Source organism: Kordia sp. SMS9, assembly GCF_003352465.1.
Lineage (GTDB): Bacteria > Bacteroidota > Bacteroidia > Flavobacteriales > Flavobacteriaceae > Kordia.
On sequence record NZ_CP031153.1, the window covers coordinates 1115072 to 1172742 of the forward strand.

The window sequence follows — 57671 nt, forward strand, 5'->3', positions numbered from 1 at the left end:
CAGCACTTTCGTGAAACAACGAAGCAACGTCTTTTTCTTCTACATAGCCTGTAAACGTCAGTTGCGGAATGTGTTTGTATTGTTCTTGAACCGTTGCCAAATATCCTGGCACATTCGGATTGTCGGTTCCTGCAATGACAATTTCTAAATGTAAACCTGACGTTTTTCGAACTTTTTCCACCGCTTCAATCATGGTTTCTACTTTTTTGTAGGTTCCAAATTTTCCAAACGCCATCACTTTTAAAGCTCCATGAGGCAAAGTGAATGTTGGTTTTTGCGCAATTTCAAACGTTCCGTGCGGAATCATCGTGATGTTATCCGCTAAATATTTTTTCTCTAAAATAGCTACATACTTTTTCATCGTTACGGCAACAGTATCCGCTTGAAGAAGCAATTTTGTTAAGCTTGTACCAATGAAATTATAAACTTTTTGTACTAGTTTATTTGAGGTGAACCCTGCACTTTTTAAATCGACTTCTTCTAAAATATTATGAAGCAATACAATGTTGGGAATGTTTTTTAACGAGCAAATCCACGGAAGCATTAAACCTAAGGCAGCAGCTACTTTTTTGTCGCCAAACTTCATAAACTGCAAATTGAATAGCACAGCATCTGGTTTTGTTTGGTTGATCGCTTTAGTCACCGAAAAGAGGTTTTTATAGCTGTTAAACTTCCAGCATTCTTTCACGGTGATTTTACAGCCAGCTTCGGGAAAATTTAAATCTTTTGTTTCTGGTGTGGCATCGGTAAGCAAAATAAGTTCAGTAATCTGTTTCTTCTGGCGAAAACTTTTTACTAAGTGATATGCGTATTCGTTTAGGGTGACTTTACTTGGTGGATATGCAGTTACGATGGCTAACTTCATGAGAATGTGTTTTTTAATTATAATACAAATGTGCAGTTTCTACTTCTGAAAAATAGACGACTTGTGCCGAAATGCAAGTATGTTTCGGTGAAATGAAAGAATGTTTGGATTTCATTTCGACTCTGCTCAATGTGAAACATTTTTGCTGTGTTCATTTGAAAATGTGTTTCATAGTTTATTCCGCAACACTTCGACTCCGCTCAGTGTAAAAGTGCGGAATGACAAAACGTAGTATTTTCAAAGTAGAATTAGTTTTCACTAGTAATAGATTGCCACGTGTTTTTTCAAAATACTCGCAAGGACGTATCAAACAAATTGACAAATTTACAGCAGTAAGAAACCCTTTAAAATTTAAAAGAAAAGCGATCTTAAAAAAACTAGTTGTTTTTGAAGAAAAAGCCCAACTGCACTATCAACAACAAAACCATCGCGATGATTTGTACATGCACAACTTGGGCTAAATTTTCATGGAAGAAAATGACCAACACAATTTGAAACATTCCAAAAACTCCAGAAAGTACTACGGGAATGTATTTGTCTAACGATAAATAGTAATAGGCGAAAATATTGGAGAGCGCAAAAATACCTGTCGCCAGTGCGTATTTCCATAACAATGGTGTGATGGAAAGATAGCTTTCACCAAATAAAATCGTGACGATTTGTGTTGGAAAGAATACACAGCCCAAAATAATCACAGCTGCAATTCCTGCAATGTAGGTTACGTATTTTAATAAAATTGGAACCGTAGATTTTCCCTCTTTCTGCAATTTTACAACCGTTGGTAAGAGCAACATCACAAACATCCAAGCAATGAAATAGACAACACGTCCAATCAACGCAAGTGAAGCGTACAATCCTGCATCATAAGATTCAAAATAGTGTTTTACAAGTAGAATATCACTGTTGTTAATGATAATTTGTGTGAGTTCATAAAAGGCCGTGATGATGAAAAAGTTACGCACCAATTTGTTTTGCGATTTGTTCAATTCATTTTTCCTTTTCCAAGAAATATTTTTCAGGTTGAACGGAATCAATCCGCAGAAAAAAGATGCTAAAATTCCCAAAGAAATGATCAAAGAAGAGTCAATTTGTAAAAAGTATAAAAGTGCCAATGTAATTGCCAACCGACTGATCATTTCTGCTTGATACGTTACCGAAAGTGACACCAATTGTTGTGTTCCTTGAAAAATACCGCGATTTACACTCATGATAAAATACAGCGGAATTCCCAATCCGAAAACCACAAACATGCTGGAAGACGATGTTTTAAAAAACAGGTGTAATTCGTTTGCAAAGCACACGATTAAGAAACCTACAACAATTCCAGTAATCACAGATTTTTTGTACATATTGGAAGCAAAAACTTTGAAAACAGCAGCTTCAAACAGTACAGAAAACTTTGCTGTGACCAGTTGAAACGTCATTGCTACAAAAGATAACACCAATAAAAAAGTGATTAAAATCGCAGCGTCGGCAAACTTTTCAGGTCCTAAAAAACGACCTAGCAATAAATTATATATGTAGTTTCCGCCATTTACTAACAACACGCTTCCCATAAATACATGTGTAGCGGAAAGGTTGTTTTTTACTTTTTTTACGATTGCAATCATGCGTTATTTTTTTGTGATTTCAGTTTGAAAATATCATCACTTTTATTCGTTTTTGCGATGAATTCTGCTACAAATATCTCTGAAACACCACGAAAATAGGCGTGTTGTCGGTGAGATTCAATTTTCTTACGATGAATGATCGGTAGGTTGTGCTTACCTTACAATTGATTAAAAACAAAGACAATGCACTCAAAATATATCGTACTTTTTTCGTTTCTATTTACAAGTATTTTTTGCTTCTCTCAGAATATGAAAGATGGTTTTTCATTGTTGGAAAACGGAAAGTATCAAGAAGCAGAAACATTTTTTAAAACCATTTTGCAAGACTATCCAACGAATAAAACGGCGCGCTTGTGTTACGGTCGCGCAGTTGGACTCCATGGCAATTCTGCGGAAGCGAAAAAAATCTTCACCAAGTTAGTAAACGACTTTCCAAACGATTTTGAAGTGCAGTTGAATTACGGCGAATCGTTATTGTGGAACCGAGAGTTTAATCTCGCGAAAGCGTATTACCAAAAATTAGTTGCAAAAAATGCCACGAGTTTCCCTGCGTTGTTAGGTTTTGCCAATACTTTATCGAACTTACAAGAATATGACGAAGCCTTAGTGTATGTGCATAAAGCCTTGGAAGTTTCGCCGGGAAATCCGAACGCGTTGACGTCTAAAAAGTATATTTATTTAGGCAATGCCTACCAAAAACAGCAAAAACAAGAATATGTAGCAGCAGAAACTTTGTTAAAAAAATGTCTGTCGCTTTTCGCGAATGATACAAATGCCTTGTTGAATTTGGCAAATTTGTATTTGATTAAAAGTGAATTTGAAAATGCCGAAACAACCTATAAAACACTGTTTGAAAACGCTGAAACCGAAATAGCTACAATTGCTGCATTGAACGGATTGGCATTGGTGAGTCATTTGAAAGGAAAGGAAAAACAAGCTTTAAACACAAGTAAAAAATCGTATGATCGTTTAAATACGATTTCAAATTCATCTATAAAACAGCAAACGACAGAACGTTATATTCAGGCATTAATTTGGAATAAAAAGTATACAAAAGCGAAACATTTAATTGATGAAATCATTAAAAAACAACCCAACAAAAACTGGATTTTAGCCTTACGCGCAACGTTACATGTGTACAAAAGTAACTTTAAAAAGAGTTTGGCTGATTACGATCAGATTTTAGCAAACGATTCCACTTCCTTTGATGGAAACTTAGGAAAAGCCAACGTGTTAAAAGCCTTAGGTCGTTATGATGACGCCATCGCTACCGCAGAAAAGACGCTGACATTTTATGACAATCAGAAAGATGCGATGACCTTTTTGAAAGAGTTGGACACAAAGTTTTCACCTTTTTATGATGGAAAAGCCTCGTATACATTTGACAATGGCGATAACGAAGCGTTTTCGGTGCAAAATACGGTTGAGTTTCCGTTTTCGACACGTTTGAAACTTCTCGGAAACTATAAATACCGAACTACAAACAATACAATAACCAATAACAAAGCGACTTCGCACGCACTTTCAGCAGGTTTGGAATATCAATTGTTGCCAACGATAACGTTTAAAGGAACATTCGGACTCACAGCTGCAACTGCCGAAACGAATGATTTTACGCAGTTATTAGCAGATGTATCGTTGCACATAAAACCGTTTAAATTACAAACGTTGGATATTGGGTACAAACGTGAAATTCAAAGTTTCAATGCCGATTTGTTGGATCGTGAGATTGCACAAAACAACTTCTACGCGAATTACAATGTGAGTACCAATTTCAATTTGGGTTGGTTTACGCAATATTATTACACGACGCAAAACGATGGTAATTCTAGGAATTTACTGTTTACGTCTTTATACTATAACATTTTGAGCAAGCCTTCTTTAAAAGTTGGGTTGAACTATCAGTACATTACGTTTGAAAATCAAGTGCCAAGTATATATTTCAGTCCCAAGAAATTCAACGCTGGTGAAGTATTTCTCAACCTCATCAAAGATGAAAACGTGACAAAACCCACCGAATGGTTTTACGAACTCACAGCAGCTACAGGTTTGCAGTATATTGAAGATAACGAAAGTCAGAGTACATATCGTTTTCAAGGGAAATTAGGCTACAAATTCTCTGATCGTTGTTTGGCAAATATCTTTGGAACACGCAGTAATATTGCTTCCGCCACGGCTGCTGGGTTTACGTTTACGGAAGTTGGAGTTAGGGTGAAGTGGGTTTTTGGGGAGAAGTAGAATTCAATCAATATCTTGTTTGAAAAACCCTGTGCTAGTTGATGTTTTAAATTTACTTAATTAGAATCTTTTTTATAACTTGTTAGAACAAAATTCCAAAGAAAATAATGACAAGGAAAAACTGGTCAAGAGAGGAAACTATTATTGCGTTTAATGCGTATTGTAAAATACCTTTTAAAAATAGTAGTAAAACAAATCCAATGGTTATAAAATACGCCAAGATCATTGGAAGATCACCATCAGCTTTGAATATGAAGATAGGTAACTTTGGAAGATTAGATCCAGAGTTGAAAAAGAAAGGGATTATAGGTTTAGTTAATGGAAGTAAACTTGAAGAAGATATTTGGAATGAGTTTAATGGAAATTGGGAAAAGTTAGTTTTTGAAAGTGAAAAGTTAATTTTAAAATTTCAAAAAAAAGAAACTCAAGATATTAATTTAGAATATATACCACAAGGAAAAGAAAAAGAAATAATTATCAAAACAAGAATAAATCAAACTTTTTTCAGAAGCACAATTTTATCCTCATATAATTCAAAATGCTGCATAACTGGACTTTCCATACCCGATCTTTTAATTGCTAGTCATATAAAACCTTGGTCAAAAGATATTAAAAACAGAACAAACCCTCACAATGGATTATGTTTAAATTCAATTCATGACAAAGCTTTCGACAGAGGATTAATAACAATAACACCAAATTTTAAAGTTAAAATATCCGAATTCTTTGATGACTTTTCACAAGATAAAGCTGTAAAAGATTTCTTTACTAAGTATAACAATCAAAATATTATAAGGCCAGAAAAGTTTTTACCTAAAAAGGAATTTCTAGATTATCACTTTCAAAATATATTTATAAAATGAATAAATTTCAAGCCATTAATGTGGAATATCTAAGAGGATCCAGAACATTAGAAACAATATTAGTTACAAAAAAAAATTCCAGTAAAGTATTTTATATATATAATTATGAGGGAAACTCATTTAGAGTTTTTGAAAACTTATTAAGTTTAATGAAGTTCTTCCAAAATAAATTTGAAGGTAATTTTCACTTTCAAACCGAAACCGAACTTGATGAGTTTTTGGCTAAAGTAAAAATATCACCTTAAACTTAACTTCTTATTAAAAAGACAAAAAATTACTTCATTTCCACTTTTCAACCAACCAATTAAAATTACCGCGAATAGTAGATAATTAATTACTTAACAATCAATCTTAGCGTTTTGTATATCTGTATTTTACTTTTCAAAGTACAGATATAAGGTGTTTAGGTGCAAGAAAACTAAATGCTGACTAATGTCTTTAGTACGAATACGTTAAACCCTAACTTCACTACTCACACTTACTGATTAGTTCTTTTTTAGTTTACTACAATTCAGTGAATCGTAGTATAGGTTATTATTCTTTTATCACTATTGATTCTATTTTAGTTCCACTTATAACTTTTAAAATCACATCTTATGAAAAAAAAGAATTTAAAAAACCTGAATTTAAGCAAAATTTCTATTTCTAATTTACATGCCACTAAACGAGGAGCTATTGTTTCTTGCTCAGTTGTTGAATGCGGACAGTCGGATACAACAATCACTACAATTCCGCATCCTGCTGATTCCGGAACTTGTAATACGATGCAACATCCAGGCTGTAGTGATAATACATTGGCTGCTGATTGTGAGTCTCTAGGATATTGTCCTGATACGTTTTGGTGTCGAACTGTAGCATAATTGGAACTAATCAAAAAGGCAAAAAGAATCACTTCCTTTTGCCTTTTCACAATCAACCAAAATAATTATCACGAAAAAATTAATAAAACTCAATTTTGAGAAGCTTTTGAGCGCATTCAAAATTGTAAGTTGAATTAACTCCGCTGATGAGCGGAGTCTTCACATTAAAAAACCAAATATTATTGTACAATCAGTTTTAGGGTTTTGTAGGTTTGGGTTTTGCTTTGTATGTTACAAAAATACAATCCAGGACGCAGGTTATTTAGGTTTAGGGGGATGTTGTTCTGACCAATTTCGGTGTTAACCATCATTGTATAAACTACCTTGCCTACTTGGTCATAAACAGCTAACTGTGCGTCCTCGGATTGCTTTGCAGTAAATAGGATTTTTGTGTGTGTTGTCATCGGGTTCGGAATTGCCGAGATATTCGTTGTGTCATTTTCTATTTCAACAACACTTAAAGTGCTTTCGATAGAAAAATAAATATGTGATAAATCTACTGTATGTGTACTGATTTGTCCGTTTTCAGAAGCTATGGTAAAGACAATTGTAACTACGTCATCTAAAGTAACTGTCGAATTCGTCGCCGTTGAAAAACTTGAGATCGGAATGTTGAATTCTTGATCCGTATCTGTCAATGTGATGAGCTTTTTAGGTTGTGCTTCCCAATTGCTAATACTTCCTTTTACCAACGCAATTTCTAATGTTCCCGTTCCACTTGCAGTTAGATTAAAAGTATTGTATGCTGTCAAATCTACAGGTTGAAATCTTGGTGTCAACGCTCTGTATGCTGCAACATAGGTGTTTGTGGTTGCTTGAAGCGACACATTTCTTTCTATTGGAAAAACATCCGAATCAAACTGAAAATCATTTGGGGAAACCGTGTAGTTTAAAACGGTAGTGTTTTGTTGTGAATCATCAATTCCCCAAGGACCATCTGACATAAATACATCGTCCGGAGTGGCAACGCCATCGCCAATTCGAAATCCAATGTCAAATAAATTTCCTGTGGGCACTTGCATGTTGGTACTATAATTTCCATTCAAATCCAATGCTGAACTTGTCGTAGTAAAATCGCTGGTTTCTGTCGTTCTAAAACCTGCATCAAACGTGATGTTTTGTGTAGCGTTTGTGTTGACAATTTGCAAATTCAATGCGCCATTTTCATAGTTTCCTTTTTTTACAAAAACCGTTGGCGGCGTTGATACGTCATAGGTTGCAATTGGTTTTTGAACATTCAATAAGTGTAAAACTTCTGTTCCTAAAAGATATAAATCGTCCAAAGAATTTGACCAAATTTGAAAGTTGTAAAAAGTAACATTTTCTTCGTATCTATCTAAATTCCAGTGACTTTCTATACCGAAATTAAGATCGCCGTTTGTTACTTTCGTCGAAAGGCTTAACACAAATTCTACAGTATTGTCTGTATTTTTTATAAGCGATTTGATAAACTGCTGTCCGTTGATATCAATGGTTGAAACCGAGATGAGTTCCGCACCCAACAACCGATCGCAAATATATTTTGTGTGTTCATACACGCCATTTTCTGTTTTTAAAGCCAAAATAGAAGCAACCGACGTTTGGTTTTTTATGTAATCTACCGAGTAAATTTCAGTGGCATTGGTAATGTTGACCAAATCCGCAGGCGTTGATTCTACAGCACTATCTTCGCCGATGCTGTTGATTGGAATAAAATCTTGTAATTGAAATCCGTTGGTATTCGATTTTGCATACGAAGCTGATTTTTTAATTGTTTTAGCGGTGCTTCTATCAAATGTATAGCTGGTTTTTGCACGATTGTAATTGCGCTTGTTAATGGCTTCCGACAAGCGACCATTACTTTCCAATCCGCCTTCATTTCCTCCAGAAGCTTCTGGGTTAATAATTTCACATTGACCATAACCCGAACACGAAGGATCTTGACAATCAATCAAACCATCGCCATCATCATCAATACCGTTGTCGCAAATTTCTTGTGGAACTGGTGCCGTCGGACAACGCGCACCATCATTACTTGCACTCGATGGTCCAAACGCAAACAAATTAGAATTCATTCCGTTTGCACCGCTCAAATCTTGTACAGCTTGAATCACGTAAATTGTTCCTGTTTGATTGGCAGAGACATAAAAACGTCCAGAAAGGTCAAAATAAACCGCGCCATACGTGTAATTTAAACCTGATAAAACAGGAACTTCACCAAGTGATTGTACGGTACTTGTGGTAGGATCAATTCGGTACAAAATATTGGAACCTTTTTCAACCGTGTATAACATATTGTCAACGGCGTTAAAAGCCCAATCGTGAATATTAATATTCTGTGATAAAGTCCCTGTTCCTAAATGTTGTGTATAGGTTTGTGAATTTGGATCTAAGTCAATTTTATAATACGTAGTGCCACCACCTTTTAAGTGATATATTCCAGCGGCACTCACATCGCCAACATACCTGTTGGAAGTTGGCAATTCGTCTACATAAAAAGTGGTCGTTTGAAAATCTTGTCCAATACGTACAATACTTTTTGCAGGCGAACTCAACGATCCCCAAATATATCCGTCTATCGGATTGTATGCGGCTGCATTAATATTTCCTGGTGTAATATCTTCGGCTGCTAAAAATGAATTTCCAGAAGCTAAATCAATAGAATACACATCGTTATATTGAAATAAATATGCATCATAATCGCAATAAAAAGGGAATTGAGCGTTTGCAATAGTAATGATAAATAGACTTAATATAAGTAGTGACTTCTTCATGATCTTAATGATTTACATCACAAATCTAGGAAGAGCGAAAAAAGAAAAGCTCAATTGGCGGCACGATCATGAAAAGTGTAGACGAAATGCAATTTTCTGTTGACTAGCAAATTTCGTCGAACATACAAAGTGCGTTGTAAACTTTATATTTGTGCGAGATGCAACACAACAATTCACCCAAAAAAGATAAGAAACCATGGCCTACGAAAGAAGCGATGGAGCAGATTTACGATCTGAATCTTTGGGGAACTGATGCTAAAACTGATTTTTATTCTGGAGAAGGTTCGCATGAAGAAACATTGGTAAAACCATACCTAAAAGCAGTACGTTCGTTTTTGACTTCTTTTGAAAAACCGCTGATTGTTTGCGATTTGGGTTGTGGCGATTTTAATATAGGAACGCAATTGGTAGCATTTGCCGAAAAGTATATTGCTATAGACATTGTTCCTGATTTGATCGCGCGAAATAAAGAACAGTTTTCTGCGGAAAATCTATCGTTTCTGTGTTTGGATATTGCCAAAGATACATTACCCAAAGGAGATTGTGCGTTGGTGCGACAGGTGTTGCAACATCTTTCCAACTGTGAAATTCAACAAATTGTGCCTAAGTTAGCAATGTACAAATATGTTATTCTTACCGAACATATACCAAACGAGCGTTTCATCCCAAACATGGATATTATTTCTGGACAAGGCATTCGCCTAAAAAAACAAAGTGGTATTGATGTGTTAGCGCCGCCATTTGATTTTAAAGTGAAAAATGGAACACAATTATTGGCAATTCAACCGAAAAATGGAAAAGGTGTGATTGTGACGACGTTGTACACTGTTTTTTAGACTTCTTCGGTTGTTGGACTTGTCTCTGCTTTCGCAGCATCTTCTATGACTGCTTTGCTTTCAGCTTCAAAGTTTACGCGAGATTGCAAATCTCGCTAAAGCCATGCAGTAATTCTAAGAGGCGAACTTTTTGATAGAGGATTTAAAAAATGATTGGCTTATTTTTTAAAAAAATACAAATACGAAACAAACAGATTGCCACGAATTTCTCTGAAATTCTCGCGAAGATGTATCAAACATGTCTAAAATCTAGTAGCGATCTAATAGCGATAGCGTTTCTAAAAGCGTTCACACTGAGCTCGTCGAAGTAACAGCGATTTACCTTATAAAAGATCCAAACGCTTCATCAATTCTGGTCGTTTGGAGCGACTTACGGGAATGACATCTTTTTTGATTAACACGCTATTGTCCTCAATATCAATAATTTTCTTTAAATTGATAATATACGAACGGTGAATTTTCAGAAATAATGAATCGGGTAGTTTTTCTTCAATTTTCTTTAAGGTAGAATGTACCGTGTAATTTTTATCTTCGGTTTTGATGTGAATGTAATCGCCTTTAGCTTCCACCAAATAAATGCTTGGAATGTCAATTTTGATCAAACGCCGATCAATGTTGATGTAAAAGTCATTTTCGTAACTGCTTTCTGTATTGCTTTCTGCTGTTTGTGCGGCTACTAATTGCTGTTTTTCGGCTTTTTTAACGGCAATTTTAAAACGATCTGCTTCCATCGGTTTTAGCAAATAATCTACAATACATTCGTACTGAAACGCTTCAATAGCAAACTTAGGATCAGATGTTGTTAATACAATACTTGGCGGACTTTTAAGCGTTTTTACAAAGTCAAATCCTGTAAAATCAGGCATATGAATGTCTAAAAATATCAAATCTACTTCGTTCTCATTCAAGTATTTAATAGCTTGCATCGCATTTGGAAATTCGCCTACAACTTGCAAAGAATCAATTTCATCACACAATGTTTTTATAATCGTTCTCGCCAGTTTTTCATCATCAATAATTATACAATTCATACCTTACATAGTTTTTATATACGCCGTCATTGTGTTTAAAATTTGTTCAAAGTCAGCTTCACCTTGCCTACTTTTTTCGCGAAGATTGTGTTCATACATATTGGCAAGTTCATAACTTTTTTCAAGTCCCAAAATACTAATTTTGTGCTTAATTTTGTGAACATTTTCTTCTATTTTTTTGTAATTTTTTTCTGCTAAGCTTTTATAGTATTCGTTTTTTTCTGTTGGAAACTCTGTTTTGATGACATCAATTAAGGTTTGTCGAATTTTTTCATCGCCCCGCGCTAATTGTTCTACATAGTTTAAATTTGGTTGTTCCATTGGTTACTTTTTTAGGGTGAAGTAAAAGGTAGCTCCTACATTTGGCTTGGATGTTATCCAAACAAAACCATTATAAAGTTCCACAATTTTTTTCACGATGGAAAGTCCAATCCCAGAAGATTTATAGTTGTTTTCTAGTTTTTGAAATGCTACAAAGATTTTTTGAAAGTATTTTTCTTCAATCCCTTTGCCATTATCTTTCACATAAAACTCCCAAAAGTCATCTTTATCTGTATACCCAATAGTAATTTCGCCTTTGGCTTTGTCATTGAAATTTATCGCATTCCTTATTAAATTTCGAAACAATTCTTCCATGCGGAAATTATCACCTTTTATGGTGGGTAATTTTTCAGGAATAGAAACCGTGAAGTGATCTGGAATGTCCATAAAATCAAGAATTTTTTTCACCATTTGATCCAAATCCACATCATAGGATTCGTGCGCCACCGTTCCGATCGTAGAATATTTTAAAATCCCTTTGACCAACCGATCCATTTTTTCCACATTATTCCGGATCAGTTTGATGGTTTCCTTTCCGTTTTCGTCGAGCAATTCGTTGTAATCTTCTTTCAACCAAGTGGAGAGTGCGTCTATGCTTTGCAGCGGCGATTTTAAATCATGCGAAACCAAATGTGTGTAGTTGTTCAGTTCTTGGTTTTGACGTTCTAAATTGGCTAATAATTTATCGCGCTGTTTATTGATTTGTAGTATTTCTTTGGTTTGATTGTCAATTAAATCTACCAAACGCAGCGAATCTGATGTGATATCTTCTTGCGTTTCATCATCGGTTAATTCATAGGATTTTAAGGTGTCAATCACGTTTTTTAACTTCTCAATGATCTTTTTTTGTGCTTCTGATTCATTTTGAAGTTGTGCATTGGCTTCAAAAAGCTCTTCCGAACTTATTGCCGTAGCACGTTGCAACATGGAAAATTGCTCGTTGGATGTATTGTACGAACGATTTACAGCATCGAGAAATCGTTCCATTTCAGGATGATTTTGCAATTCCTGTGATACATATTTTCGCAATTGTCGTTTTAAAAGGGGATTCATTTTTATTCGCTTATCAGTGTAATCGTCATGGTTTGATTGTGTAATTGGCAGTTTTGTTCGTTACTAAAAGGTGCAATTTCTCCGTAAGAATATAATCCACAAATAGTGGTTTCTTTTCCAACGACTTCCAATATTTCTTCTACTTCTTCTTCTACACGTTGATCTAGCACTAGTTTTCGTCCGATACAACTGACTAATATAGCTAAATCTGGTTTGTTTTTTCGTGATTTTAATGCTTGCGATGCAGCTTTTTCAGAAGCATCTACTATATTGTCAACATTTGTCATCATCAATTGAACGCGCGAATTTTCAAGAATATCTCCCGCCAAAATCATGGAGTTTTCTTCTTCGTCAATGTTTAAAATAGTGCGTACAATAGATTGTTTTTCGTTTGTCGATTTTACCTTGAGTGGATATAATAAAGCCGCCGCAGGCAATTCTTTCGATTTGTCACCTAAGTATTTTTTGTATAAATCTAACGCAGGTTTGTTGTCCAATTCATACAATATGTTTTCTTTTGATTTTGTCACAATACGTTCTGGTCCAAAAGGCGTCCAACCACCGTTGATGGCAAAACTGACTTCTAGGGTTTCTCCATACAAACCAATGGCGACAATTTCACCCGATTTTGGCAATTCGTTGTACGAAGCGAGTGTTTTTTCAAATCGTGCTGCATCGCCACACAATCCGCCTGTAATGAGCACGTTGTCGTCGATTGCCGAATTCATTCCTAAAGTTAATTGACTTCCGTTGACAAAACTTCCTTCCGAAACTACAAATACATGTTTCAATCCTTTTTTGTGAAGTTGATTGATTAGATTTTTTCCCGTTTCATAACTGTCTGCCTTCACACCGTTTTTAACAACATTTGCCGTTTTTATTTCAAAGCAGCTTTTTTCAAATTCAATTGCTGTTAGTGTAATACTTTCATCATCTACATATTGCGATGTTATATCTCCAGAAGAAGAACCAAATACAAATTCACCATCGGGAAACAGTGAACGTACTTCTTTAAGAAGCGTTCCGCTTTCCAACATATATCTATTTCCAAACACCAACACAAGCGGTTTTTGAAGCGGAATATCTTCGCTCAAATACTGCCAATCGGATTGTGTTGTTTTTTTGAGTTGTACCGTTTTCATGTATTATTTTTTTATTGTGAAGAAGAATGTTGTTCCTTCTCCTGGTTCGCTTTCCAGCCAAATATTTCCTTCGTATAGATCCACAATTTTTTTCACAATCGACAAGCCTATTCCTGTAGAATCTTTGCTTTTGTTGAGCGAGTGAAAGATTTTAAAAATACGATCGTGGAACTTTTTTTCAATCCCAATGCCATTGTCACGCACTGAAAATTGAAAAAACGAAGGTTCTTCTACAAAATCGACTTCTACGATTCCGTTGTCTTTGTCACAAAATTTAATAGCGTTGCTCATCAGGTTTTGAAACAGTTGTTGAAATTTGGTAGGATCACCTTTTAAGGTAGGCATTTTTTTTAACACATTTACAGAAATATGCTCTGGCACAAATAACAAACGATCTAAATCTTCCATCGTTTTGTTGAGATTTACTGCTTCTGATTTGTTAGTCTCCGAACCAGCACTCGAGTATTCTAAAATGTCAGAAATCAGTCGCTCCATGGTTTCAAGCGTACTTTCAATCATGCCAAAATTTTGCAAGGTTTCCATATCAAGTTTCCCTTCATTGTCTGATTTTATCCAAGAAATCAATGCATCAATACTACGCAGTGGCGATTTTAAATCGTGCGACACAATGTGTGCGTATTCGTATAATTCTTTGTTACTTTTTTCGAGTTGTTTTAAGATTTCTTCTTTTTGTTTTTCCAGATTTTTAAGTTCGGTAATGTCTAAATGAATCCCGATAGAACCGATAACTTCGCCTTGCAAGTTGTAGTTGGGCGCACCACTTATCAACCAATTTCGCATTTGCCCACCTTTAGTGGTTGCAATAATTTCATACGAATTTGATTTGCCGTCCATCCGTTTTTTGTTCTCTTCCGTAATAATATATTGATCTGCCGCAATTGGAAATAATATTCCACCAACTTGTCCAATCAATTCTTCTTCATGATAACCGGACATTTCACAGAAACTTTGGTTCACCATCAAAATGTTATCATCATTATCAACCTCCACCAAACCGAGATTCATGTTGGCAATAATGCTGCTATATTTTTCCTTTTGTGCTTCTAAACTCTTGCTATACTGCCTTTTTAGCGTTACATTTCTATACGTCCACAAATGTCCTTTGTAAATGTCGCCTTGTAAAATTGGCATAAAATCTAGCTCTAAAATCGTGCCATCTGTCATCACAAGTTCCTTTCCAATAACTTGTTGTTTCGCTGTTAAAATGTGGTTGATGGTTTCAATAAAGACCTCCGGGTTTTTGAATAAATTTTTACTTTGTTCCGCAGCATTAGAACAGTCTTGTCCTTTTAGAAATTCAGGCGCCACAGGAATTTTGAAAATATTGCAAAACTTTTCATTGGTCAATATGATTTTTCGATCTTCATCTTCCAATAAAATAGCACTGTCTAAATTGAGAATTAAGCTTGATAATCTATTTTCAGATTCAATCAGTTTGTCGTCAAATTCTTTTTGATCGGTGATATCACGAATAATTCCCTGTGCTGCAATAGGGCGGTTTTGTCCGTCATAAATCAAACTGGCATTAATTTGCACCCAACGTATTTCTTTATTTTTTCGCACAATGCGTGCTGTGTAATTGGAAAATCGTCCTTTTTCAATCAATTGACCAAACGATTCAAAAGCATAGGTTGCATCTTCAGGATAAATTAAATTGTTGACGTTCAACGCTTCTTTGGAAATATCATAGCCAAAAAGTTCGGAAGCTGCATCGTTCATTCGCAATGCATTTCCCTTCAAATCCATCACTAAATACGCATCTATTATATTCTCAAAAACACCTGCTAATTGAGAGGTTTTCTCACTAACAGATGCTTCTAGTTTGGCATTCGAGACTTTTAATTCTTCTGATAAAACGTATAATTCTCTCGATTTATCTTCCAGAATTTTCTCGGCGGCGCGGCGGGCAGCCTTTTCACGTTGTAAAGCGCGTTGTAGTATGTCTATTTCTTCCTGACTCATTCATTCTTTTTAATGATAAACTTTACTTCGGTTCCGTCTTCCTTTATTTTTTCTAGTATAATTTCGGCAGAACTGTTGAAGTGTTCAAAGGTTTTGTTCATTAAACCCAATCCAAAATGGTGCATGGCTCTGCTCGATTTGTAGATCATGATTAATGAGTTTGCCGTTTTTTCTTCCACGATAAATGTGGGCAATTCAGCTTCAGGATAAATTTTGCGAACTTCTACATGAATATGATTTTCAATAGAAGATAGCATTTCAATAGGATCGTTGTACGTGGCTAACAGTCCGGGGTAACTGTCTTCAATAATGCTAAAAAAATGTTCGCCATACGTAAGTAGCAAATGATCTACAGAAATTTCTGTGTGTTTGCTCAAGTTTTGAATCAACTGCAACATTTCTGAAAAGCGGTAGGTTCCAATGGCGGTATACACGCCTTCAGATTCAAGTTTAGATTGTGAAATGATTGTATCTACCATTTCTAGTCCAAACTTATCTTCAACCAAATCTAAAAATTCTGTAAAGATAATTCCTTTCATAAAGCACAGTTAGGTTAAGTTCTCTTTTACTATTTGGGATAAAAAAAGGTTAGGCACTTTTCAATTCGTTAATGGACCAATACGAAAGTGCAATTTCTATTTTAGAAACGTACTCTTCATATTTTAAGGGTTTTAAAATGTAGCCAGAAATTCCAATGCGGTAACATTCCAAAATATCTTTTCTATTGTCTGAGGTTGTTAAAATAATGGTGGGAATATGTCGCAAATCGGGATCATTTTTTAAAATGCTTAAAAATTCAATTCCGTTTATTTTCGGCATATTTAAATCAAGTAAAATAATATCGGGTAAATTTTCTTTCGTTTCTAAAATTGCCAACGCTTCTTCTGCATTTTTTGCTTCCGTGATTGCGTGCTTGGTTTCCAACAAAGAAACGGTCCGATTCATCTTCATGATTTCAATCATGTTATCCTCGATTAATAATACGTTTAATGTGTTTTTCATTTTCTAGTCTGTAGCAATTGAAGTACAATGTTACTGTATAAAAAACTAGGAAACGCTGATTGCAGTTTAACGAAGAATATGTGTAGACGAAATGCAAATAAGTGTAGATGAAAAATTTTGAGAATACTCATTTTTTTAAGGAATCATCTTGAAAGAAAAGAAAACCCTTACATGTTCATAATAAGGGTTTTATATTTTATAAATTGAATTTTTTCTTTAGTTTTTGACTTTCCACAACAGTGTATAACGCGTATAAAAGTGCCATTACAGTGGCAAATTTCCACAAAACACCACTGTATAATAATCTAGGATTCACTAAAAATAACAACAAATAATATCCTAAAATAACAGCGAGCGAAGAAAGAATAAAAACGACTGGTTTTTTAGGTAATAAATAACTAAATACTGCTAAAATCAGTGCAATAACTAGATAGAATACTGCGTCTATTACACTGTTAAAATTGTAATACACTAAAAAAGCACTCAACGCCTTAAATCCAGCTACTATATAAAGAATGATTTGTGTTTTTTTCACCACTTCTCCAGCACTGACAACCTTTGAGATATTCATTGTTTGTTGTCCAATAAAAATCGCTTTCTCTTTTTCGGTTCCCGCAATTGGAAATTTACACGCTTCACAAGTAATTGCTACTTGTGCTGTTTCTGCTCTACAATGTGGACATTTATTTTGAGTTTCTCCCATAAATTATATATGTTTCCCTTTTTCCCAACCGTGTTTTCCTAAATATTGGTTTCCGCTTTCTACGGCGCCTTCTTCAATAGAAGTTCCCATACTATCATTCCAACGATTCAAATAACCGAATAAGGAAATAACACCTAACATTTCTACAATTTCGCCTTCATTCCAGTATTTGTATAATTCAGCTTTAATATCTTCAGTTACCGCATTTGGAATGATAGACGCTGCCAACGAAAAATCTAATGCAGCACGTTCCGCATCTGAAAACGCAGGATGTGTTTTATATTCCCAAATATTGTCTAACTGTTCTTGTTCTGCTCCGTAACGTTCCGCAGCTCTGATAGCGTGCGCTTGACAATAACGACATCCTGTAGCATTACTACTTACCCAAGCAATCATACGTTTCAAAGCAGACGTTACGCGCCCTTCATTTGCCATCACAGCTTTATTTAGATTGATAAATGCTTTCGAAATGGCAGGTCTGCGCTGCATCGTCAGTACAGAATTTGGGCAAAATCCGAGCGTTTCGTTGAAAAATTCGGCTAATTCTTTCGTTTCCAAATCATGATCTGGATTTAGTGGCGTTACTAATGGCATAATCGTATATTTTTAAATTAATTACTTGTATTTTTGAATTCACTTTGCGTGAACAAACAATTTTGTATTGCATGCGAATTTACACAATTATTAATGAATTGAAATTTTACGATGGCACATAAAATCACTACACAATGGAAAGGTAATATGTTATTTGAATCTGACAATCCTACAGGACAAACCGTATTGATGGATACATCGCCTGAAAATGGAGGAAACAATGAAGGTTTAGGTCCAAAAGCCATGATGTTATCGTCATTGGCAGGTTGTTCAGGTTTGGATGTGGTTTCCATTCTCAACAAAATGAAAGTATCAGTAGCTGATTTTAAAATGGAAGTTGCTGGTGAACTTACGGACGAACATCCAAAATATTACCATACTGTCACCTTAGATTATCACTTTTACGGGAATGATTTAGATCAAAAAAAGATTCAACGCGCGGTTGATTTATCGGTAGAAACCTATTGCGGTGTGATGGAAATGTTCCGTCGTTTTGCAAAAGTGGAAACCAATACGTATTTTCACAGTTCTTAATTCCGTAGAATCATTTTCCTCAGTTTATAACTTAAAACGTCACTTCGAGTAATTTTCGATAGAAAATTGTATCGAGAAGTGCTCTGAAACAAAAAAATATTGTGATTTTCACAGTAGATCTCGATACTAAAACTCTTGGGAGTTTTCACTTGATCAGACGCTTGGAAATCAGAACATTTGTAAAAAAACAAAAACGTCACTTCGAGTGTACTGAACTTGATTCAAGATCTATCGAGAAGTGCTCTGAAACAAAAAAATATTGTGATTTTCACAGCAGATCTCGATACTAAAACTCTTGGGAGTTTTCACTCGATCAGACGCTTGGAAATCAGAACATTTGTAAAAAAACAAAAACGTCACTTCGAGTGTACTGAACTTGATTCAAGATCTATCGAGAAGTGCTCTGAAACAAAAAAATATTGTGATTTTCACAGCAGATCTCGATACTAAAACTCTTGGGGGTTTTCACTCGATCAGACGCTTGGAAATCAGAATATTTGTAAAGAAACAAAAACGTCACTTCAAGTAATTTTCGATAGAAAATTGTATCGAGAAGTACTTTGAAAGAAAAATAAACAAGGAAAATGCAACAATCGTATGTATACATTTTAAAATGTAATGATGGCTCTTATTATACAGGAGTTACCTCAAATCTTGAACAACGTTTTGAACAACATCAAAGAGGATTTTATAAACGTTGTTATACCTACTTACGAAGACCAATATCCTTAGCTTTTTACGCTTCTTTCACAGATATTAATCTGGCGATTGATATTGAAAAATAAATAAAAAAATGGTCGCGTGCTAAAAAAGAAGCGTTAATTAATAATGAATATGAAGCTTTACCTAATTTAGCAAAAAAGAAATTTAGAGTTAATAAGTAGATCTCGATACAAAATTCTTTCAGAATTCCACTCGATCAGACGTATGGGAATCAGAACAGTTGTAAAGAAACAAAAACGTCACCTTGAGTGATTTTTGATAAAAAATCGTATTGAGAAGTACTCTGAAACAGAAAAGAAAACTTGAGTAAACAAGCAGATCTCGATACAAAATTCTTTCAGAATTCCACTCGATCAGACGTTTGAGTATTTGTAGAAAAGCAATAACGTCACTTCGAGTGATTTTTGATAAAAAATCGTATCGAGAAGTACTCTGAAACGAAAAAATAGTAGAATACGAAACCAACAATAAAATTAGATTTTGATGCATAAACGAACGTCACTTCGAGTGATTTTCGATAGAAAATTGTATCGAGAAGTACTCTGAAACCAAAAGTACATTAAAAATCTAAACACATCACACATGCGCTGGACACTAAAACCAAAACCAGAAACACAAAAAATTCAACACTTAGTAAACGTGTTGCAAGTTGACGAAACTGTAGCAACCTTGCTATTGCAACGCGGCATTGAAAGCTATGAAGATGCCAAAAACTTTTTTCGCCCTTCTATAGAACACATTCACGATCCGTTTTTGATGAAAGATATGGACGTCGCTGTGGCGCGAATTGACAACGCCATAGCTGACGGCGAAAATATACTAATATATGGCGATTATGATGTGGATGGAACTACTTCTGTAGCATTGGTTTCTTCCTATCTAAAAACAATTTATCCTAATATTGCCACCTATATTCCTGATCGGTATGAGGAAGGTTATGGCGTGTCGTTCATGGGAATTGATTTTGCATCCGACAATGATATTTCGCTTATTATTACACTTGATTGCGGCATCAAAGCGATTGAAAAAGTAGCGTATGCCACTGAAAAAGGCATTGATATGATCATCTGCGATCACCACCGACCTGGAACTGAATTGCCAAAAGCCGTTGCAATTTTAGATCCAAAACGGGAAGATTGCCAGTATCCGTATGACGAATTGTGCGGTTGTGGCGTAGGTTTTAAATTGATTCAAGCCATAGGCTCAAAAAGAGGACAAACAATAACAGATTTATTTCCGTACTTGGATTTGGTAGCCACCGCAATTGCAGCAGATATTGTGCCGCTCACAGGCGAAAATAGAACCTTGGCATATTTTGGAATGCAAGTGATCAACTCGGCGCCAAGAGCAGGAATTAAAGCAATCATCAGTCAATTAAAAAAGGACGAATTAACGATTACGGATGTGGTTTTTGTGGTGGCACCACGCATCAACGCCGCAGGAAGGATCAGTCATGGTTTGCATGCGGTAGAGTTGTTAACGGAGAACGATCTGGAAGTTGCCAAACAATACGCTGCGTCCATTGAAACGTTCAATTCGGAACGACGCACATTGGATCAAGAAATTACCCAAGAAGCCTTTCAACAAATAGAGAAATTAAAAGAGCAAGAACGTTTTTCCACAGTAGTGTACGATGAAAATTGGCACAAAGGTGTCATCGGAATTGTAGCTTCGCGCTTGATTGAAACTTATTACAGACCAACCTTAGTCTTCACAAAAAGTGGTGACAAACTTGCTGCTTCTGCCCGATCGGTAACAGGTTTTGATGTGTACAATGCGTTGGAACAATGCAAAGAACATATCATTCAGTTTGGCGGACACAAATATGCAGCAGGATTAACGTTGAAAGAAGAAAACTATCAAGCGTTTAAAGATGCGTTTGAAGAAGTCGTCAAAAATACAATCGACAAGAAATTATTGACACCTGAAATCTTGATCGATAAAGAAATCAAACTTCAAGAAATCACACCAAGATTCTACCGAATTCTAAAACAATTTGCGCCATTTGGGCCAAAAAATATGAGTCCTGTTTTTATGAGTACGCACTTGCAAGACACAGGTTGGGCAAAATGTGTCGGTTCGGAAAAAACACATATTAAACTCACGGCTTTACAACGAAACTCGCCACGAATTGATGGCATCGGATTCAATTTAGGCGAGAAACTTTCCAAAGTAAAAGGTAAAAAACCATTTGACGCTGTCTATTCTATTGACGAAAACACATGGAACGGCGAAACCAAATTACAACTGCGACTGCGGGATATTCGGTAGTTAATTTGAAGATTTGAAAATGTGTTGATTTGAAAATGTGTTGATTTGAAAATTTACTTCAGAGGAAAGTTTTTTTGAAACGAAAAAAATATTAAAAACAAGCAGTTCTCGATACAATTCGCTGATGCGAATCACTCGAACAGACGATTTGAATTCAATTTTTTAGAATACTTGAGCGTCACTTATAATATCCTGAACTTGATTCAGAATCTATCAAGAAGCACTTTGAAATCTTCTAAGTTCTTTAATTGGTAAATGTGATATTAAAAGCATCTTGATTCTTCAATCTAAAAATCCTGAATCTTTTAGAGCACAACTTATCAACACGAAAACGGTTGCGTACTTTTTTTTGTGTTGAAAACTGTACTTTTAAAAAACTAATCAATCGTTTGTACTATGAAAACCTTCTTGAAAACGTTGCTACTTGTTGGAATTTTTTGCTTTTTTTCGTGTGCGAAAGAAGTAAAAATCGCAACTATTGCTTCGCCAGATAAAAACTTGAATGTCGATTTTTTCTTGTCAGATGACGGAACTGCTCATTACAAAATTTCACACAAAACCACCACCGTCATTGATTCTTCTGCCTTAGGTTTTGACTTGAAAAATGTACCTTCTTTGGATGATAATTTTAAAATTGTAAAAACGACGACAAATTCCGTAAATGAAACTTGGAATATGCCTTGGGGCGAACAGGAAACCGTGCGCAATCACTACAACGAACTCACCATTGAACTACAAGAGAACGATTCGCTACAGCGAAAATTAAACATTGTTTTTAAAGTATATGATGACGGAATTGGATTTCGATACGAATTCCCAAAACAAGAACATTTAAACGACGTGTTGATCACGGATGAAAATACACAATTTCAACTCACAGGCGATCACACTGCTTGGTGGATTCCGGGCGATTGGGACATTTATGAGCATTTATATACCACTTCAAAAGTTTCTAAAATTGACGCGTTGAGCAAAGCAAATCACGGAAGTTTGGCACAAACCTATATTCCTGAAAATGCCGTCAATACGCCAGTTACGATGCGTAGCAAAGATGGTTTGCACATCAGCATTCATGAAGCCGCACTGATTGATTATTCGGGAATGACACTGAAAGTAGACACTGAAAATTTAACGCTTCAAAGCGAATTGGTAGGTTCCAGACGTGTTGATTATAAAGTAAAACGCAGCACACCTTTTACAACGCCTTGGCGCACGATTCAAATTGCAGAAAAAGCAACGGAATTGATTGATTCCAAACTGATTGTCAACCTCAACGAACCTTCTAAATTAGACGATGTTTCTTGGTTTACGCCCATGAAATACACAGGAATTTGGTGGGAAATGCACTTAGGGAAATCGTCTTGGGACAAAGCCGCAGGAAAACACGGCGCGACTACCGAAAACGCGAAAGCTTTTATAGATTTTTCAGCTAAAAATAACATTAAAGGTGTGTTAGTAGAAGGTTGGAATACAGGTTGGGAACATTGGATCGGTTTTGAAGATCGCGAAGGTGTTTTTGACTTTATTACACCGTATGACGATTACGATTTGCAAGAAGTTGTCCGTTACGCCAATGAAAAAGGTGTGGAAATGATCATGCATCACGAAACTTCAGCAGCGATTGGCACGTATGACAAACAAATGGACAAAGCGTATCAATTGATGAAGGATTTGGGAATTCACTCGGTAAAATCGGGTTATGTAGGCAAAATTATTCCAAAAGGCGAATATCATCACGGACAATGGATGGTGAATCATTACAACAACGCAGCCATCAAAGCCGCGGAATATGAAGTTGCCGTAAACGCGCACGAACCTATCAAAGCAACTGGGTTGCGCAGAACGTATCCGAATATTATTTCCCGAGAAGGGTTGCGTGGACAAGAATTTAACGCGTGGGCAGCCGATGGTGGAAATCCTCCAGAACATTTGCCAATTGTAGCATTTACACGCATGTTGGCAGGTCCGATTGATTATACACCAGGAATTTTCAACATCAAACTCACACCGTATAAAGACGAAAATCAAGTCAATACAACCATTGCGCAACAATTGGCATTATATGTTGTCATTTACAGTCCCATTCAAATGGCGGCCGATTTGATTGAACATTACGAAGGAAATCCTGCGTTGCAATTTATCCGCGATGTGGGTGTAGATTGGAAACAAACCAAAGTCCTTAACGGAGAGGTTGGTGATTTTGTCACGATTGCTCGTGAAGAACGAAAAACTGGCCATTGGTTTTTGGGAAGTATCACAGATGAAAACGCTCGAAACCTAGATGTTTCTTTAGACTTTTTAGCGCCAAATACAACGTACACAGCTATCATTTACAAAGATGGAAAAGATGCACATTGGAATGACAATCCGACCGAAATTGTGATTGAAACCATGGAAGTGACTTCTGAAACAAAACTTAACTTCCACTTAGCTGCTGGTGGCGGAACGGCGATTAGTTTTATGAGAAAGTAAGTTTACATACAAAACGTCACTTCGAGTGAATTTGTGGAACAAATTTGTATCGAGAAGTACTATGAAACTCAGATTATCAAAGTACTTCTCGATACAACGAATCACGGATTCGCCACTCGAAGTGACGTTTTTTTTAATGTAGAAATTTGATAATTTGAAAATGTATTTCGTTAAGTTGAACTCATGTGCTGAACTTGATTCAGTATGGTTCAACTTCCCACAATACTAAGAATACCATCAATCGAAACCATAAACATCTAAACTTATAAACTCCTACACAAAAAAACGCAGCTAAGCTGTGAAAGTTTTTATTCACGGTTAATTCCATTTTATAGTGTATTTTTGCCATGAAACCAACACCACGTGCAAAAACAAGATCCTTACGCAGCCTTACGATTCAAAGAATTCAATATATTTTTATTAGTCCGATTCTTTTTAGTATTTGGTTGGTCCATGCAGTTTATTGTGATTGAATGGCAAGTATATTCCATCACCAAAGATCCATGGTCGTTAGGATTGATCGGATTGATGGAAGTCATTCCTGCTGTTGGAATGGCGTTGTTTGCAGGACACATTGTGGATCAGCGAGAAAAACGTACTTTATTATCAACATGTATTGCTTTTTTCTCTTTAATTAGTTTGGGATTGTTTTTGTTGACGTCTCCAGAAATCACTGAAAATTGGTCACAAAATTCTGTTTTGTATTCTATTTATGCATTGGTCTTTTTCGGAGGAATTCTACGTTCCTTTTTTGGTCCAACCATCTTTTCATTGGTTGCGTTAATCGTTCCCAAAAAAATATATCCAAATGCAGCAACTTGGAGTAGTTCTACTTGGCAAACCGCTACAATTTTAGGTCCCGCTTTCGCTGGATTTACCATTAACTGGATTGGCGTGCATTGGTCGTTGTGTATCATTTTTGGATTGGTCGTGTTGTCATTTATGATTCTTTTCTTGATTCCTAAAAAACCAATTCTGAATCCTAAAATTGGCGAAGATGTTTGGGAAAGTTTGCGCGAAGGCATCAATTTTGTACGTAACGAAAAAGTAATTTTGGGCGCGCTTACGCTAGATATGATCGCGGTGTTATTTGGTGGTGCGGTTGCTTTATTGCCCGTTTTCGCACAAGATATTTTGGAAGTCGGACCGCAAGGTTTTGGCATGTTGCGTGCGGCACCAGCCGTTGGAGCTGTCTTAACAATGTTGACTACTGCGTACATTCCGATTACCAAAAACGCAGGTAAAAAGTTATTGGCTGCCATCTTCGGATTTGGAGTTTGTATCATTGTTTTTGGCTTGTCTAATATATTTTGGATTTCGTTAGTTGCCTTATTCTTCAGTGGTTTGGTCGATGGAGTTTCTATGGTGATTCGTCAAACCATTTTACAATTGCGTACGCCTGATGAAATGCGCGGTCGTGTAGCCTCTGTGAACTCAATATTTGTTGGTTCGTCTAACGAATTGGGCGCGTTTGAAAGTGGATTAACTGCAAAGTTGATGGGAACAGTTACGGCCGTTATTTTTGGTGGAACGATGACGTTGATTACTGTTTTTGCGACAGGTTATTTTAATCCTTCATTGCGTGAATTAGATTTGACCGAAGACATCAAACGGCAATCGGAAACATCTTGATTTTTTTAAGATCGTTTTACTGCTAGACCGCTGACGCTCTTAGATATTAGACCGCTTTGCTTTTAGACTGTTTTTATTGTAACTATTGAATGCTGAATTTTAAATTGGTTCTTACGGTTGTAGATTTGTCAATTTGTTTATTCATCTTTTTGTTATTTGATACGTCTTTGCGAGTGTTTAAAAAAAACACGTGGCAATCTGTTACTCGTGAAAAACGAATCGTACTATGAAAACACTCAATACTCAATACTAACTTCTCAATTCTTTTTTTTGATCGCTATCGCTTTTAGACTGTTTTTATTGTAACTATTGAATGCTGAATTTTAAATTGGTTCTTACGGTTGTAGATTTGTCAATTTGTTCATTCGTCTTTTTGTTATTTGATACGTCCTTGCGAGTGTTTAAAAAAAACACGTGGCAATCTGTTACTCGTGAAAAACGAATCGTACTTTGAAAAACGCTCAATACTCAATACTAACTTCTCAATTCTTTTTCACCACGAATTGTCTTTTAGATTGCTGACGCTGCTAAATATTCTGTCATTCTTGCTTATCTAAGAGCTAACATTTGAACCTATTAAAAATTAATTTCGTTTGAGTATTTCAAATAATCTGATATTAATATAAATTTTTTCTCTCCCAATTTTTTTAGAAGTCACTATTCCAATTTTTTCTAATTTATTCAAATATCTTGATGCAGCTTTTCTTTCTACATTTAGTTTTTTTACTACATATTCAATTTTTGAGTATGGTTGTTCAAATAGTAACTCAATAAGTTCTTTTTTGTACACTTTAGGCTCTTTCGCTTTTACTATTTCTATTGTTTCCGATAGTGACGCATTAATTGATGCAATCTTAGTTATTGTTCTATTAGCCGTTATTTCAACTGCTTTCAAAATGTATAGAATATACTCTTCCCATTCATCGGACTTGTTAACTTTATTTAGAAGCCTGTAGTAATCATGTTTGTTTTCATTTATATAAGAGCTCAAATACAAAATTGGAATGTCCAAAAAATTATTTATGATCAAATACAAAATATTTAATATGCGTCCTGTCCGACCATTTCCATCATAAAAAGGGTGAATACTTTCAAATTGATAATGCAATATTGCCAAATTGATTAACACTGGAAAATTGTCTTGTTTTAGATTAAAATGTTCTAAAAAATTACCCAATAAATCTAATATTACTTGTTTCTCCTGTGGTGGCGTATACACAACCTCTCCAGTTGTATCATTTTTTAAAACAGTTCCGGGCATATTTCTTATTCCAGCATCATTTTCTATAATTGTTTTTTGTAAAAGCTCAATATCTTTCAATTTTAAAAAACCTTGCTTACGCAATAAATCATATCCTAAAAAAATTGCTTTTCTGTAGTTGATCACCTCTTTTACTTGTGGTGTCTGTTTTTGAGCTATTGTTAGTGCTTTGTATAATTCGTCTTGTGTAGTAATTATATTTTCAATTTCTGAACTATCTTTTGCCTCTTGAAGAACTATTGCATTTATTAGCATCTCTTGATTAGGCATCGTTTGTGCTATTCCTTTTAACTCTCCTAATGATTTTGATGCAATACTAAGCTGTCTAAGTGTATTTAAAGTTTCTACTTTCTCTCTTTTTGGTGGTAATTTATCAAGGCTGTTTACCTGGTGCATTTTATCCCGTATATGTGTTATATGTACCAAAAATACAAAATAAAGTACATATTTTGAGGTTTTGAGATTTTTTGTCTCAAAAATGAATCGCTTAGAAGTTATACCGTTTACTCCTCCAAAACCTCAAAAGCCAATTTCTTCTTCCCATCCGAATCAATAAGTCCAAATTTTTTCTGTGGATTCGTTCGCCAAGGACGATTGCCGACAACCGAACTTGGAATGTCTTTAAAATCGTATAAAGTCCAAGCTATATACGAGATATTTTCTGCTTTTAAAACGACTTCCATTTCTTTGTAATAGTTGGCTTGTTTTTTCTCCGATCCTGCAAATGGTTTCCAAAATCCGCCATACGAAGATTGTCCAAATTCGCCTAAAACAATAGGTTTGTCAATGATTTTTGACTTTAAATTGGCATACTCCTGCGTAAAATCTGCAGCAGCGTTGTAATAGTGAAAAGACACAAAATCGAGCTTATCTTGCAGTAAATGTGCATTTTCCGTGTTGGACCAACCAATGGTAGTCAAATGTTGGTTATCAATAGATTTTACAAGCGAAATCATACTTTCCAACCAAGCCAATACGTTTTGTTTTCCACGCGATTCAAAGTCCAAATTGGGTTCGTTTTTGATGTCCCACGCTAAAATTGCTTCGTGGTTTTTAAAGTTGGAAATAATGGTTTCTGCGTGTCGTTGTGTTAGTGTCCAATCTAAAATTTCATAATTTCCGTAGAAGTCAAAAAGTGTCACCACCGCTTTGAGTTGTTTGCTTTCGGCAGCATCTAACACTTGCTGTAATTTTTGCAGCTTTTCCTCTTTTACATTTGCTTTGCCAAAGTCTTCGTATGGAATGAAAATTCGGATCGTATTGAAACCTGCATCTTTCATAATATCGAAGTCTTTTTTGATGATTTCTAGGTCAAATTGATCGCCAAACATATCCCACGGCGTTGCTTGCGGATAGTAATTGATTCCTTTTATATGCAGGTTAGAAATCGCTTGGGTTTCCGCAACTTTTTCATCAGTTTGCACACTTTCTTTGACCAAATGCCGCACACGCCAAAAACCATCTTCTAAGAGTAAAACAACTTTGTATGTTGCCGTTTCCGTAGTTTCCATCACAAACATTCCATCTTTGTATAACTGCTTGTATTCCAACACGTTTTCATCTGTTAACACAATGAGTTGTCCGTCTTCACTAAAGAATTCAATATTGGGTTGGTGCGACAATGTTGTAGCATGTACAGATATGTTTTGTTGCTGATTTTGCGAAACGAAATTTATCACATTTTTTCGCGCGTTTTCCGTATAATAATCGTCAATTCCCATGGTTTGATTGGTTTTGTACGCCACATGTTTTACATACCAAGCATTTAGATAATCACTTTCAATTTTCGCCAAGGTTTGATTGTCTAGCTTTCTACCTTCATTTCCGTCATTTGCCCAATTCATTTTTGGCAAATACACATCTGCTTTTTTCACTTCCGTGTGCAACATTTTGCTTCTGTCCGCGCCTGTATTGAGATAGGTAAACGCGCTACTGATCAAGAAAATGAGCATGGAAATGATGACAACGTACGTCAACACCAAAAAGCTACGCATGATATTTTTGTCTGCTGTTACCATAGTTTTTTGTTTTGAATGGTTTTTGTAATTCCTGCGGTTGTGATTTCGAAATCGTAGTTTCCGTTGCTGCAACTATTCGGATTTAGTTGAAAATTGACAAATCCATCGCGTGATTCTTTTTGGTAGGTTTCAAGAATTTTTCCATTTTGGGAAACTTTTAAAGTCACTTGCAAACCATCGGGAATGAGTTGATTCATAAAGCTTCGCAACGGACCAACTTCCATATTTCTGTTATTTTCTGAGAACGAAACGGTAAAATTTTCAATGACCTTTTTGTACGTGAGCGAAATTGTGTTGCTTTCCGAAATTCCTACCACAAATGCTTGAATGTCCCAAGTTGCTGCACGATCAGGATGCAACATTTTTGCCGTTGCAATACCGTCAATCGTCATTCCCGAAGTTTTTAGTAAGTTTCCATTGGCGTTTGTAATGATAAATTCCACGAAAGTGCCATCGCTGACGACATTGTTATTTTTGTCTTTTAAGATCGAAGTGGTAAACGTGGTTATTTGATTTCCGTCTGCGTATTCGTGAGAACGTTTGGCGAAAATTTCAAAATCGGTAGCAATTGCGGGCATGATTTCTACCGTAAATTCTTTGGAATTCAATCCTAAACATTCCGTAGCGAGCAACATTCTGCCGCTTTTTTGTGGCGAATAGAGATTTTGATACGCAATCAAATGGTTGGTTTGCACAATTTCCTGTTGTTCGTTTGCTAAAAATTGACGTTTTATAGTGACTTCCGTTTTTGCCTTTACAGGATTGTCCAACGCATCTGTTGGAATCACAACCAACATCGTATAATCGGTTTCGCCAGCTTCGATACTTGGCGGACCAACATAAGTTTCCAAAGACACAGGATTTGCTTGTGGAATGATGTGGAACGTTCCCGAAAGCGAAGTTGTGTTCTCTAACAATTTCCAGTTGACAACGCCAATTTTGTTACACATTTGTGTCGGAATCGCGTAGTGTAGTTGATTTTTTTGCACTTTCGGAGACACTAAAGTCGTTCCGTAACTGTTGGCACAATACAACAGAATAGAAGGATCTTGCGTTCCAGAAAATGTTAATACTACGGTTTCGCCCGCCGTGAATTTTTGTTGCGAAGTTTCTAGTTGAATCGTTTCGGTGGTGTTCACTCCGAGTGCATTCGCGCTTGACGCAAATAGTAGAAAACAGTATAAAAAGTAGCTATATTTCATCATTTTGGGTTTCCGATATACGCATTGAGTTCAATTTTTACATATTTGTAGATTGAATTTTCAATAGCTTGTAACTGGTTTTTATTTTTTCTATTTGGGATGATTTTATTGGAAATATCCGCATTTGGCAAACCGTTTACGTAACAGTTTTCCATATTTTTACTAATGGTTTGAATGGTATCATTTTGCAAGATTGTGTACTGAAAAGCGTGTTTGCGTTGTTGGCGAATTCCACGATCTAAAAATTGATGATCAACCCACAAAAGTTCTTTGTTTTCATCATAATACGAAATCAATACTTGCGGAATCGTAATTTCTTGCAAACCGCTATTGAACAGGTTTCCATGGATGGTTTTTTTGTCAATTTGAAGCTGACTCAACACCAAATTTTTATACAAATCCGAACCAGAAACGTTTCCTGCGGCTTGCAAGTTGAATTTGGTTGGTACATCCGTAAATTCCACAGGCGTAAATTCGTCCGGATTGAAGGTTTCAGGAATGGAATCTTGCGTTTTCGACCACGCAATTCCTTCAAAGTTGATTCGGAAGGAAGTCACTTCTTTCGGCATCAATTTGTGCTTCATGTGGTATTTGGCGTTATACGTTGCCAATTCCACATTTTCATTAGTGTACAATGTTCCTTTTAGCACCACATCCGCAGGCACATTGTCAATATTTTGCACTTCGCCCACAATAGCATAATGGCCATTTCGTTTGACTAATTTTGCCGTAATGATCTCTAAAACAGGTTGTTTTAACACATCTTCATGATACGTTTGCTCCGTTGTAATGCGTCTGCGTCCGTGATTGAAATAGGCTGTTTTGTTATTGGAAAATAATTGATCTGGCGGCAAATCGGCAGTCACTTTTTCTGCTTCTAAAAACCATTTTCCATCTATTTTTACAACAGTTTTGTAAGTTGTTTTGTCAATTTTTTCCAACGGTGTAATCCACTTTGTGAGTACTTTTAGTGTTGCCAAACTATCTGTTTCCGTGGTCACTTTTGTTGCTATCGCGTCTAGTTTTGCGTATGAACTCAACAAACCATCTGTTGCCGAAATTTGTAACATGTACTGCGCAATTGTCAGATTATTTTTTGGATTGATAAAACTGTGAGCAGTTTCAAATTGTTTGAAATCAAGCGCATCGTAATAGGCTTTTACTACATTTTCAGGCGAACGTTGCGCATCGTTTTTTATATAGAATTGGTAGCTTCCAACTGCCAAAATTCCAATCAAAAGAATTGCCCAAACATGATTGATGGTGACAAGTTTGCTTGAAAATTTTGTGTAGCTTTTGTGGTATTGTATATATGCTTGTTCGTCTGTTCGCTTTCGCTGGATGTATCTCAGAAAAATGGGTTGAATGTTGCACAAAATTGCCAAGATCACTGTCAGAAACGGAATGATTCCCCAAATCAATTTTTGCCAAGTAGCAACCTCATCTTTTGGTAAGATGGAAGATAATGGCGGAACATTCAGTTTTTCCCAAACCATGATGCCGTTTTCTAACGGTGACAAGCGTTGCCAGCCACAGAAATAGAGAATTGGATCGTAAAATTTATCGTTAGAGAAAATGTATTTCAAGTTATATTTTTCGGGGGTTGTGAGGAATTGTTGCAACGAACCAATTCCGGCAACACCTTTGAATTTAGAGTTTTCCAAACGTTCTATAGGTCGTGTGGTCAATTCAGGCAAACGACGCGCCGAATGATAGTTTCCATCCACAGTGAACGCGTTGGTTTGTGCCGATAACCACGCCATTTGATCGCCAAAACCTAAAGTTAAATACCGCCATTGATCGTGTTGATCTTGATTGAGAAAATTCACAATGGGCAACATGTTGATTTTTTGTGGTTGTGATGGACGGAAATAGCCCAAACTCATTGTAAAAATTGTCATAAAGACGAATAACATTGCCAATCCGCCGCCAACAATTCGGTGATACATGGCACCAAATTTTTCTTGGAAATACGTTTTTAAATCTGCTTCTGCAAAACGATAGGCAAATTCGCCAAAAAGCGGCAACGACATGATGGAAGCCCACAAGGTGAATCTGTCTAAAGTTAAAATATTGAAAGCGGTTTCACCCAAAATCATGCGTGGAATTGGTGTTGTTCCGCCTGTTCCTAACACAAATAGTAAGGTGATTGACAAACCGAAAAATAAATACCGTTTGCTGTAGTATCTGTAGAAAATGTATGGTAATAAAAACAGCAAAATTCCCCACGGAATTAAGAAAAAAACCAGTCCAGATGAGGTAATTTCTAGGAAATGATCACGCGAACCGTGCGGAATGGGCACTTGCGTAATCGGGTTGTTTTTTGAGTTGATCCAGTAGGGTAAAATACATCCGACAATAATTACCAAAGAAGACATTCCAAAACCAATGATGCGTTTGAAAAGTTTCCAAAAGCTTTTCCAAAAAACGTTGAATGTGACTTCTTTCATAGTATTGACACGTTCACGGGAAACGTCCATAATCACCATTCCGATTAATGGAAATATGAAGAATATCATTCCAAAAATTGGCGTTACATGATGAGAAGTTACTGTCACCGCAATCAGCGAAAGCGACGTAAAAAGATAGTTGTATTTGCCTGTTTTTAACCAAAGATAAATCTCTGGCAAGGCATGCATTAAAACCGAAATTCCCACAATACTTGGCAATTGTCCAAAGATGTGCAAGGTTTCCACAAAAGATGAAGAGAAAACGGCTAAAATAGCGGCATATCCTGCTACTTTTTTGTTTCCTGTCATCAGTAACGAAAAGCGATAAACACCTGTAATAAATAGGATGATGGCAATAATCGCAACTGTAAATAATCCAAATTTGAGTCCGCCAATAAACGACAACGCGCCAATAGATTGATGTACTAACGGCGGATAACTCATGACTGTGAATCCTGTGTACCATTTGTAGTTCCAAGGTTCAAACCAACTGTTGGCGTAATGATCGGCAAAGAATAAATGGATTAACGCATCATACGTAGTTTCGAGCGTGAAAAAAATAGACGTACCGTGAAACACCACTGCAAGAAGTAGTGCTATTAGTAAGAGTTTGTTCGTCGTTTTTTTCATCATGAGATGCAATGCTTTTTCGATGAAATAAAGATAAACTGTCTGCTTTTTAATTGGACTAAAGGAAATTGCATTTCGTCTAAGGATAGGTTCGTTTAAGGTGTTTTGGATAAAATTGACCGCGAATCCGACCTACTTTTGACCTGTAAGTCGTTCGGAAAACCTCTCGAATACAACACAAAATTATAGTCTAATTAAAAACTACATGCAATGAAAATTTTAGCGATTGACGATCAGAAATTAGTATTAATTCCTTTAGAAAGCAGGTTACAGGCATTGGGATATCAAGTATTGACAGAAACCAACGCCCTAAAAGCTGTTGAAATGTACGATATGTTTCAGCCAGATTTGGTGATCGTAGATATGAATATGCCAACCGTTTCGGGAATGGACATTGTACAACATATCAGAACTATTAGAAAAGATGATACTCCTGTGATGATTTTATCGGGAAATACCGATGATAATTTAATCACAAAAGGTTTTGATTTAGGCGTGAATGATTATATGAAGAAACCTTTGAGCTTAAATGAGGTTTGTGCACGTGTGAAACGATTGATTGGTGTTCCAGAAAATACGGCTGATATTGCTACAGAAACTGTAATGATTCAACAACGTTGTGTCGGTGTTGTGATTCCGTGTTATAACGAAGCCGAACGTTTGCTAAGTAAAGAATTTACCGATTTTGTGGATCGTAATTCTGGGTATCATTTGTGTTTTGTGAATGATGGAAGCAAAGACAATACGCTAGATGTTTTACACAAGTTACAGAAAGGCAGAGAGGATTTTGTAACCGTGTACGATTGTGAGAAAAACGGTGGAAAAGCAGAAGCAGTTCGATTGGGAATGTTGCACATGGCGGAAAGAGCTGATTTGGATTATATTGGATTTTTGGATGCGGATTTGTCTACCGATTTGGCAGATTTTGACGAATTGGTTTCGACGATTGAAAACTCTGATTTTAAGATTGTAAGCGGCTCAAGAATTAGCAGAATGGGCGCAAATATTACGAAAGAATCGGCACGTAAAGTGATTAGTATGACGATTAATTTGATCATTCGAACCATTTTATCCATGAATTTTAAAGACACGCAATGTGGCGCCAAAATTTTTCACAAAGATGTGATTCACTTAGCGTTCGACAAGAAGTTTATTACCAAATGGTTGTTTGATGTAGAAATTTTTATGCGCATGCGAATTCATTTCGGATTGGACAACGCTAGAGCAATGATGTGCGAGCAGCCTTTGAAACGTTGGATTCACGCAGATGGTTCTAAGTTGTCTATGAAAGATTCGATCAAAATTATTGGTCAGTTAGGACAGATTGCTTGGTATTACAATCGCAAAAAAAAAGTTTCAACTGAAGCTATAAATACTGATTTTGAGATTGCTTAGCCTGTAAAAATAGCACACGTTTCCCCAATTCCCAAAGATTCCCCTAAACCTTAAAACCCTACCTAATGAAGATTGGAATTCTAATTATATTCCGTAATGATGAAAATATTATTGACGTACAGAAGTTTATTGAACTTTTTTCGCAAAATGTAAAACTGAATGTTTGCTTGGTGAATAATGAAAGTACCGACAACACATTTGCACTTTTAAAAGAGATTCAAGAAGAAGCCGAACTGTCGATTTCTGTGATTGATGTAAAGAAGAATCGCGGTCATGATGCTGCCGTCAAAGCAGGCATTCGGTATTTGAATAGCGCACACGACTTGCCTTTTATTTTGTGTTTGAAAACCTATGTTTCTGAGGATTTTTTAACACTTGAAAAGGTGTTTGCTAGTATTCAACAAGAAAAAGGTATAGTGACCGGTTTGTTTCAAAAAACCAAACGTATTGTACAAAAGAATGTGTTTTCGTTGCGTGGTGTTTTGGAGTTTCAAACTTGATTCTGAGTCACTGTAATTTTACCTCGAATTGTTTTATTTACATAATTTCTAATAAGTCTAAAAGCGTAGCAATCTAAGAGGTTTCCGTATACGCGGGAACAAGCCTAAAGCAAAGCCGTATCTAAAAATCTCAATACTCACTACTAATATCTCAAAACTAGTTCTATTTCCCTTTCCCTTCCACAACCACAACAATTTCACCTTTTGGTGGTTTGTTTTGATAGTACGCTAAGACTTCTTTCGCTGTACCGCGAATGGTTTCTTCGTAGAGTTTGGTAAGTTCACGGGAAACTGAAACTTGTCGGTCTTCGCCGAAATATTCACAGAAATGTCCCAAGGTTTTGACCAATTTGTGTGGCGATTCGTAGAAAATCATGGTGCGTGTTTCTTCTGCAAGAAGCTTCAATCGGGTTTGTCTGCCTTTTTTCACGGGCAAAAATCCTTCAAAGACAAATTTATCATTGGGCAATCCGCTATTGACTAGTGCTGGCACAAACGCTGTGGCTCCAGGCAAACATTCTACAGGAATTTGATTTGCAATACAGGCGCGCGTCAACAAAAACCCAGGATCAGAAATGGCTGGTGTTCCTGCATCGCTGATTAAAGCAAAAGTTTCGCCTGCTTTCATGCGTTGCACTAACGTTTCGGTCGTTTTATGCTCGTTGTGCATGTGGTGACTTTGCATTGGTGTCGTAATTTCAAAATGCTTCAACAGCTTTCCACTCGTACGTGTATCTTCTGCCAAAATCATATCGACATTTTGTAAAACCTCCACAGCTCTAAAAGTCATATCTTGGAGATTTCCAATAGGTGTTGGCACAATATAAAGTTTCATCAATACAAGTTTAGTCGTTGAAATTTTGAGTTTATTCTCAGTCCAAAAATAACCATTACTGTATAAAAAGTAGTAATTCTGATATCTTAATTGTTCTATATACGCAACCTTTTCAGAATTTTCCCATCTTTACAGTAATTATGAAAAACCGATATTTAACCATCTTCTTTCTGTTCTGTTCACTTTTTGGATGGAGTCAAACCACAGATTTATCTGCAAGTATAGAAGCTACTGATCTTAGTGGAACACCAATTTCAAACATTGTAATTTTTCAAGAGTTTTATTATGTAACTACCATAAGTAACTCTGGCAATGGCGTGAGTAATGCCACATTTACACAACAGTTAGCTCCGAATGTAACTGCGTTAGCTATAGAAAGTCAAAATGCCGTTGGTGGTGCAGCCAATGCTACAAATTTGGTATACAATCCTACTTTGGGAACAGTGACAGCGTTGCTTCCCAACTTACCCAATGCTTCTAGTGTAGAGATTCGAATATTGGTGAGAGCACCCAAAGTTTCTGGAGGAATTTCTACCACTGCAACCATTACTCCACCCAATGGTACTACAGATACAGCTCCTGATGGAAATACGTCCATTATTTCTATGAATGTCACGTATGCGCCATTAGATTTTTCGGTAACATACCAACAAGTGAATCCTGTATCTGGAACAGGAATTTCTGCTTGGGGCGATCAGGTTACGTATGAATTTACCATTACTAATAATGGTGCATTTCAGTATCCGATTGATGATTTTGGATTATTTCAAGGATTGGCGTCTAATTCAGTTAATGGTTCTGCCACATTGCAACTCATATCACTAAATTGTATTGCTGCCACAAATGGTGTGGATTGTCCGTTAGATTTGGGGATTTTTCCACAAAACCCAACGTTGGTAGTTCCCATTCAAGAAGTATATCAATACGATCAAGAACTAATTTTTCCTTCGCAATCTAGTCTCACTTTTAGTGCCGTTTTTGAATATACAGAAGGTGATTGTGGCGTTGAATCTGAGTTAATTAGGATGCAAAGTTTTGCAGAAATCACATTGTCGGAAGCCAATACTGCATCCAATCAATCCAATATAGAAATCACCAATTTATTAGATTCTACGGTATGTCCGTGTACCGATGTTTCCATTGATACCGTGCAAATAAATCCTACGCCTGGCGGTGTTTTATCTGGTTGGGATCAACAAGTGACTTACCAAACGACATTGACCAATAATGGTCCGTTAGATACGACAATTCAGTTCTTTTTTCAAAACTTAGGAATCCCTTGGGATTTTATTTCTATTAGTTGTATTAGTGCTACTGGTGGCGTCACCTGTGCTGATATTAACTTTGATACCACAGATCAATTTTGGGAAGTAGACAATTTTTCTATTCCCGTAGGTGCGATCATTGTGATTGAAACCATTGTACAATATCAAGAGCCTGAATGTCCAACTGATAGTGTTAATGATTCGCCTTTTAGAACCACCGTCAACATGTTGCAACATATTGATTGTAATGACGTTGACAATAATGATTTTGATACGATCACATTGCCGCAAGCGCTCGGAACTGCTGATTGTATCACTCCGACAGCAGTAAGTATTACAAAAACACAAGTAGCTCCTATGTTGCCTTTGGGAAGTTCTGAAAGCAACCCAGTTCCTTGGGGCGATATTACTTATCATATTACAGTTGAAAATAATAACTTGAATGACATTCCTGTCAGTTTAGCTGATTTTTATGGAGGTACTACTTCTGCTACGGGTATTTTACAATCGGTCACTTGTATTGCCACAACTGGAACCGCAACTTGTGTTCCGATACCAAACGCCAATATTGGGACTCCTTTTACTGCAACAGGAGACGTATTTTGGGAAATTACAGAAGCTGAAAATTGGGTGCTTCCCGCAGGAAGCTCCGTTACTTTTGAAGTTGTCGTAAATTGGAATCCTGCATGTTCTAGTTTGGTAACACCAGTAACAAATGCTGCTACAGTGAATATTACTGGATTAAATAATGCATCCATAACGGTAACGGAGACAAGTTACCTTACCTCTTGTGTAGATTTGATCATTCAAACATTTCCTTCGCAACCGACAACGCCTGTAAACTCCAACTTTAATTGGATTGTAGACATTACCAATAGCATTTCGAGTTCCACCGCCACCAATGCCATATTTACGACCACTGTAAACAACGCTTTTACAATCACAGGAACGCCCACATGTACTGTAACTACTGGAAATGCCACGTGTATTTCATCATTTATGGTAGATACAACTACGAATGAAGTTTCGGGAATCATCCCATTACTAGAGCCTGATGCAACCATACAAATTGTCATTCCAGTAACAGCGCCTGGTTTTGGAGGTTCGTTTACAAACGTTGCCGAAGTACAGCCCGATCCTGCGAACAATGCAGAATCTGATCAAAGCACAAATATCTCTATTTCAAGCGTACAAGTATTATCGCCAACGGTGAGTAAAACATTTACACCCGACGAAATTATGGAAATGCAAACCTCTGTGTTGACATTTACTATTGACAATGTTCCTGGAAATTTAGCACAATCAGGCATTTCTTTTACGGATAATTTACCTGCGGGAATCGTCTTAGCGGGCGATCCGTATTGGGTAGCCGATAATGGCGCTACAGCAGATTTTGTCGGATTGACAAATGACACTTTCGTGGGAATCGCCAATTTGATCATTCCTGATGGCGTTGCTAGTTGTACATTTGCCGTTGTCGTTACTTCAAATACGAGCGGTTTCTATACGAATGAATTTGCCAATTTCTCAAACTTGAATAATATTGACGCCAGTGCAGTACTTGCTACGTTGAATGTTTTGCCAATTCCGCCAAGTGCTGATTTAGAAATTTCACTCGCGCCCAACCAAACAGAATATTGTGAAGGTGATGAAGCTATATTTACGCTCACCATTACCAATAATGGTCCTGACGATGCAGAAAATGTCGCCATACAACATTATTTAAATCCTTTAGGCTTTAGTTATCTTTCCGATGATGCAGGCGGAACGTATACAAGTGCCACAGGAATTTGGGAACTTTCTGGAATTAGCATTGCTGGTACAGCCGGCAACAATACATTTACCGCCGAAATTACGACTATAATTTTAGATGTTGATGCTACTAACAATCAATATGAAACTATGGCAGAAATAACTGCTTCAAGCATTTTTGACATTGATAGCGACGTAACTGCTAGTTTTAATATTGACGATTTAGGAGACTCCGTTGCAGATGATGACGAAGTACAATTAGAAGTTACCGTTTTTGAAATTCACAACGATATTGATTTGGCTATTGATGACATAGAAGTTTGTATTGGAAATACGGCTACAATTACGATTGACAATCCAACCGCAACCTACACGTACAATTGGTATGAAACATCCAATCCTACGCAAATTGTATTTACAGGAACTATGTTTGAAACTGGAATTCTCACTCTGGATACAACCTATGAAATAGAAATCATCAATGAAAATAATTGTCCTGGCATTGCACGTGAAATGGTTCAAGTAACCGCAGTTTCTTGTATTGATTTAGGAATTGAAAAAACAGTAGATACTGACATGCCTTCTATTGGTGAAACTGTTACATTTACCATAACCATCACCAACAATAGCAATGAAGAAGCTACCAATATCATCATAGAAGAACTATTGCCAAACGGATACGAATATGCGTCACACGTAGCAAGTAATGGTACCTACGATGAAAGTACACAATTATGGACGATTGGAAGTGTAGCCGCAGGAAATTCAGCCACTTTAACGCTTATGGTAACAGTTGTAGATGGTGATGATTATACGAATGTTGTTGAAATTATCAGTCAATCTTCTGTAGATAGCAATCCAGCAAATAATAGCGCAACCGCGATTACATTTCCAGATTGTTTGCAAATTCCTAGTGGATTTTCACCAAACAATGATTTGATAAATGATGTTTGGGAAATTGCTTGTTTAGAGAATTATATAGACAATGAATTGCTTATTTTCAACCGTTGGGGGACTGTCGTCTATAAAACCAGCAACTATACTAATAACTGGAATGGTGAAGCCAATCAAAATACGGTGTTACTCAATAAAAATGGGCGTTTGCCAGTTGGTACGTATTTTTATGTGTTGAAATTACAAAACAATACCATTGAAAAAACGGGCTGGGTGTATTTGAATTATTGATTTTTTTAGACCGCTAACGCTTTTAGATCATCAGACATTTTTGTCATTGACTTCGTCGAATCTTTGATTTCCTTCGAAGGCAGGAATCTCTCTGTATGTGATACTGAGTCAAGCTCAGCATGACGCTACTATTGTATTTTCTCGAAATGTCACTTCGAGTGATTTTCGATAGAAAATAGTATCGAGAAGTACTGGGAATACAGAAATTATATCTATTTTTTCTGTCATTCCGCATTTATTGCGGAATCCAATTTGAAACACTTTAGATTCCATACATGTTAACTCTTTCTAAAAAATCAAACTACGAAAACTTACGCTCAATAATTCCCATAAAACGTGTTTCGTACTCTTCTTTGCCTGCCCAATTATTATAATCAGGTTTGATCATATTGTAGATAAAATCTTTGGCTTCTGTTTCGCTTTCAATCGTATTCAATTGAGAAATCACGCGGTTGTAATCTTCTTGATTGCCATCAAATAAATGTTTTGTAAAGGCAATTCGGTCATTTAATCCAATAGAAATTCCTGTATTCAAGCGATCATTCAATGATTTTGGTTTGGTTTCCTTTTTCACCTCTTTTACCTCAACAGCAGCTTTTACTTCCTTCGTCACCGTCTCAACTACTTTTGGTGTTGGCGCAGGTTTTTCAGCTTCTGCTACTTCTTCACTTTTAACAAACGTAGGTTGTGGCATTACATCTGCTAAAATATCTTCTAGCGTTTCACGCTTAGGTGATGGAGGAGTTTCTTTTGCTAATATTGGATCTTCTTCGCCATCTTCTGGCATTTCGGCCACCATATTCTTAATGGTTTCCATTAAAGGTGCTACCAAATCGTCTTGCTCAGGATCTTCACTTACCAAATGATGTCTGGTGAAAGAATCATCTTCAGCGTTTTGTTCTACTTTATCATGATTGTACACATTCTCTAAGGTTTGGAAAAAAGAAGAATCTGCATAATCGGGTACCGTATCTTTAAATTGTTCTTCAAAAAACAATAGTACAGACAATTTTTCAAAAACTTCTTTCGCTTCTTTGTGTAATGCAACTACATCTTCTTTACCTTTTAATTTTAGGATTCGATGCGCGATACTCACTAAATCTCCTTCTAATTTTTTCTTCATAATTTTTAAACTAATGTCGTTGTATAACCTTTGATTTTTTAATAAATTTGTTCACCTTTACAAAAACGAGTATAAATTCGTTTTCGACTTGAAAATTACAAAATGTTTCTCGAAAATACAGTAAATCATAAAGAACAATTTGGTTGGATTGAAGTTATTTGTGGTTCCATGTTCTCTGGAAAAACAGAAGAACTGATCCGAAGACTCAAAAGAGCCCAATTTGCAAAGCAAAAAGTGGAAATCTTCAAACCTGCTGTTGATGTTCGTTATGACGAGGAAATGGTCGTTTCTCATGACGCAAACGAAATTCGCTCTACCCCTGTTCCCGCCGCCGCCAACATACGATTATTAGCCGACAATTGCGATGTTGTAGGAATTGACGAAGCACAATTTTTTGACGATGGTATCGTTGCTGTTTGTAATGATTTAGCCAACAAAGGTATCCGCGTTATTGTTGCTGGTTTAGACATGGATTTTAAAGGAAACCCTTTTGGTCCCATGCCTGCGCTTATGGCAACAGCTGAGTATGTTACCAAAGTACATGCTGTTTGCACACGAACAGGAAACCTAGCACAATACAGTTTTAGAAAATCCAAAAGCGACGATTTGGTCTTGCTAGGAGAAACTGATGAATACGAACCATTAAGCCGCGCTGCTTATTATAAAGCAATGCTCAAAGAATCAGTGAAAGAGATTGAAGTTGATGATGCGGAAGAAATCATTCCAAAACAACAACCTGACAACTAACTACCATAATGCAAAACATTCAAGAATCTGTTTTAGAGATTAATTTTAAAGCGCTTAAACATAATTTCGAGTTTTTAAAATCAAAAACCAACACAGGTACCAAAATTTTAGCCGTCGTAAAAGCTTTCGGCTACGGAAGTGATGCTGTTGAAATTGCGAAGTTTCTACAAGACGAACTCAACGTTGACTATTTTGCCGTTGCCTACATTCGTGAAGGTGCCTATTTGCGCGCTGCAGGAATTACCACGCCAATTTTAGTATTACATCCACAAATTGTAAATCTAAAACACGCCATTGCGTACAATTTAGAACCCAGTTTATACAACGATCGTGTGTTTACAGCTTTTGCTAAAGAAGCCGCCAAACAAGGAAAAAAAGACTATCCAGTTCATATAAAATTTAATACCGGACTCAATCGTTTGGGCTTTTTTCATACAGACACCGATTTTGTTATTAAAAAGTTGAAAACGCTATCGCAGATAAAAGCAGTCTCCATTTTATCACACTTAGCCGCTTCAGAAGATCCGAACGAAAAAGAATTCACTCAAAATCAAATACAACTCTTTAAAGAAATTAGTGAAGCGTTTGAAAAAGGTCTGAATTACAAACCAATGTTACACATGACCAATACTTCGGGGATTTTAAACTATCCAGAAGCACATTTTGACATGGTTCGCACTGGAATTGGCTTGTATGGCTTTGGAAACGATCCAAAATACGATAAACACCTACAACCTGTCGCTTCCTTAAAATCGGTCATTTCTCAAATACATCGCATCGAAAAAGGAGAAAGTGTGGGTTACAATCGCGCGTTTATTGCCAACGATTATACAACCATTGCAACCATTCCACTTGGACATGCAGACGGAATAAGCAGACAATTTGGAAATGGTGTGGGCAATGTCATTATCAATGGAAAACCTGCACCAATCGTTGGAAATGTTTGTATGGACATGATTATGGTAAACATTACGGGAATCCGTTGTAATGAAGGTGATGAAGTCATTATTTTTGGAGAAGGGCAAAATGCAGAAGAATTTGGTGAAAAAATAAATACCATCTCGTATGAAATCCTCACAGCGGTCTCTCAACGAGTAAAACGTGTATTTCTTCGGTAATCTGAACAATAGTTTCAAACGACAAATTGAAAACTATCATAATTTTTATTACTTTTAAATTCAATAATAACTAACAATCAACATTATGATTAAAGAATTTAGAGAATTTATCACTGGCGGAAACGTTATTGAATTCGCAGTAGCCGTAATTATGGCAGGCGCAATTGGTGGCGTTGTAAAAGGGTTTGTAAGCAATATTGTAATGCCTGTTGTTGGGTATTTTACTGGCGGACAAGACTTTTCAGAAAAGAAGATCATTTTAACGGAAGCCGTTGTTGATGCAACAGGAAAAGTAACTACACCCGAAAATGCAATTATGTGGGGAAGTTGGGTTAACACGATCGTAAACTTACTAATTGTAGGATTGGTAATGTTTATCATTGTAAAAGCATACAACAAAACCAAAAAGAAAGAAGAGCCAGCTCCAGAAGCGCCAAAAGGACCTTCTCAAGAAGAATTATTAGCAGAAATTAGAGACTTATTGAAAAAATAAAAGTTCTCAACACATACTATAAAAAGCCACTCGTTACGAAGTGGCTTTTGTTTTAAATATAACTTTTTGTTAAATATTTGATATTTAGAAAAATTTATCGATTTTGCCCAGTAATTATTGCTAATTTTACCAAATTAAACATGCAATCAAAATATAATTGATTGTTGTGTTTTTGTGAAACAGATAAAAAGACTTAAAAAAATATACACATGAAAGTAGCAGTTGTTGGTGCAACAGGAATGGTAGGAACAGTAATGTTAAAAGTATTATCAGAACAAAATTTTCCTGTAACCACATTAATTCCTGTAGCTTCTGAAAGATCTATTGGAAAAAAAATTACCTATGAAGGAAACGCGTATGCGATTGTAAGCATGCAAGATGCGATTGACGCCAAACCCGATATCGCATTGTTTTCTGCAGGCGGAAATACTTCGCTAGAATGGGCACCAAAATTTGAAGCCGTAGGAACTACGGTTATTGATAATTCTTCCGCTTGGCGCATGGATGAAACCAAAAAATTAGTTGTACCAGAAATTAATGCCAACCAATTAACGGCTACTGATAAAATTATTGCCAATCCAAACTGTTCTACGATTCAAATGGTGGTAGCGTTGGCACCATTACACAAAAAATACACCATCAAGCGTATTGTGGTTTCTACCTATCAATCCATTACAGGAACTGGCGTAAAAGCAGTGCGACAGTTAGAAAGTGAATACGCTGGCGAAAAAGGAGAAATGGCATATCCGTATCCAATTCACAGAAATGCCTTGCCACATTGCGATGTATTTGTTGAAAACGGCTATACGAAAGAAGAAGTAAAATTAGTGAATGAAACGAAGAAAATCTTAGACGATAACACCATCGCAATTACGGCAACTGCCATTCGAATTCCTGTGGTTGGAGGACATTCGGAAAGTGTAAATATTGAATTTGAAAATGATTTTGATGTGGATGAACTTCGCAAACTATTGCACGAATCCCCAGGAATTGTGGTACAAGACAATCCAGACGTTAATGTATATCCGATGCCAATTTACGCCGAAGGAAAAGACGATGTTTTCGTGGGAAGAATTCGCCGCGATGGTTCGCAACCAAATTCACTCAATATGTGGATCGTTTCTGACAACTTACGCAAAGGAGCTGCCACCAATGCGGTTCAAATTGCACAACATTTAGTAAAGCATCAATTGGTGTAATTGTAAACAACATAAGTTAAAAGAGGTCTTAAAAGTTCTAAAAGCCGTCATTCTGAACTTGATTCAGAATCTCATCAAACAGATTACTAACTGTTATGAGAAACCGAATCAAGTTCGGTTTGACGAAATTTCGTCTTTTAGACAGCCTCTTTTTTATACAAAAAACTGAAAATTAATCAGTTAAAACATCACTACAGAAGTTCTAGTTGTTGAAAATAGTTAGTAAATCCGCTATCTTTTTTTTATATTGATGTTACACTAACACAAAATTCTACACCTATGAACTCCAACTTCACCAAAATTATCCGTTTTGTTTTGGGCTTAATTCTTATTGTATTTGGCGCCAACAAACTTGTCATGATTTTTATGGAATCTGGCTTTTTACCACAACCTTCCATGCCTAATGAAGCAGAAAAATTTATGGGATCATTGAATGCTTCTGGATATATGCTCCCTATTGTTGGTGCAATAGAAGTATATGTTGGCGTATTGCTCATTCTTAAAAAATGGGTGCCTTTTGCGTTGATCTTACTCGCGCCAATTTCTGTAAATATTGTACTCTTTCACTTCTTTTTGGACTTATCTGGCGGAATGATCGGTGCATTGATCGTTGCCACATTAAATATAATACTCATTTACAAACATTGGTCACAATTTAAACCGTTGTTCTATTAGTAAATTTGATATCAAACAAACCGTAAACAACGACACCTTACACATCAAGTAAAAACCTTAGCATTTTGTTAAAAGCCACTTCCAATTGAACGAAGTGGTTTTTTTATCCTAAATTTGAAACAAACCAATATTTGTGTACAAACCGACTTTGCTTCTCACCGAATTCACGACCATAACATAGAACTTCTTGCAAATTCGATGCTACACAAAAAAATTAAACACAAACACTAATGAAACACTTGTTAAAAATTAGTTTTCTTGCAATACTTTTCTTCTCATGCGAGAAAGAACCAGAAAAAAAACCCATCACAGTGACGTACACAGAAACACAACAAAAAGAAGTGGTTGACACGTATTTTGAAACTGAAGTGAAAGATCCATATCGTTGGCTTGAAGACGATCGTTCCAAAGAAACTGAAGCTTGGGTAAAAGATCAAAATAAAACAACGTTTGACTATTTAGACAAAATTCCTTTTAGAGAAGCGCTCAAAAAACGCTATGAAAAACTATTTAATTACGAAAAAATAAGTGCGCCTTTTATACGAGGAGAATACACGTATTTTTATAAAAATAATGGACTTCAAAATCAATATGTAATCTACCGACAAAAAGGTGATGGAGAACCAGAAGTGTTTTTAGATCCAAATAAATTTTCAGAAGATGGCACAATTTCCATGGGAGGCGGATTGAGTTTTTCTGACGACAAAAAAACGGTTGCATACGCCATTTCAGAAGGTGGAAGCGACTGGCGAAAAATTGTAATCATGGATGTGGCTTCAAAAGAAGTAATTGAAGATACATTGGTAGACATTAAATTTTCAGGAATTTCATGGAAAAAAAATGACGGATTCTACTATTCAAGTTACGACAAACCCAAAGGAAGTGAATTATCTGCTAAAACCGATCGCCACAAATTATACTACCACAAACTAGGAACTTCGCAAAAAAATGATCCTGTTATTTTTGGTGATACCGAGGGAGAAAAATACCGCTATGTATATGGTGGCGTTACAAAAGATGGTAAATATCTATTTATATCGGCAGCAATTTCTACTTCTGGTAACAAAATGTTCATGAAAGATTTGTCAAAACCAAACAACAAAATAGTCACAATTTTAGACAATACAGACACAGACTCAAACATCATAGAAAATGTAGGTTCTAAACTGTACATTATGACGAATATGAATGCGCCCAATCGAAAAGTGATAACCGTAGATGCATCTAATCCGTCTCCAGAAAATTGGGTAGATTTTATTCCAGAAACCGAAAACGTACTCAGTATTTCTAAAGGTGCAGGTTATTTTTATACAAAATATATGGTTGATGCCGTTTCAAAAGTTTTACAATACGATTACGATGGAAATCTAGTCCGCGAAGTAACGTTGCCAGGTGTTGGAAGTGCTAGTGGATTTAGTGGTGAAAAAGAAGATGAAATATTATACTATTCGTTCTCAAACTATAAAACACCAGGAACTACCTATACGTACAATCCAAAAGACGGAACTTCAAACGTATACAGAAAACCGGGTATTGACTTCAATCCAGATGAATATGAAAGCAATCAAATATTCTATACATCAAAAGATGGAACGAAAGTACCAATGATCATCACTCACAAAAAAGGCATTAAAATGAACGGTAAAAATCCTACAATTTTGTATGGTTACGGCGGATTCAACATTCCACTAACACCTTCATTTAGTGTGGCAAATGTCATTTGGATGGAACAAGGCGGAATTTACGCAGTAGCAAACCTTCGTGGTGGTGGCGAATACGGAAAAGAATGGCATGATGCCGGAACTAAAATGCAAAAGCAAAATGTATTTGACGATTTTATCGCTGCGGCGGAATATTTAATTGCAGAAAAATACACGTCTAGTGATTTCTTAGCCATTCGTGGTGGCTCTAACGGCGGATTGTTAGTGGGTGCAACCATGACACAACGCCCAGATTTGATGAAAGTTGCCTTGCCAGCTGTGGGTGTATTAGACATGTTGCGTTACCACAAATTTACTGCAGGTGCAGGTTGGGCATACGATTACGGAACAGCCGACGACAGCAAAGAAATGTTTGAATACCTAAAAGGTTATTCTCCTGTACACAATGTAAAAAAAGGTGTAGCATATCCAGCAACCATGGTGACAACAGGCGATCATGATGACAGAGTTGTACCAGCGCACAGTTTCAAATTTGCAGCAGAATTACAAGCAAAACAAGCAGGAAACAATCCAACGCTGATTCGTATTGAAACCGATGCAGGACATGGCGCAGGAACGCCAATTTCAAAAACCATTGAGCAATATGCAGACATTTACGGCTTCACATTGTTCAACATGGGCTTTACAGAATTGCCGAACAAAGCAGTTTTGGAAGAGTTTAAGAACTAATTCATTTCAAAACATCTTTTCGAGTACACTGAGCGGAGTCGAAGTGTATCGAGAAATACTATGAATACTATCATAACCGCCAAATTGAACTTCAATTTGGCGGTTTTGTTTTATAGTTAAACTGGTATTGCCATTGTCATTCCTCACCAGTTGCGGAATCCACTTTAAAACGCAACATATTTTTTTCTTTAATACGCATTTCTCAATTTTTAATGAATCTGTATAAAATTACTATCTTTGAGTATAAAGTTTTCGTTATGGACTTGCAATTGGAAAAATACAAATTGATGGAATGGTTGGTAAGTTTGAAAGACGAATCAATCATTCACAAATTAAAAAAAATTAAAGAAACGAATCAATCAGAATATGCTATTTCTGAAGCTGAACAATTATTCATTGAAGCTGGTTTAAAAGATGTTGATGAAGGAAATACTTTTACACATCAGCAAGTTATGGAAGAAATTAGTAAAAAGTATGGAATTTAGTAGATGGAAATTATTTGGTCAAAACTTGCAAAAATTACATATATAGAAATTCTGGAAAATCTTATCTAAAGGTGGACAGAAAGGGAAATTAAAAATTTTCATAGTTTAACTAATCAGACACTAAAAAATATTCAAGAAGATAAAATTGAGCATCCAGTTATAAAAGATAACCTTGAAGTGCAAAAGTGTATCATTCATAAAAATGTTTCTTTATTCTACAAAAAGGATAAAACAGCTAATAAAATCTATCTCATCACCTTTTTTAATAATGGAATGAATCCTGAAACATTGAAAAAATTACTCGAAGATTAATCGCTTAACAATTGCCAGCGAAATAATTAAAAATCTAAATTCTTAACTCATGATTCTAGAATCCAAAAAATAGATTTTCAAAGATTATCTCCGTATTTTTGCAGTTCTAAAAAATTGCCATGCTCAACGTTCAACAGGTTTCCTTTTCCTATTTGGAAAACACGCCGATTTTAAAAGACATTTCGTTTAAAATTCCACAAGGAACGCATGTGTCTATTATTGGCGAAAGTGGATGCGGAAAAAGCACCTTACTCAAATTGTTGTATGGTTTGTATGATGTAAATGAAGGTGAAATTTTTTGGAAGGATGAACCCATCTTAGGGCCAAAATACAACTTAGTACCAGGTTTTGAACACATGAAATACGTAGCACAAGATTTCGATTTGATGCCGTACACAACGGTTGCAGAAAACATTGGAACCTTCCTGTCTAACTTCTATCCAGAGGAAAAACAACAACGCATTGATGAACTCTTGGAAATGGTAGAAATGACCGCTTTCGCGAATGTAAAAGCAAAACTACTCAGTGGCGGACAGCAACAACGCGTTGCCTTAGCAAAAGCCTTGGCGCGCGAACCCGAAGTATTATTACTTGATGAACCGTTCAGTCATATAGATAACTTTAGAAAAAACGCATTGCGTAGAAATCTGTTCAGCTATCTCAAAAAAGAAAACATTACCTGCATTGTGGCCACACACGACCGAACAGATGCATTGGCATTTGCAGATACAACAATTGTCTTAAAAAAGGGCGAACTCATCGCGCAAAGCGATTCTAAAGAAATTTACAAAAATCCACCAAACAAATATGTAGCGTCGTTATTTGGCGAAGTCAACGAATTACCTGCGAGTTTATTTCCAGCAATTGAAACAGAAAGTGAAACCATTTTAGTCTATCCGCACCAGCTAAAAATTTCAGAAACTTCCAATTTTAAAGTGATTGTACAGCAAAGTTACTTTAAGGGAAGTCATTATTTAGTATTGGCGAAATATGAGGATATGGTGGTGTTTTTTGAGAGTTTGGAAGCGTTGGAAGTTGGGGTTTTGATTGGGTTGGAAATCACATAATTCGTAAATCAAAAGTCTAAAATCACAAATAATCCCATCCCAAAGGTAGGACAAAAGCACGTTGAGTTGTTATATATAATGAGTAACTCACTAAAAATCAAACACAACAAACGTTATTTTTGTTATATTAGTGCTCTAACTAAACTAAAACATGATTAAAAGACTACGTAAAATTGCTATTTTAGCAGCACTTTCTGCTATTTTCTTTTCTTGCTCCGACGACAATGATCCTGCCAATCCTGATCCAGATCCGCCGATTGCTATGGATGATGATTATATCCCAATTCCAGAATCACCCGTAGTATTAGACATGGACGCGTTTCCATTCAACACACTATCTGAATACAGCTTTTTTGAAGGCAATATGAAAGAACAAAACCCTGTATTAGGTGTGATTCCGTATGAGCCGATTTCTACACTATTTACCGACTACGCAAAAAAGAAACGCTTCATTTGGATGCCAAGTGATGTGCAAGCAACCTATGCTGCCGATACAGAAGTGATTGACATGCCTGTAGGAACCTTTTTGATTAAAACCTTTTATTATACTAATGTACAGCCCAATAACGATACACGCATCATAGAAACTCGTTTAATGCTGAAAAAAGCGGACGATTGGTATTTTGCTGATTACATTTGGAACGACGAACAAACAGAAGCAACTTTTAGTCTTAGCGGTTCGTTTACCAATGTAGAATTCCTAGAAAATGGCGAAATGAAAAGTGCCAATTATAGAATTCCTTCGGAAGTAGAATGTTTTACCTGCCACAAAAGCGGTACAAGTTCAGTTCCAATCGGGTTAAAACCGCAAAATCTAAACAGCATGTACGATTTTGCAGATGGCACCGAAAATCAACTACAAAACCTTATTGATGAAGGCTATTTGGAAGATAATTTACCGACAACGATTAATACGGTTGTAAAATGGAGCGATGATACACAGCCTATCGAAATGCGTGTACGTTCGTACATAGATATTAACTGTGCACATTGCCATCAAGAATTATCACATTGTGATTACAGACCGATGCGTTTTGCCTTTGATGAATCTGCCGATCCAACAAACTTAGGTATCTGCGTGGATCCTGATGAAAGTATTCCAGAGATGACCAAAATTGTAGCGCCTGCGCAAAGCGAAAGTTCTGTACTATACTTCAGAATTAATACCGAAGCCGAAGAATTTAGAATGCCATTACTCGGTAGAACTATCATCCATGAAGAAGCTGTTCAAATGATCGGACAATGGATTGATGGACTCACAACCGAATGCGATAGCGAAGGTGGTGGCGATGGCGAAGATTAATACCAATCAACTAAACTAATACTGGAAATATATCTATGATTTCCTGTTAATAACCGATAATTATGAAAAAAATTACCTTGTTATGTATGCTAATGCTGTGCTGCACGTTTGCATATGCTCAAATATTAAATCAGCCTGCCAACTGGCCAAACACCAATTGGTCGGTCACTGGAACATATAACGCAGGTGTAGATGCTTTCGAAGCTGATCCAACACTAACAGCAAATTTTGCGTACGATGATGATGATGCAGGAAATACCACTAATAATGATATAGCTGCTGAATCGCCAATTGTAGATATTACAAATGCTTTTACAGCAGGAGAAACTTGGCTTACAGTAGACCTCGCCTACAACTACAATGATAATGGTAACGATATCCTAAATATAGAGTATTGGGATGCGGACGCCGCAGCATGGGTTGTATGGCAACAATTTACAGCTACTACAAATCAGCCAAATGATAATTTCTGTACACCCGCAAAAGATGTCTTTACCAGTAATCCTCTTAATATTTCTGGATTTACAGTGACACAGCAATCAGGATTTCGTTACCGTTTGGCGTACGATGATGTTGATGGTTGGCAATGGGGCTTTTGCTTTGATTCACCAACAATCACTTCTACAACACCGCCATCTTGTATAGAAATTTCAAACTTAGCAGTTGCGAATGTTACAGAAACAGCAGCAGACATAAGCTGGAATGCAAACAGTGGAGAAACAGCATGGGAAATTGTAATCCAACCTCAAGGAACAGGGATTCCAACAGGTTCAGGAACTGCAGTTACAGCAAATGCTCCATATAATGCTACTGGTTTAACAGGAAATACTGCGTATGAAGTATATGTAAGAGCCAATTGTGGGTTAATAGATGGATTTAGTAATTGGGTGGGGCCAATCGGATTCACAACAGATAGCGCTCAGCCGCCATTGCCCGTTGGTGTAACTTGTGCCACAGGAACTTCTTCTTTTCTCTTTACAGAAGATTTTGAAAATGATCCACCTTCAGGATGGACAGGTACAGGTTTTGATGGTTCTAACGGAAACTGGGATATTACCCCTGGAGGAGCAAACTCTGGTGGCACAGGTCCTTCAGTTTCTTTCAATGGAGGAAATCACCTAGAGTATGAAGCATCAGGAAACTCAACAACAATTGCATCTGCAATCAGTCCAGTTATTGATCTGACTTCTGCAACCGACGGGGCTGAATTATCATTCTACATGCATGCGTTTGGAGATGATATTGGAACATTAAATGTTGGTATCAGTACTGCGGCAGCAGGTCCTTTTACGAATGTATATTCATGGAATGGACCATTACAAACTGCTGATACAGATGCATGGGTTCCTACTGGAATTGACATAAGTGCCTATTTAGGCCAAACAATATATGTAGAGTTTAGTTACGGAGGTACAGGAACAGGATTTGAAGGAGATATGTCTATTGATTTAGTACGTGTAGAAGCCTGTGGATCGTTCTGTATTGCGCCATCTGGTGTTACCGCATCAAATGTAACAGGAACATCTGCCGATATAGGCTGGACAGCAAACAGTGGAGAAACAGCTTGGGAATATGTAGTACAACCTGCTGGAACAGGAACACCTTCAAGTGCCGGAACTTCAGCAACAACTACAAGTATCAATGTTTCATCACTAGCACCAAGTACATCGTATGAAGTATATGTACGTGCCATTTGCGGATCAGATACCAGTACTTGGAGCATACCATTAAATTTCTCTACAACAGCAACACCACCGCCAACTCCTGTAGGTGTAACTTGTGCTTCAGGATCATCTGTGTTTATTTTTACAGAAGACTTTGAAAACAATCCGCCATCTGGTTGGACAGGAACAGGTTTTGATGGTTCCGAAGGAAACTGGGATATTGCTCCAGGGAATTCAAATTCAAATGGTACAGGTCCTTTTGCTTCTTTCAGTGGAGGAAATCACCTAGAGTACGAAGCTTCAGGAAATTCAACAGCAATTGCTTCTGCCATAAGTCCTGCTATTGATATGACTTCTGCAACGGACGGAGCAGAGTTGTCATTCTACATGCATGCGTTTGGCGCAGATACTGGAACATTAAATGTTAGTATAGGAACTGCTGCAGCTGGTCCTTTTACAAATGTATACTCGTGGACTGGAGAATTGCAAACTGCTGGTACAGATGCATGGACACCTATCGGAATTGATCTAAGTGCCTATTTAGGGCAAATAATATATATAGAATTTAGTTACGGAGCTACAGGAACAGGATTTGAAGGAGATCTGTCTATTGATTTGGTACGTGTAGAAACTTGCGGATCATTTTGTATTGCTCCTTCAAGTATAATTGCATCTGCCATTACACAAGATGCAGCAACCATTTCTTGGTCTCCAAATAGTGGAGAAACAGCTTGGGAATATGTAGTACAACCTGCTGGAACAGGAGCACCTTCGGGAGCTGGAACTTCAATAGCAACTACAAGTGTCAATATTTCGTCACTCACACCAAGTACATCGTATGAAGTATATGTACGTGCCATCTGTGGATTAGATACCAGTATTTGGGGCGGACCTTTAACCTTTACAACAGCTGTACCACCACCACCAGCTACTTTTACAACCTCAACAGTGAGTACCAGTGGTAGCCAAAGAGCCGCTGTGGATATGAATGGTGACTTTTTAGACGATGTGGTTTCTATAAGTTCTACAAATATCAATATTTTTTATCAGCAAGCTTCTGGAGGATTAAGTACGACGCCAACAAACATTACGACAACTGCTGCCGATTTTACACCTTCTTGGAGTTTGGCTGCTGCCGATTATGACAGAAACGGATTTACCGATTTACTATACGGAGGTGGAAGTGGTGTTACCTTTATGAGAGCCAATGCTACAGGAACTGCTTTTACTGAAATTTCAGGATCAGAATATGTATTCTCTCAGCGTTCTAATTTTGTCGATTTAAACAACGACGGAAACTTAGATGCCTTTGTATGTCATGATGTGGATCCAAATGTATATTATACCAATGATGGAAACGGAAACCTAACTTTTAATCAAGGTGGATTGGGAGATATTGCTGGTGGAGGAAACTATGGTTCTATTTGGATTGATTATGACAACGATAGAGACATGGACATGTTTATCGCGAAATGTCGTGGTGGTTCCTCAGCAATCAACATCAATGAAATGCACGAAAATGATGGAAGCGGAAACTTTATGGAAGTAGCTTCTGCCTTAAACTTAGCAGATCCAATTCAAACGTGGTCGTCTGCTTGGGGCGATTTTGACAATGACGGAGATATGGACGTTTTTGTAGGCGCAAGTTCAACTTCTAATGGAACGCATAAATTGATGCGAAATAACGGAAATAGTACGTTTACTGATGTAACTGCGGCTTCAGGAATATTGCCAGCCTTAACAAATATTGGAATTGAAAATGCTACGCACGATTTTGACAATGACGGAAACCTAGACATTGCCTCTAACGGAAGTATTTTATTTGGAAATGGTGATTTAACATTTACCGTATATGACAATATCCTTTCTGGAAGTAACGGTTCGTTTGGTGATTTGAATAATGACGGATTTATGGATGCCATTTCTGGGACAACCTTGTATACAAACACAGCCAACAGCAACAATTGGGTTAAAATTACCACAACGGGAGTCGCAAGTAATATTAACGGAATTGGAGCTAGAATAGAAGTAGTTACTGCCGCAGGAACTCAAATTCGCGATGTGCGAAGCGGAGAAGGTTTCCGCTTTATGAGCTCATTAAATACGCATTTTGGTTTAGGAACGGAAACTAACATTACCAACATTATCATTTACTGGCCATCGGGAACAGTTGATAACTTGGTAAATCCTACAATTAATACGCATCATATTATTACGGAAGGACAAACGTTAAGTATTCCAGATGAAACACTAGAAAAGGTGGCAATTCATCCAAATCCAGTTGGAAACATTATGAACATCAACAGTCCTGTGAATTTGGTTGGAAAAATTGCAACGATCTTCAATATAGAAGGAAAACGTGTGATGAACTTAAAACTAAAACAACATGCTATTGATGTTTCAAGATTAACCACAGGAAATTACATCCTTCGTTTAGAATCAGACGGAAAAGTATTTACACAAAAATTCATTAAGCAATAACAAATAAACTTTTAGATTGCCAAACTCCAATGCTGTATAGTGTTGGAGTTTTTTTGTTTGAAAAAGTAATGAGATATGAGTATTGAGCGTTTATCAAAGTACAGTAGCGTTTCCACTAGAAGAAAATTGCCGCGTCATGCTTCCTCACAGCGACATATCAAAAAAACAAGTTTAAACAATCTTCTCAATTACAAACGATTGATTTCTAAAGGTAATGGTGTCTCCTACTTTTTTTCCCAATAACAACTTTCCAATGGGCGTATTGGTGGCAATGGCGTAGAATTTTTGATGATTGACAGTAATTTCGCCAACGCTGACCGAAATAAAATAATTAGCCTGCGAAGTATACACCAAACTTCCCAAACAACCTTGTGAAACCGTAGATTTTGAATCAACTTTATGTAGAATTTCCTTGACTTTTTGAATTTCCAACAACTGATTTCCCAGCTTTTCTCGTTCTAGTTGCAACATCGCGCGACCTGTTTCATGTTTGTCGCCAGCCGAACTTTTGGTTTCCGATAGCATCGCTTCTTGAATGCCCGAAAAACGATCTTGAATGTTGGCTTGCCGCTCATTTACGATTTCCAAACACGCGTTGTATAAAGATTCTTTGACTGTCATACCAATGCTGCTAATTCTTTCCCAACCAAACTCCCAATAGCAACGCCCATTCCGCCTAAGCGAACGCCGCAAAATACATTGTTTGATAAGGGTTTTACAATCGCTTTTTTCTGTGAGCCAACACCCATAATGCCACTCCAACGGTGTTCTATTTCAAATGTGGTGTTGGGCAAAATCGTTGTTTGTAAAAGTGCTTCCAGCTTTTGCTGAATGATTTCCGTTTGGTCAAATTCGGTCGTTTCTTCGGTTGCAAAATCCAGATTTCGTCCACCACCAAATAGAATGCGATGGTCTATGTTTCGAAAGTAATAATACCCTTTGTCCAAGTGAAACGTTCCTTTGATGTGTAAATTCGGAATCGGTTTGGTAATCAATACTTGCGCACGCGCCGGTTTTACAGATTCATCTAGCAATTGCGACGCAAAACCATTGGTTGCAATGAGCAATTTTTTCGTAGAAAAGTCAAACTGATTGGTGTGTACATGTACTGCATTTTCAGTTTCCGTGAACCCATCAACCGAAACGGAATTTAAAATCTGAATGTGATTGGATACTGCCTTTTTCAAGAGTGATTGCATCATTTTTCCCGTATCAATTTGTCCTTCAAACTGATTAAAAATATAATGCGGCCGAATCCGTTCAAACTGAAACTTATTTTCAACTTCGCTAAAGACATTTCCATCAAAAACCGAATGTAACAATTGATTGATCGCGTCTTTTTTCGCCAAACAGGTTTCATACAGCGCTTCATCTTGTTCTGTAAACAATTCGTATCCGCCCAACGCCTGATAATCAATCGCATTGTCGCCTAAAGTTTCACGAAGTAATTGCAAGCCTTTACAGCGCCTTTTGACAAGGTTTATGACTTCTTCTTCTGAATGTGTCGTAAGATCGTCTAAAATCTCAGAGAGACTTCCAAAACAGGCAAAACCCGCATTTTTAGTACTTGCGCCTTGTGGTAAGATTCCTTTTTCTAGAATGATAATTTTTGCCGTTGGATAGTGCTTTCGAAGTTGCAACGCGCAATTCAGTCCTACAATACCGCTTCCCACAATAGTGAAATCGACATTAGTCAGCCACGTTTTGTATTCCCAATAGCTTAATTGCATAGTTACGATGTTATAATTGGCAGTAATTTAGGACCAAGATACGCATACCATAAAAATAAACTTAACACACTTGCAGGAAAAGCGATGAAAACGAGTTGTAAGCGTTCTTTTTTGCCGAATATTTTAAAGAAAATGTGAATTCCCAATCCAAAAAAGATAACAAACGGAACGAATGAAAGTACAATTTCCGTGTTGATGTATGTAATCATCGTGAGAAAATATTCAAGTTCGCTCGCCAAATAAAATGCAAAAATAACCACGTAAATCCAATAGTGTGTTTTAAACGCGTTGGTCTTTCTTGTTTTTAGATAAAGTACCAACCAAAAAAGTCCTGAAATGACCATCCGCAACCAATACATACCTCTTTTTTGAAAGATATTCGCGGTTTCTTCGTATGCTCTCAATGTCATCAATTCGTTACAGCCTAGCAACTCGCCAAAGTAATTATACGTGTAAATTTTGGTCATAATTCCATCCGTAAATAATTGATCGAATACATAAGTAAACGCGTTGTAAAATTGTGTTTTTAGTGGAAAAAATAATACAAACAGGATGAAAATAAAAAGTGCTTGTTTTGTGGTAAAAAAAGATATAATTTTTGAGATCATTCGCTTAATGTTAACATTTTCAAGATAGGACTTTTTGGTAAAATGGTATGTTAAGTGAATTGTTAAAGTGTGTGATCCCTGTTTTATTTTGATGGAAAACACGATCAAATTTGTATTTTTAGCTTGACAGAAACGACCAAATTTTATGAACATTTTTACGTTGCCCGATTATTTGACTGCTGAAACAAATTGCTCGATTCAGTTGTTTGATTATGAATCGACAACTGAACACTTGAACAACAAGATCAATCTCACCAAAAATACCTTTAGCTTTTTGCAAGAAGGGTTTAAGAAAGT

The 57671-nt window shown here is 36.6% G+C and carries 44 protein-coding genes and 1 pseudogene (2 of these 45 running past the window's edge); 24 read left to right on the forward strand and 21 right to left on the reverse strand.

The window, feature by feature from the left end; all coding sequences use genetic code 11:
- Positions 1 to 865, reverse strand: the 5' portion of a protein-coding gene (locus KORDIASMS9_RS04905; protein WP_114901769.1) for a glycosyltransferase. 350 nt of this gene lie to the left of the window's left edge; the window shows 865 of its 1215 coding nt (coding positions 1-865); its start codon is at positions 863 to 865; the stop codon falls past the left edge of the window.
- A gap of 377 nt (positions 866 to 1242) precedes the next feature.
- Positions 1243 to 2475: an oligosaccharide flippase family protein gene (locus KORDIASMS9_RS04910; RefSeq protein WP_114901770.1), complete on the reverse strand. Its 1233-nt coding sequence runs from the start codon at positions 2473 to 2475 to the stop codon at positions 1243 to 1245.
- 183 nt (positions 2476 to 2658) lie between these two features.
- On the opposite strand from KORDIASMS9_RS04910, the gene KORDIASMS9_RS04915 reads away from it, so the two are divergent.
- The 4 genes from KORDIASMS9_RS04915 (at position 2659) to KORDIASMS9_RS04930 (ending at position 6436) form a co-directional block, all read left to right on the forward strand.
- Positions 2659 to 4713 (forward strand): tetratricopeptide repeat protein, encoded by a 2055-nt coding sequence (locus tag KORDIASMS9_RS04915; protein ID WP_114901771.1) that lies wholly within the window; start codon positions 2659 to 2661, stop codon positions 4711 to 4713.
- 107 nt (positions 4714 to 4820) lie between these two features.
- Positions 4821 to 5576, forward strand: coding sequence for an HNH endonuclease (locus KORDIASMS9_RS04920; RefSeq protein WP_114901772.1), 756 nt, complete (start codon positions 4821 to 4823; stop codon positions 5574 to 5576).
- The gene (locus KORDIASMS9_RS04925) at positions 5573 to 5821 is read left to right on the forward strand and encodes a hypothetical protein (protein WP_114901773.1); all 249 of its coding nucleotides are present in this window, start codon (positions 5573 to 5575) and stop codon (positions 5819 to 5821) included. The genes KORDIASMS9_RS04920 and KORDIASMS9_RS04925 overlap by 4 nt, the downstream gene beginning before the upstream one ends.
- Before the next feature lie 351 nt (positions 5822 to 6172).
- Positions 6173 to 6436: a hypothetical protein gene (locus KORDIASMS9_RS04930; protein ID WP_114901774.1), complete on the forward strand. Its 264-nt coding sequence runs from the start codon at positions 6173 to 6175 to the stop codon at positions 6434 to 6436.
- Positions 6437 to 6615: 179 nt separating this feature from the next.
- On the opposite strand, the gene KORDIASMS9_RS04935 is transcribed toward KORDIASMS9_RS04930, so the two are convergent.
- Positions 6616 to 9189, reverse strand: coding sequence for a T9SS type A sorting domain-containing protein (locus tag KORDIASMS9_RS04935; protein WP_114901775.1), 2574 nt, complete (start codon positions 9187 to 9189; stop codon positions 6616 to 6618).
- A 158-nt stretch (positions 9190 to 9347) separates the two neighbouring features.
- Here KORDIASMS9_RS04935 and KORDIASMS9_RS04940 point away from each other — a divergent pair, with 158 nt between their 5' ends.
- Positions 9348 to 10025 (forward strand): class I SAM-dependent methyltransferase, encoded by a 678-nt coding sequence (locus KORDIASMS9_RS04940; protein ID WP_114901776.1) that lies wholly within the window; start codon positions 9348 to 9350, stop codon positions 10023 to 10025.
- A gap of 323 nt (positions 10026 to 10348) precedes the next feature.
- Here the strand turns inward: KORDIASMS9_RS04940 and KORDIASMS9_RS04945 are convergent, their stop codons facing one another.
- The 9 genes from KORDIASMS9_RS04945 to KORDIASMS9_RS04985 all read right to left on the reverse strand — a co-directional run bounded on the left by KORDIASMS9_RS04945 (position 10349) and on the right by KORDIASMS9_RS04985 (position 17854).
- On the reverse strand, positions 10349 to 11056 hold the full coding sequence (locus KORDIASMS9_RS04945; protein ID WP_114901777.1) for a LytTR family DNA-binding domain-containing protein: 708 nt from the start codon (positions 11054 to 11056) through the stop codon (positions 10349 to 10351).
- Positions 11057 to 11059: 3 nt separating this feature from the next.
- Positions 11060 to 11377: an Hpt domain-containing protein gene (locus KORDIASMS9_RS04950; RefSeq protein ID WP_114901778.1), complete on the reverse strand. Its 318-nt coding sequence runs from the start codon at positions 11375 to 11377 to the stop codon at positions 11060 to 11062.
- Between the two features lie 3 nt (positions 11378 to 11380).
- On the reverse strand, positions 11381 to 12430 hold the full coding sequence (locus KORDIASMS9_RS04955; RefSeq protein ID WP_114901779.1) for an ATP-binding protein: 1050 nt from the start codon (positions 12428 to 12430) through the stop codon (positions 11381 to 11383).
- 2 nt (positions 12431 to 12432) lie between these two features.
- A complete protein-coding gene (locus KORDIASMS9_RS04960) occupies positions 12433 to 13572 on the reverse strand; it encodes an FIST signal transduction protein (RefSeq protein WP_114901780.1) in 1140 nt (379 codons plus the stop codon).
- 3 nt (positions 13573 to 13575) lie between these two features.
- Positions 13576 to 15555, reverse strand: a complete 1980-nt coding sequence (locus KORDIASMS9_RS04965) for a PAS domain S-box protein (protein ID WP_114901781.1) — start codon at positions 15553 to 15555, stop codon at positions 13576 to 13578.
- On the reverse strand, positions 15552 to 16094 hold the full coding sequence (locus KORDIASMS9_RS04970) for a heme NO-binding domain-containing protein (protein WP_114901782.1): 543 nt from the start codon (positions 16092 to 16094) through the stop codon (positions 15552 to 15554). Before KORDIASMS9_RS04970 ends, KORDIASMS9_RS04965 begins: the two co-directional genes overlap by 4 nt.
- Positions 16095 to 16143: 49 nt before the next feature.
- Positions 16144 to 16557, reverse strand: coding sequence for a response regulator (locus KORDIASMS9_RS04975; protein ID WP_114901783.1), 414 nt, complete (start codon positions 16555 to 16557; stop codon positions 16144 to 16146).
- Between the two features lie 196 nt (positions 16558 to 16753).
- Entirely contained in the window at positions 16754 to 17260 is a 507-nt protein-coding gene (locus KORDIASMS9_RS04980; protein ID WP_114901784.1) for a hypothetical protein, read from the reverse strand.
- Between the two features lie 3 nt (positions 17261 to 17263).
- On the reverse strand, positions 17264 to 17854 hold the full coding sequence (locus KORDIASMS9_RS04985; protein WP_114901785.1) for a carboxymuconolactone decarboxylase family protein: 591 nt from the start codon (positions 17852 to 17854) through the stop codon (positions 17264 to 17266).
- A 111-nt stretch (positions 17855 to 17965) separates the two neighbouring features.
- Between KORDIASMS9_RS04985 and KORDIASMS9_RS04990 the strand changes: the two genes are divergently transcribed.
- The 5 genes and pseudogenes from KORDIASMS9_RS04990 to KORDIASMS9_RS05010 all read left to right on the forward strand — a co-directional run bounded on the left by KORDIASMS9_RS04990 (position 17966) and on the right by KORDIASMS9_RS05010 (position 25486).
- Positions 17966 to 18388: an OsmC family protein gene (locus tag KORDIASMS9_RS04990; RefSeq protein WP_114901786.1), complete on the forward strand. Its 423-nt coding sequence runs from the start codon at positions 17966 to 17968 to the stop codon at positions 18386 to 18388.
- 584 nt (positions 18389 to 18972) lie between these two features.
- Positions 18973 to 19272 (forward strand): annotated as a pseudogene (locus KORDIASMS9_RS04995) (GIY-YIG nuclease family protein).
- Positions 19273 to 19693: 421 nt separating this feature from the next.
- A complete protein-coding gene (gene recJ / locus KORDIASMS9_RS05000; protein ID WP_114901787.1) occupies positions 19694 to 21382 on the forward strand; it encodes a single-stranded-DNA-specific exonuclease RecJ in 1689 nt (562 codons plus the stop codon).
- Between the two features lie 396 nt (positions 21383 to 21778).
- Positions 21779 to 23854, forward strand: coding sequence for a glycoside hydrolase family 97 protein (locus KORDIASMS9_RS05005; RefSeq protein WP_114901788.1), 2076 nt, complete (start codon positions 21779 to 21781; stop codon positions 23852 to 23854).
- Positions 23855 to 24217: 363 nt separating this feature from the next.
- A complete protein-coding gene (locus KORDIASMS9_RS05010) occupies positions 24218 to 25486 on the forward strand; it encodes an MFS transporter (RefSeq protein WP_114901789.1) in 1269 nt (422 codons plus the stop codon).
- Between the two features lie 583 nt (positions 25487 to 26069).
- On the opposite strand, the gene KORDIASMS9_RS05015 is transcribed toward KORDIASMS9_RS05010, so the two are convergent.
- The 4 genes from KORDIASMS9_RS05015 to KORDIASMS9_RS05030 form a co-directional block, all read right to left on the reverse strand.
- The gene (locus KORDIASMS9_RS05015; RefSeq protein WP_114901790.1) at positions 26070 to 27143 is read right to left on the reverse strand and encodes a Fic family protein; all 1074 of its coding nucleotides are present in this window, start codon (positions 27141 to 27143) and stop codon (positions 26070 to 26072) included.
- A gap of 107 nt (positions 27144 to 27250) precedes the next feature.
- The gene (locus tag KORDIASMS9_RS05020) at positions 27251 to 28765 is read right to left on the reverse strand and encodes a glycoside hydrolase family 2 TIM barrel-domain containing protein (protein ID WP_114901791.1); all 1515 of its coding nucleotides are present in this window, start codon (positions 28763 to 28765) and stop codon (positions 27251 to 27253) included.
- The gene (locus KORDIASMS9_RS05025; protein ID WP_240321133.1) at positions 28759 to 29970 is read right to left on the reverse strand and encodes a hypothetical protein; all 1212 of its coding nucleotides are present in this window, start codon (positions 29968 to 29970) and stop codon (positions 28759 to 28761) included. Before KORDIASMS9_RS05025 ends, KORDIASMS9_RS05020 begins: the two co-directional genes overlap by 7 nt.
- Positions 29967 to 33047 (reverse strand): hypothetical protein, encoded by a 3081-nt coding sequence (locus KORDIASMS9_RS05030; RefSeq protein WP_114901792.1) that lies wholly within the window; start codon positions 33045 to 33047, stop codon positions 29967 to 29969. The genes KORDIASMS9_RS05025 and KORDIASMS9_RS05030 overlap by 4 nt, the downstream gene beginning before the upstream one ends.
- A 210-nt stretch (positions 33048 to 33257) precedes the next feature.
- Here KORDIASMS9_RS05030 and KORDIASMS9_RS05035 point away from each other — a divergent pair, with 210 nt between their 5' ends.
- A complete protein-coding gene (locus KORDIASMS9_RS05035; protein ID WP_114901793.1) occupies positions 33258 to 34442 on the forward strand; it encodes a response regulator in 1185 nt (394 codons plus the stop codon).
- 65 nt (positions 34443 to 34507) lie between these two features.
- A complete protein-coding gene (locus KORDIASMS9_RS05040) occupies positions 34508 to 34942 on the forward strand; it encodes a glycosyltransferase (RefSeq protein WP_114901794.1) in 435 nt (144 codons plus the stop codon).
- 163 nt (positions 34943 to 35105) lie between these two features.
- Here KORDIASMS9_RS05040 and rsmI read toward each other — a convergent pair whose 3' ends face one another.
- Positions 35106 to 35777, reverse strand: coding sequence for a 16S rRNA (cytidine(1402)-2'-O)-methyltransferase (gene rsmI / locus KORDIASMS9_RS05045; RefSeq protein WP_114901795.1), 672 nt, complete (start codon positions 35775 to 35777; stop codon positions 35106 to 35108).
- Positions 35778 to 35917: 140 nt separating this feature from the next.
- Here rsmI and KORDIASMS9_RS05050 point away from each other — a divergent pair, with 140 nt between their 5' ends.
- Positions 35918 to 39979: a gliding motility-associated C-terminal domain-containing protein gene (locus tag KORDIASMS9_RS05050; RefSeq protein ID WP_114901796.1), complete on the forward strand. Its 4062-nt coding sequence runs from the start codon at positions 35918 to 35920 to the stop codon at positions 39977 to 39979.
- A gap of 301 nt (positions 39980 to 40280) precedes the next feature.
- Here the strand turns inward: KORDIASMS9_RS05050 and KORDIASMS9_RS05055 are convergent, their stop codons facing one another.
- Positions 40281 to 41102, reverse strand: a complete 822-nt coding sequence (locus tag KORDIASMS9_RS05055) for a hypothetical protein (protein WP_114901797.1) — start codon at positions 41100 to 41102, stop codon at positions 40281 to 40283.
- 102 nt (positions 41103 to 41204) lie between these two features.
- Here KORDIASMS9_RS05055 and KORDIASMS9_RS05060 point away from each other — a divergent pair, with 102 nt between their 5' ends.
- From KORDIASMS9_RS05060 to KORDIASMS9_RS05105, 10 genes are all read left to right on the forward strand, one after another.
- On the forward strand, positions 41205 to 41849 hold the full coding sequence (locus KORDIASMS9_RS05060) for a thymidine kinase (protein ID WP_114901798.1): 645 nt from the start codon (positions 41205 to 41207) through the stop codon (positions 41847 to 41849).
- An 8-nt stretch (positions 41850 to 41857) separates the two neighbouring features.
- A complete protein-coding gene (gene alr / locus KORDIASMS9_RS05065; RefSeq protein WP_114901799.1) occupies positions 41858 to 42967 on the forward strand; it encodes an alanine racemase in 1110 nt (369 codons plus the stop codon).
- Between the two features lie 85 nt (positions 42968 to 43052).
- On the forward strand, positions 43053 to 43460 hold the full coding sequence (mscL, locus tag KORDIASMS9_RS05070) for a large conductance mechanosensitive channel protein MscL (RefSeq protein ID WP_114901800.1): 408 nt from the start codon (positions 43053 to 43055) through the stop codon (positions 43458 to 43460).
- Positions 43461 to 43669: 209 nt separating this feature from the next.
- Complete coding sequence (locus KORDIASMS9_RS05075) at positions 43670 to 44659, forward strand: aspartate-semialdehyde dehydrogenase (protein ID WP_114901801.1); 990 nt, start codon at positions 43670 to 43672, stop codon at positions 44657 to 44659.
- Positions 44660 to 44938: 279 nt separating this feature from the next.
- Positions 44939 to 45334, forward strand: a complete 396-nt coding sequence (locus KORDIASMS9_RS05080) for a DoxX family membrane protein (RefSeq protein WP_114901802.1) — start codon at positions 44939 to 44941, stop codon at positions 45332 to 45334.
- Between the two features lie 230 nt (positions 45335 to 45564).
- Positions 45565 to 47724, forward strand: coding sequence for a prolyl oligopeptidase family protein (locus KORDIASMS9_RS05085; protein WP_114901803.1), 2160 nt, complete (start codon positions 45565 to 45567; stop codon positions 47722 to 47724).
- Positions 47725 to 47981: 257 nt separating this feature from the next.
- Positions 47982 to 48209, forward strand: coding sequence for a hypothetical protein (locus tag KORDIASMS9_RS05090; RefSeq protein ID WP_114901804.1), 228 nt, complete (start codon positions 47982 to 47984; stop codon positions 48207 to 48209).
- 431 nt (positions 48210 to 48640) lie between these two features.
- Positions 48641 to 49588, forward strand: coding sequence for an ABC transporter ATP-binding protein (locus tag KORDIASMS9_RS05095; protein ID WP_114901805.1), 948 nt, complete (start codon positions 48641 to 48643; stop codon positions 49586 to 49588).
- A gap of 151 nt (positions 49589 to 49739) precedes the next feature.
- Complete coding sequence (locus tag KORDIASMS9_RS05100) at positions 49740 to 50891, forward strand: hypothetical protein (protein WP_114901806.1); 1152 nt, start codon at positions 49740 to 49742, stop codon at positions 50889 to 50891.
- Positions 50892 to 50953: 62 nt separating this feature from the next.
- On the forward strand, positions 50954 to 55036 hold the full coding sequence (locus tag KORDIASMS9_RS05105) for a fibronectin type III domain-containing protein (protein ID WP_114901807.1): 4083 nt from the start codon (positions 50954 to 50956) through the stop codon (positions 55034 to 55036).
- A 171-nt stretch (positions 55037 to 55207) separates the two neighbouring features.
- Here the strand turns inward: KORDIASMS9_RS05105 and KORDIASMS9_RS05110 are convergent, their stop codons facing one another.
- Genes KORDIASMS9_RS05110 through KORDIASMS9_RS05120 form a run of 3 tightly spaced genes read right to left on the reverse strand, consistent with a single transcriptional unit; the run spans position 55208 to position 57374 of the window.
- Complete coding sequence (locus tag KORDIASMS9_RS05110; protein WP_114901808.1) at positions 55208 to 55657, reverse strand: GreA/GreB family elongation factor; 450 nt, start codon at positions 55655 to 55657, stop codon at positions 55208 to 55210.
- Positions 55654 to 56766 carry an FAD-binding oxidoreductase gene (locus KORDIASMS9_RS05115; RefSeq protein WP_114901809.1) on the reverse strand — a complete coding sequence of 371 codons (1113 nt, stop codon included), beginning with the start codon at positions 56764 to 56766 and terminating at the stop codon, positions 55654 to 55656. Before KORDIASMS9_RS05115 ends, KORDIASMS9_RS05110 begins: the two co-directional genes overlap by 4 nt.
- Before the next feature lie 2 nt (positions 56767 to 56768).
- Positions 56769 to 57374, reverse strand: a complete 606-nt coding sequence (locus KORDIASMS9_RS05120; protein WP_162819767.1) for a hypothetical protein — start codon at positions 57372 to 57374, stop codon at positions 56769 to 56771.
- A gap of 145 nt (positions 57375 to 57519) precedes the next feature.
- Between KORDIASMS9_RS05120 and KORDIASMS9_RS05125 the strand changes: the two genes are divergently transcribed.
- On the forward strand, positions 57520 to 57671 hold the beginning of the coding sequence (locus KORDIASMS9_RS05125; protein ID WP_114901811.1) for an AraC family transcriptional regulator. 691 nt of this gene lie beyond the right edge of the window; only the first 152 of its 843 coding nucleotides appear in the window; it begins with the start codon at positions 57520 to 57522; its stop codon lies off the right edge, out of view.

Coding starts and splice junctions, on each gene's coding strand:
- recJ (WP_114901787.1), top strand. CDS start 19,694: ATGCGCTGGACACTAAAACCAAAACCAGAAACACAAAAAATTCAACAC.
- KORDIASMS9_RS05080 (WP_114901802.1), top strand. CDS start 44,939: ATGAACTCCAACTTCACCAAAATTATCCGTTTTGTTTTGGGCTTAATT.
- KORDIASMS9_RS04980 (WP_114901784.1), bottom strand. CDS start 17,260: ATGGGAGAAACTCAAAATAAATGTCCACATTGTAGAGCAGAAACAGCA.
- KORDIASMS9_RS05115 (WP_114901809.1), bottom strand. CDS start 56,766: ATGCAATTAAGCTATTGGGAATACAAAACGTGGCTGACTAATGTCGAT.
- KORDIASMS9_RS05055 (WP_114901797.1), bottom strand. CDS start 41,102: ATGAAGAAAAAATTAGAAGGAGATTTAGTGAGTATCGCGCATCGAATC.
- KORDIASMS9_RS04965 (WP_114901781.1), bottom strand. CDS start 15,555: ATGAGTCAGGAAGAAATAGACATACTACAACGCGCTTTACAACGTGAA.
- KORDIASMS9_RS05085 (WP_114901803.1), top strand. CDS start 45,565: ATGAAACACTTGTTAAAAATTAGTTTTCTTGCAATACTTTTCTTCTCA.
- KORDIASMS9_RS05025 (WP_240321133.1), bottom strand. CDS start 29,970: ATGATGAAATATAGCTACTTTTTATACTGTTTTCTACTATTTGCGTCA.
- alr (WP_114901799.1), top strand. CDS start 41,858: ATGCAAAACATTCAAGAATCTGTTTTAGAGATTAATTTTAAAGCGCTT.
- KORDIASMS9_RS04955 (WP_114901779.1), bottom strand. CDS start 12,430: ATGAATCCCCTTTTAAAACGACAATTGCGAAAATATGTATCACAGGAA.
- rsmI (WP_114901795.1), bottom strand. CDS start 35,777: ATGAAACTTTATATTGTGCCAACACCTATTGGAAATCTCCAAGATATG.
- KORDIASMS9_RS05095 (WP_114901805.1), top strand. CDS start 48,641: ATGCTCAACGTTCAACAGGTTTCCTTTTCCTATTTGGAAAACACGCCG.
- KORDIASMS9_RS04985 (WP_114901785.1), bottom strand. CDS start 17,854: ATGCCATTAGTAACGCCACTAAATCCAGATCATGATTTGGAAACGAAA.
- KORDIASMS9_RS05110 (WP_114901808.1), bottom strand. CDS start 55,657: ATGACAGTCAAAGAATCTTTATACAACGCGTGTTTGGAAATCGTAAAT.
- KORDIASMS9_RS05105 (WP_114901807.1), top strand. CDS start 50,954: ATGAAAAAAATTACCTTGTTATGTATGCTAATGCTGTGCTGCACGTTT.
- KORDIASMS9_RS05020 (WP_114901791.1), bottom strand. CDS start 28,765: ATGGTAACAGCAGACAAAAATATCATGCGTAGCTTTTTGGTGTTGACG.
- KORDIASMS9_RS04920 (WP_114901772.1), top strand. CDS start 4,821: ATGACAAGGAAAAACTGGTCAAGAGAGGAAACTATTATTGCGTTTAAT.
- KORDIASMS9_RS05100 (WP_114901806.1), top strand. CDS start 49,740: ATGATTAAAAGACTACGTAAAATTGCTATTTTAGCAGCACTTTCTGCT.
- mscL (WP_114901800.1), top strand. CDS start 43,053: ATGATTAAAGAATTTAGAGAATTTATCACTGGCGGAAACGTTATTGAA.
- KORDIASMS9_RS05030 (WP_114901792.1), bottom strand. CDS start 33,047: ATGAAAAAAACGACGAACAAACTCTTACTAATAGCACTACTTCTTGCA.
- KORDIASMS9_RS04990 (WP_114901786.1), top strand. CDS start 17,966: ATGGCACATAAAATCACTACACAATGGAAAGGTAATATGTTATTTGAA.
- KORDIASMS9_RS05035 (WP_114901793.1), top strand. CDS start 33,258: ATGAAAATTTTAGCGATTGACGATCAGAAATTAGTATTAATTCCTTTA.
- KORDIASMS9_RS05005 (WP_114901788.1), top strand. CDS start 21,779: ATGAAAACCTTCTTGAAAACGTTGCTACTTGTTGGAATTTTTTGCTTT.
- KORDIASMS9_RS05120 (WP_162819767.1), bottom strand. CDS start 57,374: ATGATCTCAAAAATTATATCTTTTTTTACCACAAAACAAGCACTTTTT.
- KORDIASMS9_RS04940 (WP_114901776.1), top strand. CDS start 9,348: ATGCAACACAACAATTCACCCAAAAAAGATAAGAAACCATGGCCTACG.
- KORDIASMS9_RS04945 (WP_114901777.1), bottom strand. CDS start 11,056: ATGAATTGTATAATTATTGATGATGAAAAACTGGCGAGAACGATTATA.
- KORDIASMS9_RS04925 (WP_114901773.1), top strand. CDS start 5,573: ATGAATAAATTTCAAGCCATTAATGTGGAATATCTAAGAGGATCCAGA.
- KORDIASMS9_RS04950 (WP_114901778.1), bottom strand. CDS start 11,377: ATGGAACAACCAAATTTAAACTATGTAGAACAATTAGCGCGGGGCGAT.
- KORDIASMS9_RS04935 (WP_114901775.1), bottom strand. CDS start 9,189: ATGAAGAAGTCACTACTTATATTAAGTCTATTTATCATTACTATTGCA.
- KORDIASMS9_RS05075 (WP_114901801.1), top strand. CDS start 43,670: ATGAAAGTAGCAGTTGTTGGTGCAACAGGAATGGTAGGAACAGTAATG.
- KORDIASMS9_RS04910 (WP_114901770.1), bottom strand. CDS start 2,475: ATGATTGCAATCGTAAAAAAAGTAAAAAACAACCTTTCCGCTACACAT.
- KORDIASMS9_RS04930 (WP_114901774.1), top strand. CDS start 6,173: ATGAAAAAAAAGAATTTAAAAAACCTGAATTTAAGCAAAATTTCTATT.
- KORDIASMS9_RS05090 (WP_114901804.1), top strand. CDS start 47,982: ATGGACTTGCAATTGGAAAAATACAAATTGATGGAATGGTTGGTAAGT.
- KORDIASMS9_RS05060 (WP_114901798.1), top strand. CDS start 41,205: ATGTTTCTCGAAAATACAGTAAATCATAAAGAACAATTTGGTTGGATT.
- KORDIASMS9_RS04915 (WP_114901771.1), top strand. CDS start 2,659: ATGCACTCAAAATATATCGTACTTTTTTCGTTTCTATTTACAAGTATT.
- KORDIASMS9_RS04970 (WP_114901782.1), bottom strand. CDS start 16,094: ATGAAAGGAATTATCTTTACAGAATTTTTAGATTTGGTTGAAGATAAG.
- KORDIASMS9_RS05050 (WP_114901796.1), top strand. CDS start 35,918: ATGAAAAACCGATATTTAACCATCTTCTTTCTGTTCTGTTCACTTTTT.
- KORDIASMS9_RS05015 (WP_114901790.1), bottom strand. CDS start 27,143: ATGCACCAGGTAAACAGCCTTGATAAATTACCACCAAAAAGAGAGAAA.
- KORDIASMS9_RS04975 (WP_114901783.1), bottom strand. CDS start 16,557: ATGAAAAACACATTAAACGTATTATTAATCGAGGATAACATGATTGAA.
- KORDIASMS9_RS05040 (WP_114901794.1), top strand. CDS start 34,508: ATGAAGATTGGAATTCTAATTATATTCCGTAATGATGAAAATATTATT.
- KORDIASMS9_RS04960 (WP_114901780.1), bottom strand. CDS start 13,572: ATGAAAACGGTACAACTCAAAAAAACAACACAATCCGATTGGCAGTAT.